This window comes from Allobosea sp. 01N443, from assembly GCF_056399325.1.
The window spans coordinates 1-57,671 of the sequence record NZ_JBFTRC010000018.1 but is presented as its reverse complement, the minus strand read 5'-3'; the positions used below and the strand labels follow the sequence as shown (position 1 = coordinate 57,671).

General features: G+C 65.1%; 57 protein-coding genes (1 of these 57 running past the window's edge). 21 read left to right on the top strand and 36 right to left on the bottom strand.

The window, feature by feature from the left end; translation table 11 throughout:
• The 3 genes from AC1DRP_RS07730 to galE all read right to left on the bottom strand — a co-directional run.
• Positions 1-920: the 5' portion of an SGNH/GDSL hydrolase family protein gene (locus AC1DRP_RS07730; protein ID WP_476768235.1), read on the bottom strand. It extends 313 nt beyond the left edge of the window; 920 of the gene's 1,233 nt are visible here — the first part of the coding sequence; its start codon is at positions 918-920; its stop codon lies beyond the left edge, outside the window.
• Between the two features lie 65 nt (positions 921-985).
• Positions 986-2,227 (bottom strand): lytic murein transglycosylase, encoded by a 1,242-nt coding sequence (locus AC1DRP_RS07725; protein WP_476768234.1) that lies wholly within the window; start codon positions 2,225-2,227, stop codon positions 986-988.
• An 88-nt stretch (positions 2,228-2,315) separates the two neighbouring features.
• Positions 2,316-3,305 carry a UDP-glucose 4-epimerase GalE gene (gene galE / locus AC1DRP_RS07720; protein ID WP_441487908.1) on the bottom strand — a complete coding sequence of 330 codons (990 nt, stop codon included), beginning with the start codon at positions 3,303-3,305 and terminating at the stop codon, positions 2,316-2,318.
• A 219-nt stretch (positions 3,306-3,524) separates the two neighbouring features.
• On the opposite strand from galE, the gene AC1DRP_RS07715 reads away from it, so the two are divergent.
• On the top strand, positions 3,525-4,403 hold the full coding sequence (locus AC1DRP_RS07715; protein ID WP_476768233.1) for a UTP--glucose-1-phosphate uridylyltransferase: 879 nt from the start codon (positions 3,525-3,527) through the stop codon (positions 4,401-4,403).
• A 98-nt stretch (positions 4,404-4,501) separates the two neighbouring features.
• Here AC1DRP_RS07715 and AC1DRP_RS07710 read toward each other — a convergent pair whose 3' ends face one another.
• On the bottom strand, positions 4,502-6,046 hold the full coding sequence (locus tag AC1DRP_RS07710) for an outer membrane beta-barrel protein (protein WP_476768232.1): 1,545 nt from the start codon (positions 6,044-6,046) through the stop codon (positions 4,502-4,504).
• A 196-nt stretch (positions 6,047-6,242) separates the two neighbouring features.
• Here AC1DRP_RS07710 and AC1DRP_RS07705 point away from each other — a divergent pair, with 196 nt between their 5' ends.
• Positions 6,243-7,217 (top strand): KpsF/GutQ family sugar-phosphate isomerase, encoded by a 975-nt coding sequence (locus AC1DRP_RS07705; protein WP_113511054.1) that lies wholly within the window; start codon positions 6,243-6,245, stop codon positions 7,215-7,217.
• A 4-nt stretch (positions 7,218-7,221) separates the two neighbouring features.
• On the opposite strand, the gene AC1DRP_RS07700 is transcribed toward AC1DRP_RS07705, so the two are convergent.
• Positions 7,222-8,088, bottom strand: a complete 867-nt coding sequence (locus AC1DRP_RS07700; RefSeq protein WP_441504332.1) for a LysR family transcriptional regulator — start codon at positions 8,086-8,088, stop codon at positions 7,222-7,224.
• Positions 8,089-8,209: 121 nt separating this feature from the next.
• Here AC1DRP_RS07700 and AC1DRP_RS07695 point away from each other — a divergent pair, with 121 nt between their 5' ends.
• Positions 8,210-8,884, top strand: a complete 675-nt coding sequence (locus tag AC1DRP_RS07695) for an FMN-dependent NADH-azoreductase (RefSeq protein WP_441504331.1) — start codon at positions 8,210-8,212, stop codon at positions 8,882-8,884.
• A complete protein-coding gene (locus AC1DRP_RS07690; RefSeq protein WP_441504330.1) occupies positions 8,881-9,207 on the top strand; it encodes a DMT family transporter in 327 nt (108 codons plus the stop codon). Before AC1DRP_RS07695 ends, AC1DRP_RS07690 begins: the two co-directional genes overlap by 4 nt.
• 13 nt (positions 9,208-9,220) lie before the next feature.
• On the opposite strand, the gene serA is transcribed toward AC1DRP_RS07690, so the two are convergent.
• The 4 genes from serA to AC1DRP_RS07670 all read right to left on the bottom strand — a co-directional run bounded on the left by serA (position 9,221) and on the right by AC1DRP_RS07670 (position 12,595).
• Complete coding sequence (serA, locus tag AC1DRP_RS07685) at positions 9,221-10,477, bottom strand: phosphoglycerate dehydrogenase (protein WP_441504329.1); 1,257 nt, start codon at positions 10,475-10,477, stop codon at positions 9,221-9,223.
• Positions 10,478-10,574: 97 nt separating this feature from the next.
• Positions 10,575-11,021: an NfeD family protein gene (locus tag AC1DRP_RS07680; protein ID WP_441487900.1), complete on the bottom strand. Its 447-nt coding sequence runs from the start codon at positions 11,019-11,021 to the stop codon at positions 10,575-10,577.
• A gap of 10 nt (positions 11,022-11,031) precedes the next feature.
• Positions 11,032-12,012, bottom strand: coding sequence for an SPFH domain-containing protein (locus tag AC1DRP_RS07675; RefSeq protein WP_441487899.1), 981 nt, complete (start codon positions 12,010-12,012; stop codon positions 11,032-11,034).
• Positions 12,013-12,136: 124 nt separating this feature from the next.
• Positions 12,137-12,595, bottom strand: a complete 459-nt coding sequence (locus AC1DRP_RS07670) for a MarR family winged helix-turn-helix transcriptional regulator (RefSeq protein ID WP_441487898.1) — start codon at positions 12,593-12,595, stop codon at positions 12,137-12,139.
• 84 nt (positions 12,596-12,679) lie between these two features.
• Between AC1DRP_RS07670 and AC1DRP_RS07665 the strand changes: the two genes are divergently transcribed.
• Positions 12,680-13,576, top strand: a complete 897-nt coding sequence (locus AC1DRP_RS07665) for an alpha/beta fold hydrolase (RefSeq protein ID WP_476768231.1) — start codon at positions 12,680-12,682, stop codon at positions 13,574-13,576.
• Positions 13,577-13,625: 49 nt separating this feature from the next.
• On the opposite strand, the gene hemH is transcribed toward AC1DRP_RS07665, so the two are convergent.
• Positions 13,626-14,690, bottom strand: coding sequence for a ferrochelatase (gene hemH, locus AC1DRP_RS07660; protein ID WP_441487896.1), 1,065 nt, complete (start codon positions 14,688-14,690; stop codon positions 13,626-13,628).
• A 168-nt stretch (positions 14,691-14,858) separates the two neighbouring features.
• On the opposite strand from hemH, the gene AC1DRP_RS07655 reads away from it, so the two are divergent.
• Both AC1DRP_RS07655 and ung read left to right on the top strand, forming a co-directional pair.
• On the top strand, positions 14,859-16,379 hold the full coding sequence (locus AC1DRP_RS07655) for a bifunctional metallophosphatase/5'-nucleotidase (RefSeq protein ID WP_476768230.1): 1,521 nt from the start codon (positions 14,859-14,861) through the stop codon (positions 16,377-16,379).
• Positions 16,376-17,077, top strand: a complete 702-nt coding sequence (gene ung / locus AC1DRP_RS07650; protein WP_441504327.1) for a uracil-DNA glycosylase — start codon at positions 16,376-16,378, stop codon at positions 17,075-17,077. Before AC1DRP_RS07655 ends, ung begins: the two co-directional genes overlap by 4 nt.
• Positions 17,078-17,220: 143 nt before the next feature.
• On the opposite strand, the gene AC1DRP_RS07645 is transcribed toward ung, so the two are convergent.
• From AC1DRP_RS07645 to AC1DRP_RS07610, 8 genes are all read right to left on the bottom strand, one after another.
• On the bottom strand, positions 17,221-18,453 hold the full coding sequence (locus tag AC1DRP_RS07645; protein ID WP_441504326.1) for a phenylacetate--CoA ligase family protein: 1,233 nt from the start codon (positions 18,451-18,453) through the stop codon (positions 17,221-17,223).
• 26 nt (positions 18,454-18,479) lie between these two features.
• Positions 18,480-19,160 (bottom strand): zinc metallopeptidase, encoded by a 681-nt coding sequence (locus tag AC1DRP_RS07640; protein ID WP_441504325.1) that lies wholly within the window; start codon positions 19,158-19,160, stop codon positions 18,480-18,482.
• Between the two features lie 24 nt (positions 19,161-19,184).
• On the bottom strand, positions 19,185-20,030 hold the full coding sequence (locus AC1DRP_RS07635) for an ABC transporter ATP-binding protein (RefSeq protein WP_476768229.1): 846 nt from the start codon (positions 20,028-20,030) through the stop codon (positions 19,185-19,187).
• Positions 20,031-20,180: 150 nt separating this feature from the next.
• A complete protein-coding gene (locus tag AC1DRP_RS07630) occupies positions 20,181-21,512 on the bottom strand; it encodes an ABC transporter substrate-binding protein (RefSeq protein ID WP_476768228.1) in 1,332 nt (443 codons plus the stop codon).
• A 118-nt stretch (positions 21,513-21,630) separates the two neighbouring features.
• Positions 21,631-22,710, bottom strand: coding sequence for a branched-chain amino acid ABC transporter permease (locus AC1DRP_RS07625; protein ID WP_476768227.1), 1,080 nt, complete (start codon positions 22,708-22,710; stop codon positions 21,631-21,633).
• 12 nt (positions 22,711-22,722) lie between these two features.
• Positions 22,723-23,637 carry a branched-chain amino acid ABC transporter permease gene (locus AC1DRP_RS07620; protein ID WP_476768240.1) on the bottom strand — a complete coding sequence of 305 codons (915 nt, stop codon included), beginning with the start codon at positions 23,635-23,637 and terminating at the stop codon, positions 22,723-22,725.
• Between the two features lie 339 nt (positions 23,638-23,976).
• Positions 23,977-24,795: an ABC transporter ATP-binding protein gene (locus AC1DRP_RS07615; RefSeq protein WP_441504323.1), complete on the bottom strand. Its 819-nt coding sequence runs from the start codon at positions 24,793-24,795 to the stop codon at positions 23,977-23,979.
• Positions 24,792-26,729: an AMP-dependent synthetase/ligase gene (locus AC1DRP_RS07610; RefSeq protein WP_441504505.1), complete on the bottom strand. Its 1,938-nt coding sequence runs from the start codon at positions 26,727-26,729 to the stop codon at positions 24,792-24,794. Before AC1DRP_RS07610 ends, AC1DRP_RS07615 begins: the two co-directional genes overlap by 4 nt.
• A 381-nt stretch (positions 26,730-27,110) precedes the next feature.
• Between AC1DRP_RS07610 and AC1DRP_RS07605 the strand changes: the two genes are divergently transcribed.
• Entirely contained in the window at positions 27,111-27,851 is a 741-nt protein-coding gene (locus AC1DRP_RS07605) for a bestrophin-like domain (RefSeq protein WP_441504322.1), read from the top strand.
• Between the two features lie 27 nt (positions 27,852-27,878).
• Here the strand turns inward: AC1DRP_RS07605 and AC1DRP_RS07600 are convergent, their stop codons facing one another.
• Positions 27,879-28,553, bottom strand: a complete 675-nt coding sequence (locus AC1DRP_RS07600) for a Crp/Fnr family transcriptional regulator (protein WP_441504321.1) — start codon at positions 28,551-28,553, stop codon at positions 27,879-27,881.
• Positions 28,554-28,672: 119 nt separating this feature from the next.
• Positions 28,673-29,803 (bottom strand): MFS transporter, encoded by a 1,131-nt coding sequence (locus AC1DRP_RS07595; protein WP_476768226.1) that lies wholly within the window; start codon positions 29,801-29,803, stop codon positions 28,673-28,675.
• Positions 29,804-29,888: 85 nt separating this feature from the next.
• Between AC1DRP_RS07595 and AC1DRP_RS07590 the strand changes: the two genes are divergently transcribed.
• Positions 29,889-30,365: a winged helix-turn-helix transcriptional regulator gene (locus tag AC1DRP_RS07590; RefSeq protein WP_441504319.1), complete on the top strand. Its 477-nt coding sequence runs from the start codon at positions 29,889-29,891 to the stop codon at positions 30,363-30,365.
• A 39-nt stretch (positions 30,366-30,404) separates the two neighbouring features.
• On the opposite strand, the gene AC1DRP_RS07585 is transcribed toward AC1DRP_RS07590, so the two are convergent.
• Together AC1DRP_RS07585 and AC1DRP_RS07580 are read right to left on the bottom strand one after the other, a co-directional pair.
• Positions 30,405-30,998, bottom strand: coding sequence for a LysE family translocator (locus AC1DRP_RS07585; RefSeq protein WP_441504318.1), 594 nt, complete (start codon positions 30,996-30,998; stop codon positions 30,405-30,407).
• 93 nt (positions 30,999-31,091) lie between these two features.
• Positions 31,092-34,682, bottom strand: coding sequence for an indolepyruvate ferredoxin oxidoreductase family protein (locus AC1DRP_RS07580; protein ID WP_476768225.1), 3,591 nt, complete (start codon positions 34,680-34,682; stop codon positions 31,092-31,094).
• A 255-nt stretch (positions 34,683-34,937) separates the two neighbouring features.
• Between AC1DRP_RS07580 and AC1DRP_RS07575 the strand changes: the two genes are divergently transcribed.
• A complete protein-coding gene (locus AC1DRP_RS07575; RefSeq protein WP_441504316.1) occupies positions 34,938-35,588 on the top strand; it encodes a DUF1007 family protein in 651 nt (216 codons plus the stop codon).
• On the top strand, positions 35,579-36,598 hold the full coding sequence (locus AC1DRP_RS07570) for a nickel/cobalt transporter (protein ID WP_441504315.1): 1,020 nt from the start codon (positions 35,579-35,581) through the stop codon (positions 36,596-36,598). Before AC1DRP_RS07575 ends, AC1DRP_RS07570 begins: the two co-directional genes overlap by 10 nt.
• Positions 36,599-36,642: 44 nt before the next feature.
• Here the strand turns inward: AC1DRP_RS07570 and AC1DRP_RS07565 are convergent, their stop codons facing one another.
• The 6 genes from AC1DRP_RS07565 to AC1DRP_RS07540 form a co-directional block, all read right to left on the bottom strand.
• The gene (locus tag AC1DRP_RS07565) at positions 36,643-37,584 is read right to left on the bottom strand and encodes a DUF6454 family protein (protein ID WP_441504314.1); all 942 of its coding nucleotides are present in this window, start codon (positions 37,582-37,584) and stop codon (positions 36,643-36,645) included.
• A 130-nt stretch (positions 37,585-37,714) separates the two neighbouring features.
• Positions 37,715-38,104, bottom strand: coding sequence for a nitrile hydratase accessory protein (locus tag AC1DRP_RS07560; RefSeq protein ID WP_441504313.1), 390 nt, complete (start codon positions 38,102-38,104; stop codon positions 37,715-37,717).
• Positions 38,091-38,750, bottom strand: coding sequence for a nitrile hydratase subunit beta (nthB, locus tag AC1DRP_RS07555; protein WP_441504312.1), 660 nt, complete (start codon positions 38,748-38,750; stop codon positions 38,091-38,093). Before nthB ends, AC1DRP_RS07560 begins: the two co-directional genes overlap by 14 nt.
• Positions 38,747-39,376, bottom strand: a complete 630-nt coding sequence (gene nthA / locus AC1DRP_RS07550) for a nitrile hydratase subunit alpha (protein ID WP_441487877.1) — start codon at positions 39,374-39,376, stop codon at positions 38,747-38,749. Before nthA ends, nthB begins: the two co-directional genes overlap by 4 nt.
• Positions 39,377-39,386: 10 nt before the next feature.
• Positions 39,387-40,583: an amidase gene (locus AC1DRP_RS07545; protein WP_476768224.1), complete on the bottom strand. Its 1,197-nt coding sequence runs from the start codon at positions 40,581-40,583 to the stop codon at positions 39,387-39,389.
• Between the two features lie 5 nt (positions 40,584-40,588).
• The gene (locus tag AC1DRP_RS07540) at positions 40,589-42,178 is read right to left on the bottom strand and encodes a gamma-glutamyltransferase family protein (RefSeq protein WP_476768223.1); all 1,590 of its coding nucleotides are present in this window, start codon (positions 42,176-42,178) and stop codon (positions 40,589-40,591) included.
• Between the two features lie 113 nt (positions 42,179-42,291).
• On the opposite strand from AC1DRP_RS07540, the gene AC1DRP_RS07535 reads away from it, so the two are divergent.
• Positions 42,292-42,531, top strand: coding sequence for a hypothetical protein (locus AC1DRP_RS07535; protein WP_476768222.1), 240 nt, complete (start codon positions 42,292-42,294; stop codon positions 42,529-42,531).
• A 16-nt stretch (positions 42,532-42,547) separates the two neighbouring features.
• On the opposite strand, the gene AC1DRP_RS07530 is transcribed toward AC1DRP_RS07535, so the two are convergent.
• The 3 genes from AC1DRP_RS07530 to AC1DRP_RS07520 all read right to left on the bottom strand — a co-directional run bounded on the left by AC1DRP_RS07530 (position 42,548) and on the right by AC1DRP_RS07520 (position 46,103).
• Positions 42,548-42,913, bottom strand: coding sequence for a DUF1850 domain-containing protein (locus tag AC1DRP_RS07530; protein WP_441487873.1), 366 nt, complete (start codon positions 42,911-42,913; stop codon positions 42,548-42,550).
• On the bottom strand, positions 42,910-45,048 hold the full coding sequence (locus AC1DRP_RS07525) for a TRAP transporter permease (RefSeq protein ID WP_476768221.1): 2,139 nt from the start codon (positions 45,046-45,048) through the stop codon (positions 42,910-42,912). Before AC1DRP_RS07525 ends, AC1DRP_RS07530 begins: the two co-directional genes overlap by 4 nt.
• A gap of 86 nt (positions 45,049-45,134) precedes the next feature.
• Complete coding sequence (locus AC1DRP_RS07520; protein WP_476768220.1) at positions 45,135-46,103, bottom strand: TAXI family TRAP transporter solute-binding subunit; 969 nt, start codon at positions 46,101-46,103, stop codon at positions 45,135-45,137.
• A 240-nt stretch (positions 46,104-46,343) separates the two neighbouring features.
• Between AC1DRP_RS07520 and AC1DRP_RS07515 the strand changes: the two genes are divergently transcribed.
• Complete coding sequence (locus AC1DRP_RS07515; protein WP_476768219.1) at positions 46,344-47,963, top strand: OpgD/OpgG family glucan biosynthesis protein; 1,620 nt, start codon at positions 46,344-46,346, stop codon at positions 47,961-47,963.
• Positions 47,964-47,975: 12 nt separating this feature from the next.
• Here the strand turns inward: AC1DRP_RS07515 and AC1DRP_RS07510 are convergent, their stop codons facing one another.
• Positions 47,976-48,239 (bottom strand): hypothetical protein, encoded by a 264-nt coding sequence (locus tag AC1DRP_RS07510; RefSeq protein ID WP_141740062.1) that lies wholly within the window; start codon positions 48,237-48,239, stop codon positions 47,976-47,978.
• Between the two features lie 115 nt (positions 48,240-48,354).
• Here AC1DRP_RS07510 and AC1DRP_RS07505 point away from each other — a divergent pair, with 115 nt between their 5' ends.
• The 8 genes from AC1DRP_RS07505 (at position 48,355) to AC1DRP_RS07470 (ending at position 53,958) form a co-directional block, all read left to right on the top strand.
• The gene (locus AC1DRP_RS07505) at positions 48,355-48,501 is read left to right on the top strand and encodes a hypothetical protein (protein ID WP_441504308.1); all 147 of its coding nucleotides are present in this window, start codon (positions 48,355-48,357) and stop codon (positions 48,499-48,501) included.
• A gap of 15 nt (positions 48,502-48,516) precedes the next feature.
• Positions 48,517-49,251, top strand: coding sequence for a zinc ABC transporter ATP-binding protein AztA (aztA, locus tag AC1DRP_RS07500; RefSeq protein WP_441504307.1), 735 nt, complete (start codon positions 48,517-48,519; stop codon positions 49,249-49,251).
• 24 nt (positions 49,252-49,275) lie between these two features.
• Positions 49,276-50,151, top strand: a complete 876-nt coding sequence (locus AC1DRP_RS07495; RefSeq protein ID WP_441487868.1) for a metal ABC transporter permease — start codon at positions 49,276-49,278, stop codon at positions 50,149-50,151.
• Between the two features lie 37 nt (positions 50,152-50,188).
• Positions 50,189-51,130 (top strand): metal ABC transporter substrate-binding protein, encoded by a 942-nt coding sequence (locus AC1DRP_RS07490; RefSeq protein ID WP_441504306.1) that lies wholly within the window; start codon positions 50,189-50,191, stop codon positions 51,128-51,130.
• Between the two features lie 42 nt (positions 51,131-51,172).
• Positions 51,173-52,135: a CobW family GTP-binding protein gene (locus tag AC1DRP_RS07485; RefSeq protein WP_069879062.1), complete on the top strand. Its 963-nt coding sequence runs from the start codon at positions 51,173-51,175 to the stop codon at positions 52,133-52,135.
• Between the two features lie 14 nt (positions 52,136-52,149).
• Positions 52,150-53,157, top strand: coding sequence for a WD40 repeat domain-containing protein (locus tag AC1DRP_RS07480; RefSeq protein WP_441504305.1), 1,008 nt, complete (start codon positions 52,150-52,152; stop codon positions 53,155-53,157).
• A 3-nt stretch (positions 53,158-53,160) separates the two neighbouring features.
• On the top strand, positions 53,161-53,445 hold the full coding sequence (locus tag AC1DRP_RS07475; protein ID WP_476768218.1) for a hypothetical protein: 285 nt from the start codon (positions 53,161-53,163) through the stop codon (positions 53,443-53,445).
• 84 nt (positions 53,446-53,529) lie between these two features.
• Complete coding sequence (locus tag AC1DRP_RS07470) at positions 53,530-53,958, top strand: GNAT family acetyltransferase (protein ID WP_441487864.1); 429 nt, start codon at positions 53,530-53,532, stop codon at positions 53,956-53,958.
• A gap of 19 nt (positions 53,959-53,977) precedes the next feature.
• Here the strand turns inward: AC1DRP_RS07470 and AC1DRP_RS07465 are convergent, their stop codons facing one another.
• From AC1DRP_RS07465 to AC1DRP_RS07450, 4 genes are all read right to left on the bottom strand, one after another.
• Entirely contained in the window at positions 53,978-54,382 is a 405-nt protein-coding gene (locus tag AC1DRP_RS07465) for a (deoxy)nucleoside triphosphate pyrophosphohydrolase (RefSeq protein ID WP_476768217.1), read from the bottom strand.
• A gap of 172 nt (positions 54,383-54,554) precedes the next feature.
• On the bottom strand, positions 54,555-55,481 hold the full coding sequence (locus AC1DRP_RS07460) for a DMT family transporter (protein ID WP_441504303.1): 927 nt from the start codon (positions 55,479-55,481) through the stop codon (positions 54,555-54,557).
• On the bottom strand, positions 55,462-56,712 hold the full coding sequence (gene argJ, locus AC1DRP_RS07455) for a bifunctional glutamate N-acetyltransferase/amino-acid acetyltransferase ArgJ (RefSeq protein ID WP_441504302.1): 1,251 nt from the start codon (positions 56,710-56,712) through the stop codon (positions 55,462-55,464). The genes AC1DRP_RS07460 and argJ overlap by 20 nt, the downstream gene beginning before the upstream one ends.
• Positions 56,713-56,882: 170 nt before the next feature.
• Positions 56,883-57,671 (bottom strand): peptidylprolyl isomerase (locus AC1DRP_RS07450; protein WP_476768216.1); only part of this gene is annotated, 789 nt, incomplete at its 5' end.

Here is a 57,671-nt window from a genome sequence, read left to right as displayed (position 1 = left end):
GCGACCGGAAGCGCGATCACGCCTTGTTCCGGACGCCCCTCGATCAGACGGCGGATCACCACATCGATGAAGTGAGCGGCCTTGCGTGCCCCCGCCTTGGTGAAATGAATGCCATCGGCGGTGCGCAATCGCGTCGTCTGCCCGGATACATCGGGCCCCATCGCCCTATAGCGGTTCTCGGCATCGACATAACCGCCCCAGAGATCGATGTACTGGCCGCCGGCCCGCTCGACACGCTGCCGATAGACGTCGTTGAGAATGACATAGTCGGCGGTAAGGCGTGAATTCTGGACGGGCGGGAGACCGACCCAGAGCAAGGGAATGCGTTTCGCCGCAAAAKCCCCGGCGATGCCGTCGACCCGATCCCRATAGAGTTCCAGCCAACGCTCGCTCAGCGGCTCATGAAGGGTCTCGCCTTCACGGATCGCTTGCCGATCATTGAGCCCGAGCAGCATCACGGCGACGGTGATCTTCTGGTCGCTCGCYAGCAGATCGGTGACCGCCTTGGGCCAATCGTAGAAATCGGCGCGGACAAGACCGGATTCGAGTTTCGTCTTGCGCATCACCGCGACGTCGGGACGATCATTCAAGGCCTCGACGAGCCCGCCGACCACGAGATCGCCAAGCGAATCCCCCAGCACGACGATATGGTGGCTGACATCGACCTTGGGGATGACCGGATCGTCGCGTACGACCACCGGCGACGTCCTGCGTGCCTGGGCTGGCGCCACGCGCTGGCGCTGTGGCGCGGGCTGGGGCTGCGGCTGAAGTCGGCTGAAGGGAAAAACGAACCCGCGGCCACGCTGCAGCGTGGGATCACGCGTCAGCATCGTGTCGTTCTCGGCAAAGGAGGACGGCCCGCCGGTCAGCAGCAGGAGCAGGGCAGCCCCCAGAACCATCAGAAGTGAACGCAAACGCATGGCGCTCTCGGTCCTACGCCGGCCGACGGAGTTCGCCGGCATCATACCGCGGTCGGAGGCTGGAGTCAGCGCGCCCCACGCATGCGCGCGAGAAGCGCCGGCGTCGGGTAGCCATCGGCGATCTGGCCAGCGCTCAGCTGGTATTGGCGCACCGCCTCGCGTGTGCCGGTGCCGATGCGCCCGTCGGCATCATGATCATAGAAGCCAAGCACCTTCAGCCGCCGCTGCAGATCCTTGGTTCCTGCCATGTCCAGCCGCGGCGCCGAGACCGGCCATTCAGCCTGGATTGCCGGACGCCCTGCGATCCGGTCGCCGAGATGGCCGACCGCAAGCGCATAGGCGTCAGAGGAGTTGTATTTCTTGATGACGTCGAAATTCGCGGTCAGCAGCATGACGGGGCCGCGATAGCCGGCAGGAAAGAACAGCCGCGCCTCACCCGAGGATGGCAGCGCCCGCCCATCGGCCCGCCGCACCCCTGCCGCGTTGAAGGCAGAGAAACTTGCCTTGTTGATGCGGTGATCGAAATTCTCCGGGAGCCTCACTTCCATGCCCCAAGGCAGGCCCGGCACCCAGCCGTAGCCCTTGAGGTAGTTGGCGGTCGAGGCCAGTGCGTCGCTGGTCGAAGCCCAGATATCGGCATGCCCGTCTCCGGTGAAGTCGACGGCGTATTTCATGTAGCTCGACGGCATGAACTGGGTGTGCCMCATCGCTCCCGCCCAGGAGCCGCGCAGCTCGCTGCGCTCGACATAGCCCYTTTCGATCAGCTCGAGCGCCGTCAGCAGTTCATCGCGGAAGAAGTCGCCGCGATAGCGGATATGGGCGAGCGTCGCGAGCGAGCGGATCGTGTCCTTGTCGCCCTTGAACGAACCGTAATTGGTTTCCATGCCCCAGACGCCGAGCACGACCTCCTTGGGCACGCCATAGCGGGCTTCGACCTGGGCGAGCGTATTTGCATTGTCGGCGGCAGCGTCACGCCCGCGTGCGACGCGCGTGCCACCGACAGCGTTGTTGAGATAGGTCCAGATCGGCGCCGAAAACTCCGATTGCTTCTTCGTCAGCGCGACGATCGAGGCATCCGGCGTCACCCCGCGAAAGGCCAGATCGAAGGTCTTGCGCGAGATGCCGCGCGCCTGCGCCTGCGGCCAGAGCCGCTGCAGGAAGGCATCGAAGGACGCCTGGCCCTGCCCGGCGGTCGCAGCATTCGTGCTGTGCGAGCGCGCCGAGGCGTTGATCGAGCCTGTCGTCTGAGCCAGCGCCGGGACGAGGCTGGCTGTGGCCACGGCGAGGACGAGGGACAGGCGGCGCATGGGCAAAAACCTTGCTAGGACAGGCTGGGCGTAAACGACTTCAGCAACAGCGCCCGAACAAGATTAACCATGGGTTAACGTAGCGCAATCACCGCGCGTTTCGGGTCCGCAGAACCTCTTCCCAGGCCAGGGCTTGCGTCACGATCTGCGTCAGATCGTCATGTTCGGGCTGCCACCCGAGTTCGGCGCGGATGCGGTCGGCCTTGGCAACCAGGGACGCCGGATCGCCGGCCCGGCGCGGCGAGAGCTTGACCGGGAAATCCGTCCCCGACACCTGCTTCACCACCTCGACCACCTCCTTCACCGAATAGCCACGACCATAGCCGCAGTTCAGTGTCAGGCTGGCGCCATCATCGCGCAAATGATCGAGCGCCGCCAGATGCGCCCGCGCCAGATCGGTGACGTGGATATAGTCGCGCACGCAGGTGCCATCCGGCGTCGGATAGTCCGTGCCGAAGATCTCGAGCCCGGCGCGCTGGCCGAGCGCCGCCTGGCTCGCGACCTTGATCAGATGGGTGGCGTTCGCCGCGGACTGCCCGGAACGGCCGCGCGGATCGGCCCCGGCCACGTTGAAATAGCGCAGTGCCACATAGGTCAGGCCGTGGGCACGCGCGACATCGCCGAGCATCCACTCGCTCATCAGCTTCGAGCGGCCATAGGGGTTGATCGGCGCAAGTCCGATCTCCTCGGGCACGGGGCTGACGGCCGGCTCACCATAGACTGCTGCCGTCGAGGAGAAGATCACGTGCTTGACGCCACCGCGCACCGCGCTCTCGAGCAGGGCGCGCGTCTTCACGGTGTTATTGAGATAGTAACCAAGCGGATCGGAAACCGAATCGGGCACCACGATCTTGGCTGCGAAATGCGCAATCTCGGTGATGCCATGCTCGGCGATGACGCGCTCGACCAGAGCCTGATCGCCCATATCGCCTTGTACGAATGTCGCTTCCGGGGGCACGGCCCACCAGAAGCCGGTCGAGAGATCGTCGAGCACGACGACCTTTTCGCCGCGATCGAGCAGCTCCAGCACCATATGGCTGCCGATATAGCCGGCGCCGCCCGAGACCAGAATCGTCATGTATCGTCTCCGATTGTCATCGCTCTGGCATAGGCCTTAAGCAAAAAGGATTGACGACGCATCAAGCGACGATTGGTATCAGGAACAGGCTGGCCCGCCTTTCGCCAGAATTGCGCGACAGCCTTGGCAACAGCTGGCATTGATCGGGGCACGCCGGCTTCCTACGCTTTGCCCTTCCGACGCAGGCGCACCACGCTCGGTGCGCGAAATGGGTTTTTCATGACGAAACGCATCCGCAAGGCCGTCCTTCCCGTCGCGGGCCTTGGTACCCGCTTCCTTCCCGCCACCAAGGCGGTCCCCAAGGAAATGCTGACCATCGTCGACCGTCCGGTCGTCCAGCATGTCGTCGACGAGGCCAGGGCAGCCGGCATCGAGCATTTCGTCTTCGTCACCGGCCGCAACAAGGGCGTGATCGAAGACCATTTTGATATCGCCTATGAGCTCGATGACACATTGGCCAAGCGCGGCAAGATGAAGGAACTGGAGGCGCTCAGGGCGGATCTGCCGCCGGCGGGCGCCGCGAGCTTCCTCCGTCAGCAGGCTCCGCTTGGCCTTGRCCACGCCGTCTGGTGCGCACGCGATGTCATCGGTGACGAGCCCTTCGCCTTGCTGCTGCCGGATATGCTCCATCACAGCCTCGGCAAGGGCTGCCTCGCCGAGATGATCGACGCCTTCGAGAAGCACGGCGGCAACCACATCGGCGTGGCGCCGGTGCCGGACGACCAGACCCATCAATACGGGATCGTCGGCGTCGAGGACGTGAAGGCCAAGGTCTCGAAGATCACGAAGATGGTCGAGAAGCCGGCAAAGGGAACGGCCCCCTCGAATCTGCACATCACCGGCCGCTACATCCTGCAGCCGACGATCTTCAATCTGCTGGCGAACCAGGAAACAGGCGCCGGCGGCGAAATCCAGCTCACCGATTCGATGATCGCACTATCCCGGCAGGAGCCCTTCTACGCCGTGCGCTTCGATGGGGACATCTACGACACCGGTTCGAAACTCGGCTTCCTGACCGCCAACATCGCCTATGCGCTCCAGCGCGGCGACCTTGGCCCGCAACTGCGCGCGGAAATCGAGCGGCTGCTCGAGGCGTAACCGTCGCACCGTCGTTCCCGGGCCAGGCCCGATGCGGGCCCGGGAACCCGAGGTGATGAGGGGGCCGGCGCCGCGCCGGCCATCATGCCAAGCCTGGCTTAGAACTGCAGCCGCAGGCCGACCTGCGCGACATTGGCCGTGTAATCCGAGTTCGGCGCAGTCGAGTTCAGGCGTTCGTGGGTGAAGCTCGCCCGCACGGCGAAGGTCCGCGTCAGCTTGTATTCGAGCCGGGCGCCGATCGCCGTATAATCTTCACGCAGCCCCTGCCCCTCATAGGCGGTGCGGCCGAAGGTGGTGAAGCCGGTCACAGTCAGATTGCGGCGCAAGGCATGAGCCACCTCGAGGGTGGCTCGTCGCGCCCAGGTGCCGCTGCTGCCCGAGATCGTCGTATCGCCAAGCTCGGAGGTGCCGCGCAGCGTCACCGTCGTCAAAGGGGTCGGCGTCCACAGGATCGCGGCATCGCCAACCATGCCGCGCAGGTTCCTCAGCCGGGGATCCTCATAGGCCCGGTCCTGATAGCCCACGGACACTTCGCCCGTGACCAGCCGGCTGATTTCGAAAGTGGAGCCGACACTGACGGTGTACCCGTTCGAAGAGCGCTCAAACCCATTGGAATCCACCCGCTGGTCATACTGGCGCGTGTCAATATCGCCCTGGATGAAAGGCCTGAGGCCCGGCGTCAGCTCATAGCCGGCTCGTAGCCGCAAGCCATAGTCCGTCTGGTTGCGGTCGGCCTGGCTCAGGGTTGCGCCGCTGATCAGCTTCGCGTTCTCGAAGTCCTGGCGGTCGACTGAACCCCGTAGCGTCAGCTGCAGACGGTTGATGTCATGCGTGACACCGGCCGAGCCGCCATAGAAATAGGTCAGCGGCCGGCCGACGACCGGCGCATTGAGGTCCGGCGAACCGGGACGCTGCGTATCGAGCCTGAGGCRGCTTTCCAGCAGGATGCGGGTATCGCGGGTGGCATCGAGCCGAAGATCAAGCGCCCCCTCGCCATCCGGGCGCGAGGCTTCGCCATCGCGAAAATACTCGGAATAGGCGCCGCGCAGCCTGCCCCTCAACTGATGCACGTTCCAGTCCGACTGGATGCCAAGCTCGCCCTCGTAACGAGCGAAGCCTGAGCCCTTGTTCGGGCCGGAGACGCGCTGCGGATTGCTGTCATAGCCAACGGAATTCGTCGTCGCCGGGGTCAGAATGACATTGCCAAGCCTGAGCCCCAGCGGCGCGTAGGGGTCTTCCTCGACGATCGAACGCCGCCGCAGCGGCGGCGGCGCCGCCGGGCCTGGTTGCGGCAATGTCGAAACGGCCGGTTGGGGCGCGCGGAACTGGCGCTGCGTGACGCCGCGAAGGCCGGGCGCCAGGACCTGGCGGCTGGCGCGCGGCGGCGCGCGGTTGGAAATCGTCGAAGGCTGGTTCTGGATCAAGGCAGCCGGATCGCGCACCGCCTCGGGAATCGGCGAGGTCGCGTTCTGCTGTGCCTGATCCGGCGTCGCCTGGGCCTGGGCGACATAGGCGGGTACGGTGCTGCGCAGGCTCGGGGCCCGCGCCTGCTGCGCCCATGCCGTATCGATCGCTGGCCATGCCGCCGCAAGGCCTGCTGCTGCAGCGCCTGTCAAAAGCACGGTCGTGACGCGACGGGACACGAGGAGAGCGAACTCCGGAACAAGCCAAGGCGCGCCCGGATGGCGCGCATGGTTAACGGAGTTAGAACGAAGAGGGTTAACGTGCCGTCAATGCACCCTGCTGCGAGGCTTGGCAGCCCTGCTGCGAGGCTTGGCAGTCCTGCTGCAAGGCTTGACGGTGGAAGTCCCCGCCCGGACTGTGCTAGACGCCCCAGCCATGACAGCCGATATCCGCGCCTCGGCGCTCCGCACCATCGCGACCGAGCGCACCGGGCTCGATACGCTTCACACCGCGCTCGCCAACGGCCTGGGCGAACCCTTTGCAGCCGCTGTGGAGTTGATCCGCGCTGCCGCCGGCCGTGTCGTCGTCACCGGCATGGGCAAATCGGGCCATGTCGGGCGTAAGCTCGCAGCGACCTTGGCTTCGACCGGGACCCCTGCCCTCTTCGTGCATCCGGCCGAAGCGAGCCATGGCGATCTCGGCATGGTCCAGCCGGAGGATGTCGTCATCGCCCTCTCCTGGTCCGGAGAGGCGGCGGAGCTGTCCGCCATCGTCGCCTATACCCGCCGTTTCCGCGTCGGCCTGATCGCGCTGACCGCCAATGCCGAGAGCGCGCTTGGCCGCGAGGCCGACATTGCCCTCGTGATCCCGAAGGCGGAAGAGGCCTGCCCGAACGGGCTCGCCCCCACGACCTCGACGACCATGCAGATCGCGCTCGGCGACGCGCTCGCGATTGCGCTGCTCGAGGCCCGTGGCTTTTCGCGCCAGGATTTCTTCGTCTACCACCCCGGCGGCAAGCTCGGCGCGCAGCTCAAGACGGTCGAGAGCATCATGCATCGTGGCGAGGGCCTGCCCCGCGTCGGCCTCGACACTGCGCTGCCGGATGTGATCGCGATGATCTCGGCCAAGGGTTTTGGCTGCGCAATTGTCACCGATCTCGACGGGCGCCTCGCCGGCATCGTCACCGATGGCGACCTGCGCCGCAAGCTCGGCTCCGGCGGGCCGAGCGCTTTGCGCGCCCGCGATGTGATGACCCCATCCCCGCGCCGCATCGCCCCCGATGCGCTGGCCGTCGAGGCACTCGAGATGGTCAACCGGTTGCGCATCACGGCATTGGTCGTCGCGGACGCTGAGGAACGTCCGGTCGGCCTCGTGCATGTGCATGACCTGCTGACGCTCGGCGTCGCCTGAACCGTCAGGCCAATCGCTCGCGCAATGCCTTCGCCGCGTGCCGGGTGAAGGCCCGGACCCGGGCGGCATGACGCAGATCGGGATGGGTCAAAACCCAGATCTCGGATGCAAGCTCAGGAACCGGCTCGCTCAGGCGAGCCAGTCCGAGCGATGGCTCGTCGCCGAGATAGCTCGGCAAAAGCGCATGAGCCCCTGATCGCGCCGCAACGGCCGCCGCGAAGAATGAATCCACGCTTGCACCGACACGCTCCGTCGGAACGTGATCACGCAGCCAGCGCGCCGCCGGGGCATGCATCAGGGCCGGCGCAAGGCCGATCCATCGCCGAGTCGCCAGAAGCTGGGTCATGTCTCGCACACCTCCGTCGTCATTCGCCGAATAGGCTGCAAAGCCGAAGCGCGCGGCCCGCTGCCCGACCAGGGCTTCCGGCGGAGCATGCGTCGGCCTGATGGCAACATCGGCCTCGTTGCGCGCCATATCGGCCATCGCATTGGAGAATTGCAGCTCAACCGACATCTGCGGATGCGCGTCCGCGAAGCTGAGCACGATCGGCGCGACGATATAGGCCAGCGTATCGACCGTCGTGACCTTCAGCGTGCCGCGGAGGCGGTTGTCCCGGCCCGCGACCGCCCGGTTCAGTTCATCCAGCCGCTGCTCGATATCGCCCGCGCGCTGGATGATCTCCTCCGCGAGCACCGTCGGGACATAGCCGTCCACCCCGCGTTCGAAGAGCGGATTGCCAAGCCGACGCTCCAGCGCCTCGAGCCTGCGATAGGCCGTCGCCGGATGGGTCTGGAGCATCTCGGCCACCTGCTTCATCCGGCCGGCGCGCGCAATCGCGAGGATCAGGGCGAGATCATCATGGGTCAACATCGTCGTCGCATTCTTGCGAAATCATTTCGCATATCAAGCATTTGAAGTCGCATCAGCGCAATCCACCTTTCATGCAGTCGCGCTCCCGCTTGGAGCGTCTACGTTACGAGGTTTGCGTCACATGACACGGCTGCTCTTCATCCAGGCTTCCCCGCGCAAGGCGGATTCGGCCTCGTCTTCCAGCGCGCAGCACTTCCTTGCCGCCCTCCAGGCAAGGCTGCCCACACTCTCGGTCGAGACGCTCGACCTCTGGGCCGCGGAGCTGCCGCAATTCGACGGCGCCATGCTGGCGGCGAAATATGCCCGCCTCGCCAGGCGCGATCTCAACGCCCCGGAACAGGCGGCCTGGCGGGTCATCGAGGGAATGATCGCCCGTCTCGCCGGAGCCGATCTCGTGCTGATCGCGACGCCGATGTGGAATTTCGGTATCCCCTACAAGCTCAAGCACTGGATCGACCTCGTCACCCAGCCGGGGCTGAGCTTCTCCTTCGATCCTGCGACGGGATACACGCCGCTGCTGAGGTCGCGCCCGACGCTCGCCATCCTCGCAAGCGCTGGCGACTATAGCGAAGGGCCGAGCCGGGGTCGGCCCGATCTTGCGACGCCCTATCTCAAGGCAGCACTCGGCTTCATTGGCCTCAGCGACGCCATCGTGGTCTGCCAGGGGCCCACGATCGGTCCGGATCAGGAGGTCGCTGAAGGCCGCACGCATGTGCATGCCCGTCTTGAAGAGATCGCCGCCAGCTTTGCAGTCACGGTGGGAATTGGCACGGAACGGCTCAGGAGCGCGTCATGACAACGGGCTGGGCCTGGATCGCCCTCGTCGTCTCCGGCATCGTCGATGTCGCCTGGGCGCTCAGCATGAAGAAGGCCAACGGCTTTCGCGACCTGCACTGGGCGCTTGTCTCGGTGCTGCTTCTGGTCGTCTTCGTCGTGCTTCTGATCAAGGCGCTGGACGTGCTGCCGCTCGGCACGGCCTATGCGGTCTGGACAGGCATCGGCGCGCTCGGCTCGGTGCTCGTCGGCATCCTCGTCTTCGGCGAGCCGGCCACGATCGCCCGTCTCTTCTGGATCGCGCTGGTGCTCGTCGGCATCGTCGGGCTGAAGACGACGGCGTGAGCGGGTTACCCGCTCACTGCCTCTCGTAGAGCAACCGCGCCCGGATCGTGCCGTCGAGCGCCCTGATCTCGGCCAGGATGGCGTCCGCATCGGCACCGATGCGGTCGGCCTCCATCACGACATAGCCGATCTCGCCATCGGTCTGGTAGTTCTGGGCGGAGATATTGACCTCGCGCCGGGCGAAGATGTCGTTCAGCCGCCGCAGCATGCCGGGCTCGTTGCGCTGGACATGGATGAAGCGCGTCCCGATCGGACGCGGCGCCAGTTGCACCTGCGGGAAGTTCACCGCGCCGACAGTCGAACCGATATCCGAATAATCGACCAGCTTGCGCGCCACCTCGGCACCGATGCGCTCCTGTGCCTCCTCCGTCGAGCCTCCGACATGCGGCGTCAGGATGACATTGGGCAGGCCCTGCAGCGGCGAGACGAAGCGCTCGCTGTTCGAGGCAGGCTCCTTTGGGAACACATCGACGGCGGCCCCCGCAAGATGGCCGCTGCCCAGCGCCTCGGCCAGCGCATCGAGATCGACGACGGTGCCGCGCGAATTGTTGATGAGATAGCTGCCCTTGCGCATCGCGGCGATCTCGGCCTTGCCGATCATGCCATGGGTCGCGGGCGTCTCCGGCACATGCAGCGAGATCACGTCGCAGGAGCCGAGCAAGTGCTTCAGGCTGTCGACGGGTTCGGTATTGCCATGACGCAGCCGGTCGGTGTGGTCGAAATAGAGCACCCGCATGCCCATCGCCTCGGCCAGTGTCGAGAGCTGGCTGCCGATATTGCCGTAGCCGATGATCCCGAGCGTCTTGCCGCGCACCTCGAAGCTGCCATTGGCCGACTTGTCCCAGCCGCCGTCATGCGCAGAACGCGACCGGTCGGGGATGCGCCGCAGCAGCATGACGATCTCGCCAATGGTGAGCTCGGCGACGCTGCGGGTATTCGAGAACGGCGCATTGAAAACGGGGACGCCACGCGCGCGGGCGGCCTGCAGGTCGACCTGATTGGTTCCAACCGAGAAGCAGCCGACGGCAAAGAGGCGGCTTGCGCGCTCGAAAACGTCGGCCGTGAGCTGCGAACGCGAACGGATGCCGAGCACATGCACCTTCTCGACAGCCTTGAGCAGCTCATCGTGATCGAGTGCCTTGGGCAGGCGGATCATGTTGGTATAGCCGGCCTGGACCATCAGATCGGCAGCGGAATCATTGATGCCTTCGAGCAGCAGGACACGGATCCGGTCCTTTGGCAGCGACAGGCGTTCGGTCTGGTCTGGCATGGTGCGCTTCGCTTGCGGCGGGAGTTCCCTATAGACCCCGCGCATCGATATGGGCAGCCCGATTTCGCATCAGCGAGATGAACTGGCGGCGCAACGTTCAGGCTTTCTCGACCACCAGCGTCGCACCGTCGACGCGCACGACCCGCACTTCGGAGCCAGCCAGCAGCTCGGGCCCGGTGATTCGCCAGGAGGAATCGCCGACGCGGATGCGGCCCTCGCCACCGGTCATGGTGGCATCGAGCCTGAAGACCTTGCCGATCAGCTGCCGCCCGCGGTCGTTCAGACCCTGCGCCGCATCCGGTTCATCCGACTTGCGCCGGGTCAGGGCCCGGCCCGCAAGGACACTGGCGACCGACAAAGCCGCGAAGATCAGCGCCGCGCCTTGCCAGCCCACCCCGGTCAGGCCAACCACGAGCCCAGTCAGCAGCGCAGCAAGGCCGAGCCAGATCAGGAAGACACCGGGTGCCAGCAACTCGCCGCCAATCAGGACGAGGCCGATCACGACCCAGCCCCAGCCCCCGATCGATCCAAACCAGTCCAGCATCGTCGTACCCTCAGGCGCTCGTCCGGCCGGAGGCGGGAACCGAGCCGGTGCGGCGCGCCTCGATCGCGTCCTCGCCAAAAACCGCGCGCGTGAGCTGTGCGATGCCGCCGACCGTGCCGGCCAGCGCCGCTGCTTCGATCGGCACGATCACCACCTTGCTGTTTGGCGCGCTGGCGATGGCCTTGAGCGCATCGGTATAGCGCTCGGCGATCAGGAAATTCGCGGCCTGGATATCACCACGGCTGATCGCCTCGCTGACCATGGCTGTCGCTGCCGCTTCGGCCTGGGCCAGCCGTTCGCGTGCCTCGGCATCGCGCAACGCCGCTTCCTTGCGGCCCTCGGCTGCAAGGATCTGCGATTGCTTCTGCCCTTCCGCCTTGAGGATCTCGGCCTGCCGCAGGCCTTCCGCCTCCAGCACCGCCGCGCGCTTCTCACGCTCGGCCTTCATCTGCCGGTTCATCGCGCCGGCGATATCCGCGGGCGGCAGGATGTCCCGGATCTCGATGCGGGTGACCTTGACGCCCCAGGGCGAAGCCGCGGCATCCATGACCCGCAGCAACCGCTCGTTGATCTCGTCGCGATGCGACAGCAACTGGTCGAGATCCATCGAGCCGACGACGGTGCGGATATTGGTCATGGTCAGCACCATCAGGGCCTGATCGAGCGACGAAACCTCATAGCAGGCCTTGGCTGCGTCGAGCACCTGATAGAAGGCGGCAGCGTCGATCCGGACGCCGGCATTGTCCTTGGTGATCGCCTCCTGGCTCGGAATGTCGAGCACCTGCTCCATGACATTCACCTTGTGGCCGACCCGGTCGATATAGGGCACGATCAGGCCGAGGCCCGCCCCGAGCGTACGCGAATAGCGGCCGAAGCGTTCGATCGTATAATTATAGCCCTGCGGAACAGTGCGAACCCCCAGCGCGATCGTCAGGATGACGAGCAGCACCAGAATCACGACAACGATGTCGAAACTGAAGATCTGATTCATTTGGCTCCGCCAGTCCGCCAGTCACGCTCTGGAGTTTCATGCTCCAGCGTTCAAAGGGGCCCGAGGCCCCGATGCACGCAACCTGACGATTGCGACGACCATGTGCAAGCGGGGGCTGCATCGCTCAGCCTTCCAAGGCCTTTGAGACCCGCCGCATCAACTCGCCGACCATCGCGCATTCATCGTCGCTGAGCACGAGCATCATCGCCTCGATGCGCTGGACATGGATCGCCATCGCCTTGCGCGTCAGCACCTCGCCTTCCGGCGTCAGCCAGAGCCGGCGCACGCGGCGGTCAGCCTCGTCGCCACGACGCTCGATCAGCTCGCGCCGCTCCAGCTCCGGCAGCAGCATGCTCATCGCGCTKCGGCCGACGAGCAGCTTCTCCGCCAGCGCCTGCTGGGTCAGGCCCGGCACATGGAAGACATTCGCAAGAACGTCATAATGCGCGAGCTGAATGCCGAGCGGCGCAAGCGCCTCGCTGAACACCTTCTTCCAGAGCGCGTGCACGCGCGCGACCGCGATCCAGTTATGGAAGCGCGGCAGTTCCCAGGGCAGCACCTGCCTGTCCTCAGGCTGAGCCATGTCGGAGTTCGCCGAAATCGGCTCTTGCTTTTTGTTCATGGTTGAACATATTTGTTCAGCATTGAACGAACTAGAGGTCGCACCATGGCCGGTTCAGCACTCCGTATCATTCGACCGCTCATCCGCCTCTCCAGCTTCGTTGCACCGAAGACGGCCGGGCATCTTGCCTTCAAGGCCTTTTGTACGCCGCCACGGCGGCAACAGGGAACCGCGAAACGAAAGGCGGCCACAAAAGCCGCATCCGAACGGCTGGCCGGCGCGACACGCCACGCCATTCCCTACCCCTGTGGCTCGGTCACCGCCTATCTCTTCGAGCCGAACGGGCAGAAGCCGTCCGGTTCCCCTTCGCCGTCCGTGATCCTCCTGCATGGCTGGATCAGCGAGGCGGCCTTCATGACCGCCTTCGTCGCGCCGCTGACCGCGGCCGGCTTCCGTGTCGTCGCCTATGATCTGCCCGCCCATGGCGACTCGACGGGCAGCGAGCTCAATATTCCGCTCGGTGTCGCCAGCCTCGCTGCCGTCGCGCGCGCCTTCGCACCGGTCCACGCCATCGTGACTCATTCCTTCGGTGGAGCGATCGCCRTGGCTGCGCTCGCCCGCACCGTACCGGGGCAGCCGGCCGTCACGGCGAACCGGCTGGCGCTGATCGCCGCCCCCTCCTCGATCACCGAGATCACCCGCCAGTTCGGCACGACGATCGGTCTCGGCCGGCGCGGCCAGGCGGCGCTGGAACGACGCATCCATGTCGTAGCTGGCAACCCGGTCGAGGCCTTCGAGGGTCGTAACCAGCTCGCAGCGATCGCCAAGCCGACGCTGGTGATCCATTGCCGCGACGATCGGGAACTGGGTTTTCACCATGCCGAGGCCTTGGCCGCAGCCGGGCCCGGCGTCACGCTCGAGCCCGTGAAGGGGCTCGGCCACCGCCGCATCCTGCAGGCGAAGGCAGTGGTCGAAAGCGTCAGCCGGTTCGTGGCCGGTTAGGCTTCTGCGCTGCGGCCGCAACGGCTGCCGCAGCCGGTGCGCGAAAGCGCTACACCCAGCCCATCAGCTCGCGGCGCACGACGGCCTCGAGCACCCTGATCCCCTCGTCGGAATCGTTCAGGCACGGTAAATAGGCGAACTGCTTGCCGCCATTGTGCAGGAAGATCTCGCGGTTCTCGACATCGAGCTCTTCCAGGGTTTCCAGGCAGTCCGCCGAGAAGCCCGGCGCAACGATGGCGAGCGATTTCGTTCCTGCTTCGGCCAGCGCCTTCACGGTCTCGTCGGTATAGGGCTGCAGCCACTCATCCGGCCCGAAGCGTGACTGGAAGGTCAGGCGGAAGCGCTCTTCCGGCAGGCCGAGTTCGTCGCGCAGCAGCCGCCAGGTCTTGACGCACTGGCAGTAATAAGGATCGCCCTTGAGCAGATATTCCTTCGGCATGCCGTGGAACGAACAGAGGATCACGTCCGGGTCGAAATCGAGCTTGGCGAGCGAGGCGCGCATCGAGGTTGCGAGCGCCGCGATATAGACGGGATCGTCATGGTAGGGCGGCGCGACCCTGACCGCGGGCTGCCAGCGCATCTGCATCAGCGCCCTAAAAGCCTGATCGCAGGCGGTTGCCGAGGTCGGCGCCGCATATTGCGGATAGAGCGGCACCATCAGGATGCGGTCGCAACCCTGGTCCTGCAGCGCCTTCAACCGGCTTTTCACATCGGGAAAGCCGTAACGCATCGCCCAGTCGAAGACGATGCGCTCGCCGGCATAGGATTTCAGCCGCTCCGCGAGCTGCTCGGTCTGCGAGCGCGTGATCGTCTTCAGCGGCCCCTCATCGCGCTCCTTGTTCCAGATCGAGGCATAGTCCTTGCCCTTCCGGCCCGGCCGCGTCGTCAGGATGATGAGGTTGAGTAGCGGCCACCAGACCCAGCGCGAGGTCTCGATCACCCTGCGGTCGGACAGGAATTCCTTGAGATAGGCCCGCATCGGCCAGTAACCCGTGCCTTCCGGGGTACCGAGATTCATCAGCAGCACGCCGATGCGCGAGCCACGCAACGGCCGATGGTCGGAGGGCAGCTTCACGGGGAGTGGGCCGGCGGCGGGCTTGGTCTTGACTGTCATCGATCCCGGACTTTCGTTTCTTCGTGATTTAGACGAGTTAGAGCATTCGTCCAGCCGCGAAGGCCCGGGGTGCGACATCGGCACCCCTGCATAATCGGCTAACCGTTTCCGCTGGTCAGCGGCACGCGGTTTGCTAATCTGGATTTCTTCTCAACAGGGCCTTGCTCCATGACCAAGCTGACCCGTCGCCGCGCTCTCGGCGTCCTTGCCGCCCCGGCCGCGCTTGCCGCCACCGCGCCGGTTGCCAGGGCGCAAGCTCCGGCCCCTGCCTTCACGCTGCTGCTGCTCAACGACATCTACAAGATGAGCGACGACAAGGGCCGCGGCGGCTTCGCCCGCGCCTCGGGCATCGCCAAGGCCGAACGGGCTCGCGGCATACCCGTGCTCTTCTGCCACGCGGGCGACTGCTACTCCCCCTCCCTGATGTCGGGCTTCGACCAGGGCGCCCATATCGTCACGATGCAGAACAAGATGGGCATCGACGTCTTCGTGCCCGGCAACCACGAGTTCGACTTCGGCAAGGACAATTACCTCAAGCTCACCGCCGCCCAGACCTACCCGACCTTTGCCGCGAACCTGCGTGACGCCGCCGGCAACGCGCTGCCCGGCCACAAGGACTCGCAGATCTTCGAGCTTGGCGGCATCAAGGTCGGCGTCATAGGCACCACCTATGATCCGACGCCGCAGCTCTCCAATCCCGGCGACCTGAAATTCTCCTCGACCATGGAGGCCTTGCGGCGCGAGGCGCGGGCGTTGAAGTCGCAGGGCGCCGATATCCTMGTCGGTGTCGTCCATGCCGACCGCGCCACGGATTTGACGATCGTGCGCTCGCGCGTCGTCGACATCCTGCTCACCGGGCACGACCATGATCTCGCCATCGCCTATGACGGCAAGGTCGTGATGGTGGAATCGAACGAGGAGGGCAATTACGTCACCGCCATCGATATCGCCGCGAAGGTGACCGGCGAGGGCGCCAATCGCCGTGTCGAGTGGACGCCGACATTTCGCGTCAACGATTCCCGCGCTGCGACGCCCGATCCGGAGGTTGCCGCGATCGTCAAGGGCTACGAGAGCGAGCTGTCGAAGGAACTCGACATCGAAATCGCGACGCTCGCCGCCCCGCTCGATTCCCGCACCAGCATGATCCGCACGCAGGAAACCGMGATCGGCAACCTGATCGCCGATGCGATCCGCGCTGCAACCGGCGCCCAACTCGCCATCACCAATGCCGGCGGCATCCGAGCCAACAAGCAATACGCCGCTGGCCACAAGGTCACCCGGCGCGACGTGCTGAGCGAGCTGCCCTTCGGCAACGCCACCGTGATGGTCGAGATTACCGGCAAGGACGTGAAGGACGCGATCGAGAACGGGCTGAGGGACGCACCGCAAGGCGCGGGGCGTTTCCCTGTGGTCTCGGGTCTCAGCTTCGAGGCCGATCTCAAGCAGCCGCAGGGCTCGCGCGTCACAGCTGTCACCGTCGACGGCAAACCGATCGAGCCCACCGGCAAGTACACGGTCGCCTCCAACAATTTCATGCTGGAAGGCGGCGATGGCTACACTGCGCTCGGCCGCGGCCGGACGTTGCTCGGCCTGACCGACGGCAAGCTCATGGCGAACGAGGTCATGGTCTATCTGCGCCGACTCGGCACCGTCGACGCAAAGGTCGAGGGACGGGCCGTCCTGAAGTGAGCGGTTATGCGGCGGCGCTGACGCGCTTTCTGGCAAGTCGGGCAAGCAAGGACTGGCGCGAACTCGCTGTCTTCCGTCCTGGAGGCGCTGCAGAGCGGGCGGCCGCGGCTGCCGATGCCGAGCGCGCGGCCGGGCATGTCGTGGCGCCCGCACCTGAACGGCTGCTCGCTGCCCTGGCGGAAACGCCATTCGAGACAGTGCGGGCATTCGTACTCGGCCAGGACCCCTATCCGACACCCGGCCATGCCAATGGCCTTGCCTTCTCCTATGTCGGCCCGCCGCCTCTGCCGCGTTCGCTGGTCAATATCTACAAGGAGCGGACGGAGGATCTCGGACAGGCCGCACCGGTGAGCGGCGACCTGTCATCCTGGGCCTCGCAGGGTGTGCTGTTGCTCAACACGGCCCTGACGGTGCGCGAAGGCGCGAGCAAGGCGGGCTCGCATCTCTCGCTCGGATGGGGGGCGGTCACGGACGCGATCATCACCGCTGTCTCGACCTCGCGTCCGCATGTCGTTTTCCTGCTCTGGGGCGCTCCGGCGCAGGCCAAGCGCGGCCTGATCGATGAGCGCCGGCATCACGTGATCGCCAGCGCGCATCCATCGCCGCTTTCGGCGCGGCGGGGCTTCTTCGGGTCGAAACCGTTCAGCCGGGCGAATGAGTGGTTGGTGGCAAAGGGCGAAGCGCCGATCGCCTGGTGACGGGCGCGACGCCGTTGGATCGCTTCAACCTCCCGCGCCGACCGGCATGGCTACCGGAAGCGGAGCACAGCCTATCCTGCACGCAGACACTGGAAGCACGGACCGTCGCGTMGGCGACGGGGATCGTGGACCCGGCGCCATTCCTATCCCACCGGCCGCTCGTCGGCGATGACCTTTCCGTCATTGGGCAATGCCCCGAGCGGCAGGATCTCCACCGCTCCCTTGAGCTTTGTCACCTGCTGCAGGGTCGAGGACATCGCATCGACAAGTCCGGCGGGCTCGGCATAGATCTCGGCCTTGAGCGTCATCGTGTCGAGCTCGTCGGCGCGGCCGATGACCAGCCTGAGCTTGGCGATCTCCACGTGCCGCCTGGCGATCTCGGCGACCTGCTCTGGCCGCACGAACATGCCCTTGATCTTGGCGGTCTGGTCGGCGCGCCCCATCCAGCCCTTGATGCGCGTATTGCTCCGGCCGCACGCGCTCGCGCCCGGCAGCACAGCCGTGAGATCCCCGACGGCCAGCCTGATCTGCGGGTGATGCGGATCGAGATTGGTGACGACGATCTCGCCAACCTCGCCTTCGGCCACAGGATCGCCCGTACCCGGCCGCACKATCTCGATGATCAGGTTCTCGTTCAGAAGCATGCCTTCGCGCGCCGACGTCTCATAGGCGATGACGCCGATATCCGCAGTGGCATAGAGCTGATAGGCATCAATGCCGCGCTCCTTGACCCAAGCTTGCAGCGAGGGCGGGAAGGCAGCCCCCGACACCACCGCGCGCTTGATGCAGGAGATATCGACGCCACGCGCCTCGGCGGCCTCGATCAGGATCTTCAGGAAATCCGGCGTGCCGGCATAGGCTTGCGGCCGATAGGCCGAGATCACCTCCATCTGCTGCTCGGTATTGCCCGGACCGGCCGGTATCACAGCGCATCCAAGCGCACGTGCGGCCGAATCCATGATGAACCCGCCCGGCGTCAGGTGGTAGCTGAAGGTATTGATGACGATATCGCCGTGACGGAAGCCCGCCGCAAAGAGCCCGCGCGCCGCGCCCCAGGGATCAACTCCCGTGCCCTCGGGCTCGAAGATCGGGCCGGGCGAGGTGAACAACCGGCCAAAGGACCCTGGCGATGCCGGCACGAAACCGCCGAAGGGCGGAGTGCCCCTGTGCAGTGCCGGCAGGTCGGCCTTGCGGAGCACCGGCAGCCGCGACAGCGCATTGCGATCGGTGATCGCTGCCGTGTTGAGCCCCTTCAGCCGCTCGGCATAGGCAGGCGCGGATAAGGCAGCCTCGAGCACGGGCCTCAGCCTCGCGAAGAGATCGGCCTCGCGCGCGTCGGAAGTGCGGATTTCGAGATCGTCGAGATGATCGCTCATCGCTTTTGTCCTTGCGGAGCTTTGGCTCAGCGGATGATGCGCAGGATGCGCAGGAAATTGAGGAGGCCGACGAGAGCGCCGGCCACATAGGTAAAGGCGGCCGCCCTCAGCACGCCGCGCGCTGCCGGTAGGTCGCGCCCGTCGAGATAGCCGTCTCTGGACAGGATCGGCAGCGCCTTGCCGAAGCTCGCGTCGAACTCCAGCGGCAGCGTCACGAGATGCACGACAAGACCGACGCCGAGCATTGCGATGGCGATGCCGGCCTGCATCAGTCCGATCGCAGGAACATGGGTGACGGCCATCACCAGAGGCGCAGTGAGCAGGATCGCCATCGCGACCTTGTCGAAGATGCCGAGGAAGCGCGCGAGCGCCGTACGCCAGGTAAAGAGCGAGCTGCCTTGCGCGTGCTGGATGGCATGCCCGACCTCATGCGCCGCCACTGCGACGGCCGTGATCGAGCGCCCATCGTGATTGTCAGGCGAGAGCCTGACCGCACGCGCATCGGGGTCATAGTGATCGCCCGCCGCGGAGGCCTCGACCGTGACGGCATCAAGCGAGAATCGATCAAGCAGGTGCCGGGCGAGTTCGCCTCCGGTTCCCGGCAGATCCGGCCGGGCGGCCGCATGCTTGCGCATCTGGCCGCGCACCCAGGACTGCGGCCCGAAGATGAGCACGATCAGCAGCACTGCGAGCACGAGATAGAGCATCCGACCGCTTCCGCCTTGTCCGGATCACGAAAGCCAGCGCTTGCGGCGCTTGTAGCTCTTGACGTCGCGGAACGATTTCTTGTCGCCCTCGGCCACGCCCAGATAGAACTCCTTCACGTCCTCGTTTTCGCGCAACATCTGCGCCTCGCCGTCCATGACGACACGGCCCGTCTCCATGATGTAGCCATAGGTTGCGTAGCGCAGCGCCATGTTGGTGTTCTGCTCGGCGACGAGGAAGGAAACGCCGTCCTCCGCATTGAGGCGACGGACGATCTCGAAGATCTCCTCGACGATCTGGGGCGCGAGCCCCATCGACGGCTCATCGAGCAGGATCATCTTGGGCTTCGACATCATGGCGCGGCCGACCGCGCACATCTGCTGCTCGCCACCCGAGGTATAGCCGGCCTGCGAGTTGCGCCGCTGCTTCAGGCGCGGGAACAGCTCATAGATCTTCTCGAGGTCGCGCTTGATCGCGGCATTGCCGTCGCGCCGGGTGAAGGCGCCGGTCAGCAGGTTCTCCTCGATCGAGAGATGGCCGAAGCAATGGCGGCCTTCCATGACCTGGATGCAGCCGCGCCGGACGAGTTCGTTCGGCGACATCCGATCGACCCRCTCGCCATCGAACACGATCGAGCCCTTGGTGACCTCGCCGCGCTCGGCCTTGAGCAGGTTCGAGATCGCCTTCAGCGTCGTCGTCTTGCCCGCGCCATTGGCGCCGAGGATTGCGACAATGCCCTTGCGCGGCACCTGCAGGGAGACGCCCTTGAGCACCAGGATGACGTGATCATAGATCACCTCGATATTGTTCAGCGACAGGATGGTGTCCGTCGCAGCGGCGGGGGCGGGCTTCTCGAGGGTGGCGGTCGACATTGCGTGCTCCTTCCCTCTCCTTGTGGGGAGAAGGTGATCCGGCACAGCCGGATCGGATGAGTGAAGGACGGACGAGGTCAGGCGCTGCCGCACTCGTCCGTCTGCTTCGCAGGTGCCTCCTCCCCCGGAGGGGAGAAGGCTGAGCTCACATCAGGACGACTTCTCGCAGGACTCGGTCCGCTTCGGCCAGCCGGCGTTCTTCTCGGCATAGTCCTTGGCGGCGGCCTCGATCAGCGGACGCACCTCGTCCTTCAGCGGCTCGATCCAGTCCGAACCCTTGGTCCACTTGGTGCCGTCCCATTCGGCGACATACATCTTGCTATGGCCGGAATGGTCGCTGCAGGAGATCGTCGACGGGGTGCCGAAACCCTCCATGCCGATTTCCTTCAGGCGGGCCTCGGTGATGTTGAGGCCCTCGAGACCACGGCGCAYGTCCTCGGCATTGACCACCTTCTTGCCGGTGAGCTTCTGCGCGTTGCGGATCGCCTCGACCACGAGCATCGAGTTGTAGACGCCGCGGTTATAGAGGTTCTCGCCGACCTTCTCCTTCGGCGCCAGGCTCTTACCCTTCTCCACGACATGTTTGATGATGTCCTGGATGACCGGGAAATTGGTGCCCGCCGCATTGAAGTTGAGCGACTTGTAGCCCTTTGCCTCGGCCCCGCCGGCCCGCGCATCATCGTCGCCGCCGGCCCACCAGACGCCGACCAGCTTGTTGATCGGGAAGCCGTTCTTGATGGCCTCCTTCACGGCCGTCGGGTTCATCGCGCCCCAGCCCTGGTTGTAGAGGTAGTCCGGGCGGTCACGCCGGATCGAGAGCCAGAGCGAGCCCTGGTTCTGCATGTCGGCTGCAGCGACCGGATACAGCTTGAGCTCGAAGCCGTATTTCTTGGCGAGGTTCTCAAGAACCGGGATCGGCTCCTTGCCGAAGGGCGCATCCAGATGGATCAGGCCGAGCTTCTTGCCCTTGAGCTTGTCCATGCCGCCGAACTCATTGGCCATGTGCTTGACCATGACCGAGGCGCCATCCCAATAGGTGAAGGGCGGGATGAAAACCCAGGGGAAGGTCGAGCCTTCGGCCGAAGCAGACAGGCCATAGGCCATCGACAGGATCGGGATCTTGTCGATATGGGCACGCGGGATCGCAGCCAGCGTCGCGCCGGTCGACCACGGGCTGTAGACGATCGTGTTCTTCGACTTCGCCTGCTCGTAGCACTCGATCGACTTCTTGGTGTCGTAGCCGGTCTCGCATTCCTCATAGATGACCTTGACGCCGTTCACGCCGCCGTCGCGCTCGTTGATCATCGCGATATAGTCGCGCATGCCGTCGCCGATCGGGATGCCGGAGCCCGAGAACGGTCCGGTGCGATAGGCATTGTTGGCGAAATAGACGCTGTCCTGCGCCGCCACCGGAGCGATCACCGCTCCCGCCGCGAGCAGCGCGCCGAGCGCCGCGCCCTTCATCAAACCAGTCTTCTTCATCTGTTCCCTCCGTGGTTGCATCGGGCGACCTTTTCGCGGCCTGCCCGTTGTCTCCTGCCCTCCGCTTGACGATGGCGGCGGGTCGTATTCTTGGGCCCTCCCGGCCGAGGCACGCGCCTCAATAGGGGAAGGGCCACGTCCGCAACTTCTGCTTCGTGATCTGCCAGAGCCGCGCCAGGCCATGCGGCTCGACGATCAGGAAGATGATGATCAGGGCGCCGACCAGCATGAAGGTGACATGCTCGGCCGCCGCGCCCGAGAGCGGCACGCCGAGCGCCGGCAGGCCGAATTTGAGGATGGTCGGCAGGCTCGCGATGAAAGCCGCGCCGAAGAAGGAGCCGATCAGCGAGCCCAGGCCCCCGATGATCACCATGAACAGAATGTTGAACGACAGGCGGATGTTGAAGACGTCCGCGGCTTCGCCGCCGCCATACCAGAGGAAGATCATCATCGCGCCGGCGACGCCGGCATAGAAGGACGACACTGCGAAGGCGAGCAGCTTGGCGTTCAGCAGCTTGATGCCCATCAGTTCGGCCGCGATATCCATGTCGCGCACCGCMATCCAGGAGCGGCCGAGTCTGCCGTGCACGAGGTTAGAGGCAAACCAGGTCAGGACGACGACAAGACCGAGGCAGACGAAGTAGCGCGTTTCCGCCGAGGCCGACGCACCCGTGACCGGGACGCCGAACAGGCTGCGCAGCGGCACCTCGATGGCCCCAGACGCATTGTAGTTGAACAGCCAGGGCACACGCACGAAGGCCCATTGCAGGAAGAACTGCGCGGCAAGCGTCGCGACCGCGAGATAGAAGCCCTTGATGCGCAGTGAGGGCAGCCCGAACAGCACGCCGATCGCGGCCGAGAACAGGCCGGAGACCAGGATCAGGACGATGATGTTCACGCCTGGAAAGAGGGTCGTCAGCTTGTAGCAGGCATAGGCGCCCACACCCATGAAGGCAGCCGTGCCGAGCGAGATCAGCCCGGTATAGCCCGTGAGGATGTTGAGCCCGATCGCAGCCAGTGAGAAGACCAGGAACGGGATCATCACCGTCGCGATGAAGAAGTCGTTGCCGATCAACGGGATGCCGATGAAGGCGATGGCGAGGATGACCGCAATGCCGATCCGGTCCTGTCGGAGGGGGAACACGGCCATGTCGGCGGCGTAGGTGCTCTTGTATTGGCCGGCTTCGCGATAGAACACGGTTTCAGCCCTTCAGATTCGTTCGATGATCTTGTCGCCGAACAGGCCCTGCGGCCGGAACAGCAGGAAGCCGAGCGCGATGAAATAGGCGAGCCAGCTCTCGATGCCGCCGCCGATCAGCGGGCCCCAGTAGAACTCGCCGAGCTTCTCGCCGATGCCGATGATCAGCCCGCCGACAATCGCGCCCGGGATCGAGGTGAAGCCGCCGAGGATCAGCACCGGCAACGCCTTCAGCGCGACGATCTCGAGCGCGAAGGATACGTCCGAACGCGCACCCCACATGATGCCGGTGATCAGTGCGACGATGCCGGCGGTGAACCAGACGATGACCCAGATCTGGTTCAGCGAGATGCCGACCGAGAGCGCCGCCTTGTGGCTGTCGGCGACCGCGCGCAGCGCCCGGCCGATGCGGGTGTATTGGAAGAACACGGCCAGCGCAGCGATCATGATCGAGGCGATGATCGCGGCCGCGATATCGATCTTCTGGAAGGAGACGAAGCCGCCGAGGATCTTCGCGTCGATCGCCCCCTTCGGCAGATAGAGTTCGCTCGTGATCATCTGCTTCGGGTTGCCGCCGAAGACGGCCTCGCCAAAACCGATCAGGAAATAGGTGATGCCGAAAGTCGCCATGAACAGGATGATGTCGGGCTGGTTGACCAGCGGACGCAGCACCACCCGCTCGATGGTGAAGGCGAGCAGGAACATCACGCCGAGCGTCAGGATGACGGCCAGGAACGCCGGTACGCCCTTCTCATGCAGGCCGACCAGCGTCAGCGCCGCAAAGACGACCATGATGCCCTGGGYGAAATTGAAGACGCCCGATGCCTTGAAGATCAGCACGAAGCCGAGCGCGATCAGCGCATAGAGCACGCCCGAAACGAGCCCTTCCCATATCGTCTGAACCAGCAGGTCCGGAGCCGAAACCATTTGCTGGAACGGGTCGATCAACACCTTGTGCAGCGTGCCGGAGGAATCGAGCTGTGCACCGACGATCGCGGCAAGGATGATGCCCACAAGAATAAGGCCGGTCTTGATCCAGCCATTGCTGAGCAGGTTGGGCGCAGGCCGCGCAGCGACTTCGCTCATGGCAGGATGTCCTTGGTTGGCGATCGCATCATGGCCGTCTCCAGATCCGGGTAAGGCCGAGAGGCCCCGCGCACAGGACGGCGACGCTCGCGGTCGCAAGTGGAAGCTTCGATGATCCCGACATCAGCCGGCATACCCTCGAACTCCGCAGATCGGATCCGTGCAGCATTGATGCCTCCCTCAATGCGCCACGCCGAGATAGGCATCGATCACCTTCTGATCCTGCTTGACCTCGTCGGGCGTGCCGTCTGCGATCTTGCGGCCGTATTCGAGCACCACGACACGGTCGGACAGGTCCATGACCACACCCATGTCGTGCTCGATCAGCGCGATCGTCGTGCCGAACTGGTTGTTCACGTCGAGGATGAAGCGGCACATGTCCTCCTTCTCCTCGAGGTTCATGCCGGCCATCGGCTCGTCGAGCAGCAGGAGTTCCGGTTCCATCGCCAGCGCGCGGCCCAGCTCGACACGCTTCTGCAGCCCGTAGGGCAGCTTGCCGACCGGCAGCTTGCGGATGTGCTCGATCTGCAGGAAGTCGATGATGTCCTCGACCACCTTGCGGTGCTCGATCTCCTCGGCCATCGCCGGCCCCTGCCGCAAGGCCTGCCAGAAGAAGCCGCGCCGCATCTTCAGCGTGCGCCCGGTCATGATGTTGTCGAGCGTCGACATGCCCTTGAACAGCGCGACGTTCTGGAAGGTCCGCGCGATGCCGGCCGCAGCCGCCTGATGCGGCTTCATCCTGGCGCGGCGCACGCCCTTGTAGGTGATCTGGCCTTCCTGCGGATGATAGAAACCATTGATGCAATTCAGCATCGAGGTCTTGCCGGCCCCGTTGGGGCCGATGATGGCGCGCACCTCGCCCTTGCGGATGTCGAAGGAGACGCCGGAGATCGCCTTCACGCCGCCGAAGCGCAGCGAGACATTCTCGACCGAGAGCAGGATCTCGCCCTTCTTGGCGGGGATCGGCGTGCCGGTGACGTTCATGGGTTCCGCATTCATGCTGCCCTCGCCGCGCCAGGTCGCTCGGGCGCCGTTGCCGGGTAGGTCTTGGCGTCACGCACCTTGACCCTTGCGGAAATCACGCCCTTGCGGCCATCCTCGAAGGTGACTTCGGTAGAGATGTCGGCCTCACTCGAGCCGTCATAGAGCGCGTTCACCAGGGGCGCGTAGCGTTCGGCGATGAAGCCGCGCCGGACCTTCTGGGTCCGCGTCAGCTCGCCATCGTCGGCGTCGAGTTCCTTGTGCAGGATCAGGAAGCGCTTGACCTGGGCTCCGCCCATCGCCGGCTCGGACGCCAGCGACTTGTTCACCTCGCCGATATGTTTGGCGATCATGCCGTAGACGAGATCGTGGCCGGCCAGTTCCTGATAGGAGGCATAGACGACATTGTTGCGCTCGGCCCAGTTGCCGACGGCCGTCAGGTCGATATTGAGCGCAACCGTCGCGTAGTCGCGGCCTTGGCCGAAAGCGACCGCCTCCTTGATGTTCGGATAGAACTTGAGCTTGTTCTCGATGTATTTCGGCGGGAACAGCTCGCCGGAATTGAGTTTCCCGACATCCTTGGCCCGGTCGATGATTTTGAGATGGCCGGTCTCGTCGAAGAAACCGGCATCGCCGGAACGGACATAACCATCCGCGGTCATCGTCTCTGCCGTCTTCTCCGGATCCTTGTAATAGCCGCCGAAGATGGAGGGCGACCGGTAGAGGACCTCGCCATTCTCATCGAGTTTGATCTCGACCAGCGGCGCCGGGCGGCCGACGGTGTCGGCCCGGATTTCGCCATTGGGCTGCATGGTGATGTAGACCCCGGCCTCGGTCTGGCCGTAGAGCTGCTTCAGGTTGACGCCGATCGACCGGTAGAAGCGGAAGATCTCGGGGCCGATCGCCTCGCCGGCGGTGTAGCCGACCTTGATGCTGGTCAGGCCGAAACGATTGCGCAGCGGAGCGTAGATCAACGCGTCGCCGAGCTTGTAGAGCAGCCGCGCTCCGAGCGGGACCGGCTCGCCGTTCAGGATCTTCTCACCATGCTTCTTCGCCACGCCGAGGAAGAAATGGAACATCTTGCGCATCAACGGCCCGGCATCCTCCATGCGCACCATGGTGATGGTCAGCATGTTCTCGAAGACCCGCGGCGGCGCGAAAGCGTAGGTCGTGCCGACCTCGCGGCGATCATCGATCACCGTCTCCGGCCCTTCAGGGCAGTTGACGCAGAAGCCGGCGACGATCGCCTGCGCATAGGAGAAGACGTGGTCGCCGACCCAGGCGATCGGCAGATAGGCGATGACCTCGTCTTCCTCGTTCAGCCCGTCGAACTGGCAGCCGATCTCGGCCGCCGTGATGACATTGTAATGGCTGAGCATCACGCCCTTGGGGCGGCCGGTGGTACCCGAGGTGTAGAGGATGACAGCGAGGTCCGAGCCGGTCCCGGCCTCCATCTCGCGGTCGAGCCCGGCCGACGCTGCTGAATTCGCCTTCAGGGCCTTGGCCCCGGCCTCGATCACGCGACCAATGTCGTGCAGCTTGGCATGGTCGTAATCACGCAGGCCACGCGACTCGTCGTAGAGCATGTTCCTCAGGCGCGGCAGGCGGTCGGCGATCGAGAGCACCTTGTCGACCTGCTCCTGGTCCTGGACGCAGGCAAAGACCGCCTCGGCATGGTCGAGCACATAGGCCATCTCGTCAGCGACGGAATCGGCATAGACCGGCACCGGAATGGCGCCGAGCCACTGCGCCGCGCACATCGACCAGTAGAGGCGTGGCCGGTTGTAGCCGATGATCGCGACCTTCTCGCCGCGCTTGAGACCGAGTTCCTGCAATCCCTTGGCATAGGCACGAACCTGCTCGGCCATCTCGGCCCAGTTCCAGGATTGCCAGATGCCGAGATCCTTGTGCCGGTATGCCGTGCGGCTGCCGCGCTCACGCGCATTGCGCATCAGCAATTTCGGAAAGGTATCCGCCTGGCCGGCGGTTGCGCTTGCCACGGTTGCGTTCTCCCTGTCCGGCCGCCGTACATTGCAGCAGCCTTCTTTCCGGGCCGGTTCCGACCTCTTTGTTCATGCAAGCCTTGCAGGCCCGACACATCTTCGCAAGGAGGCACTTGACAGACAACTTGTTATTTGGTCGCTATTGTCCCGCCGAAGTGTGCGAGAGCGTGAATCCTTGCCATTCTGGAGACTTCGGCAAGCCTGAATTCGGGACCTGCCAGATCCAGCCGGCCACTCCTATCCCTAGGAGTTGCGCGAATTGACTGAGCTGTCTTCTTCGATGTTCTGAAAAACGACACCGCAAGGCAGCCACCAACCAGGCGCCGCTCCATGGATCCTTACGTCATCGGCTGCATAGCCTTTCTGTGCGTGTTCGGCGCGGCCTTGATCGGGATGTTTTTGCGCGCACGCCTGCCGGAACATCACCTGAGTCCGGAGTCCCGGGACGCCATCAAGCTTGCAACGGCAGTCGTTGGAACGCTCTCGGCGCTCGCGCTTGGCCTCTTGATCGCCTCAGCGAAACGATCATTCGACGAGGCCGGGACGGGCTTGAGAACAACGGCGGCGCGCGTGCTCCTGCTCGACCGCGTCATGGCGCAGTACGGCCAGGAGACGAGGGAAACGCGGGAAACGCTCCACAAGCTTCTCGAGATCAGGTTGAGCGATGCCGGCAGCGAACGGTCGCTCGACGACGGTCTGGATATCGAAATGGTCCAGGGGGCGCTGCGAAACCTGTCGCCACAAACCGACTCCCAGCGCTGGCTCCAGGCGCGCGCCCTTCAACTCAGCGGACAGATTGCGGAGGCGCGATGGATGCGCGCCGAAACGGAAGTGGGAGGATTTCCCGGCGCATTCCTGGCCATCCTCGTGTTCTGGCTCGCCTTGCTCTTCGCCTCGTTCGGTCTGTTGGCCCCGGGCAATGGAACGGTTATGGCGACTTTGTTCGTCTGCGCCTTGTCGGTGACCGGAGCGCTGGTGCTGATCATCGACATGGACCATCCCTATCTCGGCTTCATCCGGATCTCGGACGCTCCCTTGAAACAGGCATTCGAACGCCTCGGCCGAGAGTGATCAGGCACACTGGAGTGTCTGCGTTCCCTAGCCGTCGTAACGCGCGAGCCGATCCAGATCGAGGACAGTCACCGCGCCGTGGCCGACCTCGAGCAGACCTAGGTCTGCAAGCCTCGCAAGCCCCTGATTGGCCATCTGCCGCGACATGCCGGCGAGCAGGCCGAGCTCTTCCTGCGAAATCGCGAGTGTCAGGCTCTGGCCGGGATACAGGATCGGGTTGAACAGCCAGGCAAGATTGCGGGCGAGACGGGCGGTCGAGTCCAGCATCCGCTCGGTCTCCGCCAGTGCGATGAACTGGCCGAGCCGCTCATTGAACTGATGGACGAGGAAGCGATTGAACGCCGCGCTGTGTTCGAACAGCCAGAGGAAGGTCGAGCGCCGCATCAGCGCGAGCTGGGTGTCGCGTAGCGCCACCAGATCATAGCGGCGCAGCTCAGCCTTGATCACCGTGCCTTCCCCGAACCAGGCCCCGGCACGCAGGCCCGCCAGCGTCGCGGATTTGCCCTCCTTCGAGGTGGTGCTCATCTTCACCAGCCCCTCGGCGACACCGGTCCAGGATTCGAGCCGGTCGCCGACATGACAGATGTAGTTGCCCTTCCCGTAGGATTTCAGGCTGATCCCGCGTCGCGCTTCCTCAAACTCTTCCGGCTTCAGGTCGCGGGACCAGGCAGCGATGCGGCGCAGGTCTTCGGGGGAGATCAAGGCATGTTCACCGCGCGTTAGAACGGGCACGAGCCCGCAATGCCGAACCAGTATGCGGCGTCATGGACGGCCAACTCAAGCCCGGCACACCAAGCGGGGTTTGGTACGGGCTCTTCGGTTCATTCGGCCCGGATCTCTGCGGGCTGGTACCGGCGGGTCGCCGCCCAGAACAGCAGCGCCAACAGGCTGATCGAGGCTCCCAGCACGCAGACGCCAGTCCAGCCTGCGCGGTCATGGACCATGGTTGAGGCGATCGAGCCTAGCGCGCTGCCGATCGAATAGAACACCATATAGCCGCCGACGAGCCGGCTTCGGGCATCGGACCGCACCGCGAAGATCATGGTCTGGTTCGTGATATGCACGGCCTGGATCGCGAGATCGAGCAGGACAATGCCGATGATCAGGTTCCAGAGCGATGCACTCATCGAGGCGATCGGGATCCAGGACAGCACCAGCAGGCCCAGCGAAAGACCGGTGACGCGCTGACCAAAGCCACGGTCGGCGAGCGTCCCGGCGCGGGCGGCGGCGAGTGCCCCCGCCAGCCCGACGAGACCGAACATCCCGATCTCGGTATGGGACAGGGAGAAAGGCGCGGTGGTGAGCGGCAGGACCAGCGACGTCCAGAACACGCTGAAACTGGCGAAGATCAACAAGGCGAGCACGGCTCGTACYCGCAGAACCGGCTCCTTGACGAACAGGCCGACGACGGACGCGAGCAGCTCCGGATAGGAGATCCTCGCCGCGGCGCGCTCATGCTTCGGCAGCACCCGGAACAGCAGGAAGGCCATCAGCACGGAGAGCACGGCCGACGCCAGATAGACCAGGCGCCAGCCCCCGATATCGGCGAGCACTCCCGAAACGAACCGCGCCAGGAGAATGCCGATCACGATCCCGCTCGTGATCCTGCCCACGGTCCGCCCGCGCTCCTCGTCTGCCGCCATGCTGGCCGCAAAGGCAACGAGCACCTGCACGACGACTGCGAGCAGGCCAACTGCCACCATCCCCGCCAGCAGGACGGCTGCGCTCGGGGCCAAGCCGACGACAAGCAGTGCCAGGCCTGAGAGCAGCGCTTGCGTGCCGATCAACCGCCGACGATCGAGCAGATCGCCAAGCGGCACGATGAAGACCAGCCCGAGCGCGTAGCCAATTTGCGTCACCGTCACCACGCCGCCGATCGCGGCCGGACTGATCGCGAGATCGCGCGCCATCACATCGAGCAGCGGCTGGGCATAATAAATATTTGCCAACATGGTTCTATAATAGAACCATGTTGCACGTAGCTGAATCCAGTCCTATTTTGGAACCGGACATCACGGGGAAGTGAGACGGAAACCGATGGTCAAACGCACCAGCCTCAGGGATGCGGATTGCCCCGTCGCCCGCGCCCTGGACGCAATCGGCGACTGGTGGTCTCTCCTGATCATTCGCGATGCGTTCAGCGACGTGCGGCGCTTCGGTGAATTCCAAAAGAGCCTCGGCGTCGCCAAGGGCATCCTCGCCGCACGGCTGCGCAATCTTGTCGAACTCGGCATTCTTGAGATCGCGCCCGCTTCGGATGGCAGCGCTTATCAGGAATATGTGCTGACGCAGAAGGGCCGCGGCCTGTTCGTCGTCGTTGCTGGATTGCGGCAATGGGGGGAGGACCAGTGCTACGAGCCGGGCGAGCCCCATTCCGCACTCATCGACAACGAAACCGGGCAGCCCGTCGGGCGCCTCGAACTGCATTCCGCCGACGGGCGGGTCCTTGGCCCGCTCAACACGACCGTGCGCTTGGCCGCACCACCGTCCACACGGCCCCATGGCGGGGCCTAAACCTGCAGTCGACCGGCCGCATTTACCTATGGGCGAGCCTCAACGCACCAGCGCAAATGCGACCGACGCAATCAGCAGGACCGCGAAGACGATATTGATGGCCCGATTCAGCCGCGGCCGACGAAAACAGCGGGTCAGCGCCGCTCCCGTGGCGAGCCAGAGCAGATTGACCGCGGCGATGATCACCATCAGCACCGCCGCCTTCGCCAGCGCATCGGCGGCAACCCGCTCGCGCAACAGGACGAAACCGGAGAACAGCGCAGCCATCGCCGCATAGCCCTTCGGGTTGACGAGCGACAGCAGGGCACCTGCTGCGAAGGACGGTCGCTCACCGCGTTCGCTCGCCTCGCTCAAGGGTGGTGCAGTGGCGATGCGATAGGCCAGATAGAGAAAATACCCGGCCGCAGCGACCGTCACCACCGGCGCTACGCCAGGCAGCGCCATCAGCACCCCGACCATGCCGCTGGCGGTGATCGCGATGACCGCGGCCATGCCGCTGGTGATGCCGGCAGCATAGACGAGCCCCTCGCGGGCCCCGAAGGCAGCACCGGTTGCAGCCAGGCTCAAAGTGGCAGGTCCGGGACTGCCCGCGAGTGCGAGCCCGGCAAGGACGAAACCGAACAACCCCTCCATGCTGCGCCTCCACTGGTGGATGAGCAGCATGTTGTCAGGCCCGGGCGGCTGAATGTCTTGAACGATCGTGCGGACCAAACCGGACGGCGGAGGTCATCCCCCTGGGACGACCCCGGTCAGGTCCGTMTACTCGGCCGCTCTCGGCATGGCCAATGCCGCAGCCGAGCCGTCACGCAGCCGGGCCAGGAGATCGGTCTCCTCGGCCTTAGCCTGCTTGAGGTGGCGTTCCTTGACATGGCCAAAACCACGGATCTTCTCCGGAATTGCCGTCAGTGCCACGCAGAGCGCATGGTTCTCCGGTGTCAGCCGGTTCACCAGCTCGCCGATCAGCGCGTCGTATTCAGCGATCAGCCGGCGCTCCGTTCTGCGCTCCTCGGTACGGCCGAAGATGTCGAAGGCCGTGCCGCGCAGGCCCTTCAGTTTCGCCAGCAGGCCGAAGGCCTTCATCATCCAGGGGCCGAAGCTCATCTTCCGCGGCAGGCCGGTATGGGGATCGACCTTGGCGAGCAGAGGCGGCGCGAGATGAAACTCGTAGCGCAGCCTCTCACCCGAAGCGCTGTCCTTCTCGAAGGTGGCGGCCACCTGCTTCTGGAACGAGCCATCGGCATAGAGCCGCGCAACCTCATACTCGTCCTTGTAGGCCATCAGCTTGAAGAGATAGCGCGCCACGCTTTCGGCAAGCGCGCTCTGCCCCGGCATGACCTGCACTTCCTTGACCTGGATGCGCGCGACAAGATGGCGATAGCGCGCCGCATAGGCCGCATTCTGGTAGGCAGTGAGATAATCGACGCGACGCGCGATGATCTCTTCCAGCGTCTCGGAGAGATGCCGCGCCCGTGTCGGCGCCTTGGCCTCCGCAAGGGCAGAGATCAGAGCGTCCGGATCATGCGCCGCACGCCGGCCGAGCTCGAAGGCCTGCTTGTTCATGGCGACCGCTTCGCCGTTGAGCTCGATCGCTCGGAGCAGCGAGGCGCGCGCCAGCGGCACGCCGCCGAACTGCCACGCATAACCGAGCATGAACATGTTGGCGGCAATGGCGTTGCCGAGGAAAGCGTTCGCAGCCGCCGTCGCATCGACGAGATGCGTCCGCTCACGCCCTGATGCCGAGATGATCGCCCGTTTCAGCCGCTCGATCGGCAGCGAGAAATCGGCATTGCGGGTGAAATCCCCCGGCATGCTCTCGGCCGTATTGACCACGACGATCGCGCCGTCCGGTCGTATCGCGCCAAGGACCTTCTTCGAGCCAGTGACGGTGAGATCGCAACCGAGCACCAGATCCGCCTGACCGGCGGCGACGCGAATGGCGTGAATGTCTTCGGGCCGCGGCGCGAGCTTGACATGGCTGAAGACCGCCCCGCCCTTCTGGGCAAGACCGGCCATGTCGATCATGCCGCAGCCCTTGCCCTCGAGATGCGCCGCCATGCCGAGAATGGCGCCGATCGTCACCACGCCGGTGCCGCCGACACCGGTGACAACGACCGCGAAACTGCGATCGAGGGCCGGAACCTGCGGCTCTGGAAGCTCGCCTGCGCTGAGCGCGCCGGCATCGAGCCGGCGCGGCGCCGCCTTCTTCGGCCGGGCGCCATGCACGGTAACGAAGGAGGGGCAGAAGCCCTTCACGCAGGAAAAGTCCTTGTTGCAGTTCGACTGGTCGATCTGGCGCTTGCGGCCGAACTCGGTCTCCAGCGGCTGCACCGAGACGCAGTTCGACTGCACGCCGCAATCGCCGCAGCCTTCGCAGACGAGTTCGTTGACGATCACCCGCTTGTCGGGATCGGGATAGGCGCCACGCTTGCGCCGGCGGCGCTTCTCGGTGGCGCAGGTCTGGTCGTAGAGCAGCAACGACACGCCCGGAACCTGCGCAAGCTCGCGCTGCACGGCATCGAGGTCATCGCGATGATGGATCGTCGTGCCGGCGGGCCATTGCGTGCCCGGCGGGTATTTGTCCGGTTCGTCGCTGACCACCGCGACGCGATGCACGCCTTCCGCTGCGATCTGGCGGGCCATCTGGTCGGGCGTCAGATGCCCTTCCGCCTGCTGGCCGCCGGTCATGGCGACCGCATCGTTATAGAGCAGCTTGTAGGTGACGTTGACGCCAGCAGCGACCGCCCAGCGGATCGCGAGCGAGCCGGAATGAGTATAGGTGCCGTCGCCGAGATTCTGGAAAACGTGCTGGCGCGTCGAGAACGGCGCTTCGCCGATCCAGTTCGCGCCTTCTCCGCCCATCTGGGTGAAGCCTGCAGTGCTCCGGTCCATCCACTGCACCATGTAATGGCAGCCGATGCCCGCATAGGCGCGCGAGCCTTCGGGCACCACGGTGGAACTGTTATGCGGGCAGCCCGAGCAGTAATAGGGCGTGCGCTTGGCGATATCCTGCGCCTCGGCGAGGCGCCCCTGCGCCTGGGCGATCTCCTCGAGCCGGCCCCGTAGCACAGGGTCGTCCTTGTATTGCAGCAGCCGCGCGCCAAGCGCGATCGCGACGTCGTTGGGATCGAGCGCGCCATGGACCGGAAAGAGCCATTCGCCCTTCTCGTCCTTCTTGCCGATCACCATCGGCTGGTGCTTGGAGCCATAGAGCTCCTCGCGGACCTGCACCTCGATCAGCGAGCGCTTTTCCTCGACCACCATGACGAGATCGAGCTTTGAGGCAAAATCCTTCAACTCGTTCGGATCGATCGGCCAGGGACAGGCGACCTTGAACAGCCGGATGCCGAGGTCATTGGCGCGAACCTCATCGATGCCGAGGTCTTCCATCGCCTGGCGGACATCGAGATAGGATTTTCCGACGGTGATGATGCCGATGCGCGGCTTCTTCCCCCCGGATGTGATGGTCTGGTTGAGCTTGTTGGCACGCAGATAGGCAAGCATCGCGGCGCGCTTGTGGATATGCAGCCGCTTCTCCTGATCGACGAAATCCAGCTCGCGGCGGATGCTCAACCCGCCCGGCGGCATGACGAAATCGTCCGGCGTCACGATCTTGACCCGGTCGACCGAGCCATCGACGGAGGCCGTCGACTCGATATTGTCCTTCACGCATTTGATGCCGACCCAGACCGAGGCAAAGCGCGAGAGCGCGATGCCGTGCAGGGAATAATCCATGATCTCCTGAACACCGGCCGGGTTCAGGATCGGCATCATCCGGTCGACGAAGACGAACTCGGTCTGATGCGCATTGGTGGACGATTCAGCGGTGTGGTCGTCGCCCATCAGGCAGATGACGCCGCCATGGGGCGAGGTGCCGGCCATGTTGCCATGGCGGAAGACGTCGCCGCTGCGGTCTACGCCCGGGCCCTTGCCGTACCAGAGCGCGAAGACGCCGTCATGCTTGCCTTCGCCCTGCAGCTCGGCCTGCTGCGTGCCCCAGACCGCGGTCGCGGCCAGATCCTCGTTCAGCCCCGGCTGGAAGACGATATCGGAGGCCTTGAGCTGTTTGCCGGCCCGTAGCAATTGCTGGTCGAGCCCTCCCAGCGGCGAGCCGCGATAGCCCGAAACGAAGCCCGCCGTGTTCAGGCCGGCGCGGCGGTCGCGCTCGCGCTGGACCATCAGCATGCGGGCGATCGCCTGCGTTCCGGTCAGGAATATCTGCTGTTTCGAAAGGTCGTATTTGTCGTCCAGCGCGACCTCGCGCAACAGGCCGGCCTCGGCCAGGTCTGCGGTGCCGGATTTCTGTTCCATCTCGGCCATGGCCGACCTCCCCGATCGTCCCGTTACGGCAGAATGGGGCCAGTTGGTCCGGCCTCCAACTTGATATTATGTCAGTAATGCTGACATATCACCTCGTTACGGTCAATCACCCTGGGATCGTTCCAGAATGCGCCGCGATTTGGCCCCCTTTGCGAGTGATGGGTGGGCTTGAACCGGCCTTGGCATCGGCCGCCATTTACGGTTGGTTAACCATGTCGGGCCAGCTTCGCCGCTGAAATCGAGGGATTCCCTGTCGTGACCCGATGCCGCCGCGGCCTTCTCATTCTCGCCGGACTTGCGGCCTGGTTCGGGTTCACCGGCCTCGCGGCCGCGCATCCCCATGTCTTCGTCAGTGCGCGCACCGAGATCATCTACGCCCCCGACGGCAGCGTGAAGGCTCTGAAGCATATCTGGAGTTTTGACGAGGCCTATTCCGCCTTCATCACGCAGGGGCTCGACAAGAATGGCGACGGCAAGCTCACGCCCGACGAGCTGACGGAGCTCGCCAAGGTCAACATGGAATCCCTGCCCGATGTCGGCTTCTTCACCATCGCCAAGGCGAACGGCAAGGTGCAGGCCTTCGGCGAGCCAAGCGAGGCTGCGCTCGCCTTCGAGAACAAGATCCTGACCTTGACCTATGTCCTGCCCCTCAAGCAGCCAGCCACCGCCAATCGGTCCTTCGGCATCGAGATCGGTGACCCGACCTATTTCGTCGCCTTCGACATCGCCGAGGCCGCTGACGCCGTGATCGCGCGCGATGCACCCAAGGGCTGCGTCGTCCGCATCGCTCGTCCGCCCAAACTCGACGCTGCCGTCCAGCAGAAGCTCGCGCAGGAAGACATCACAGCCCAGCCCGACATGAGCGGATACCAGGTCACGACGCGCGCGCTGGTCGCATGTCCCTGAGTTTCGCGCGTTCGACATCGCTACGCCTGCCGATCGTCTCGCGTCGGCTCGCCCTGATGGCCCTCGCGCTTCTGGCCGTTGCCGGCACCCTTGCCGTGCTGGCCTATGTGATTGCCAGCGTAAGCCCACCACCGCCCCCGCCACCGCGCAACCCCTTCGGGACTGCCCTGCCCCGCGAGGCCCTGCCTTCGACGACGGGCATCGGCGCGCTGCTCCTGTCCTGGCAATCGGCCTTCTATCGCGAACTCACCGCGACGCTGAAGGCGATCCACGCCAGCGGCGCAGCCCTGCCCGGCTTGCTTGCTCTGGCCTTCGGCTATGGCGTCTTTCATGCAGCCGGCCCCGGCCACGGCAAGGCAGTGATCTCCGGCTATATCGTCGCCGATAATCGCAGCCTCAGGCGTGGCCTCGCCTTGAGCTTTGCCGCCGCGATCCTCCAGGCGCTGGTCGCCATTGCACTGGTCCTGACCCTGACGATCGCCTTGAGAACGACCGCTGCGACCATGAGCGCGACGACGACGCTGATCGAGCAGGCGAGTTTCGCGCTGGTCGGGCTGGTCGGACTATGGGTGCTTTGGCGCAAGGCCGGGGCGCTGCTCGCCCTGTCGGGCGATGCCGCCGCCCATGATCCGGCCTGCGACCATGTTCACATGCCCGGTCCCGACGAGATCGCCCGATTGCGCGGCTGGCGAGAGATGGCCGGCGTGGTTTTCGCGGCCGGCCTGCGTCCTTGCGCCGGCGCTCTCATTATTCTCGTCTTCGCCTTCTCGCAGGGGCTGCTCTGGGCCGGCATCGCCGCGACCTTCGCCATGGCGCTCGGCACGGCCCTGACCACGGGAGCGCTTGCTGCGCTCGCGGTCTTCTTCAAGTTCGCAGCCCTGAAACTGGCCGGAGGCAGCAGCCTGCGCGGAGCAAGAGTGATCGCAGGGCTCGAACTGCTCGCCGCCGCTTTCGTCGCCGTGCTGGGCGCAGCACTCTTCCTCGGACTCTGGGCGACCCAGGGAAGCTGAGCCCCCGATGCCGCCGCGCTTGCGTCCGTTTTGCTTCGTCGCCCTTACTTGGCCGTCGCCTCGTAGGTGAAGAGCACCGACTTGTCGTCATCCGGGATGAAATGGGCCCGCACGCCGTCAGCAGTCGGCTCGACCCAGAACGGGTTCTGCGTCATCGGCAATCCAGACGGCGACCAGAGCTCGATCGGTACCTGATAGACGGGCCGATTATCCCTGAGGTCGACGATCTCGAACCCGCCGAGGCGAAAGATCGGTCCGTCTTTCGTCGCGCGATAGGCGTTGAGGCCGGAGCAGAGCATCCGGCTCATGCCGATATAGTGGCAGTCCTGATAGTCGATATAGAGCGCGGGATTGATGACCCGCAGTTGTTCAGGCGCCACGTCTGGATTGGTCACCCGGCCCTCGCCGTCCAGGGTCCATTTGTAGAAGCGGCGCGAACCCCAGCTTACCCCATGCAGCGATTTGTCGTCGGTATTGTGGACGATGCCGCCGATATGGTCCTTGAAGCGCAGCACCTCGGTCGCCTTCAGCGTCTCCGGATCGACCTTGTAGACGATCGACTGACTATTCGGCCGATACTCGGCAACCGTCACCCAGATATGCTTGCCATCGAAGTCGATCCCGCCGGGGTGGTACATCGAGCCCTCGCCGAGCGTGATGCTGGCCAGGAGCTTCCCTTCGGCATCGACCTTGAAGAGATGGCCGACGCCCTCGCCGGTATCACGATCATAGCCATCGCGGGGTTCGGAGAAGCGGGTCGTCGGCTTCGTGATCTCGACCGAGGAGACGAAGAAGGCATCGCCGATCTTCAGCATGCCTTGCGGGTGATGTGTCGGGAATTGCAGCGGAACGGCAGCTTTCTGCGTCCATTGCGTGTTGCGGGTGAGCTTTTCGATACGCCCGTTGAGGGCCGGATCGGCCGCATGTGCAGGCGCGGTCAGCAACAAACCGGCAAGGCCGACCAGGCAAGTCATCGTCTTTTTCATCAGGGCCTCCCAGACCGCATGTTTCTCCGAAAGCAGAGCCGATGCCGATCGCGATGTCGTCCCCTATCCAGCGCCCGACAAACTCATGTGACAAGTCCACGCCGCAGTGATGCCGAAGCGTTGCGCGCCCTCAGCTCACGCGCTGCGGGTCGTTCTCCAGCAGGATCGGCTTGCCATGCGGCGTCGCCTCGGCCGCGCGCTCCCAGGACGCCGCGAGCGCTTCGACGCCCTCATGCGAGGCCAGCCCCTTGGCGATCAGGAGATGCTCCAGCGCCTCGCACCAGCGTTCGTAATAATCGGAACCGTCGCGGCAGCCGCCGGCCGCGACCGCCTCCCGGATTTCGGCCCCGAGGGCTTGCGCCCATTCCTGCGCGGAAAAGATGCCCCGGTTCTGCAGCGCAACGACCAGCGCAAAGGCCTGGGCCTGCCAGGGTTCCGCAAAGACCGGCCCTTCCGCATCGCGCGGGATCGGCGTGCCCGCTGCGAGCGCATCGGCAAGGGCTGCGTCAGGCCGGTTCAAGATAGCTCTCCCACGCCTCGACGCTGACGCTGGACGTCGGGTCCGCATCGCGGCCCCAGAGTTCGGGGCCACTGAAGACCACGGTATAGAGCCATTGCGCTGTTTCCGGTGCACCATGGGCGCCGGTATCGGGGAAGACGTGGTTGCCGCGGATTGCCTCGATCCGGCCGAGCTTGCCGCGGGCATAGCGTGGCAGGCGAGTATGGCCGGCCGGGTGCATCACGATGGCGCGCACACGATCGCCGACAGCAAACAGCGCCGACGCCGAAGCCTCGCGCTCATAGGGAAAGCCACGCCGCAACACGGCTGGGACATCTGCGCCGTTCAGCACCCGTTTAGGCGTCGTCCCTGCCCCTGCGGATGTCCCGCTGTCCATCTCGGCCGGCGTCGCAAAGCCGTGCCGCTGCAGCACCGTCCGCAACCCTTCGTACCAGATCTCGTAATAGGAGAAGGAAAGGTAATCTGCCGGCGGGATGCTCTCGCGCGCATGCCGGATCTCGTCGATGGTCCAGTGCCCCATGGCGCCTGCCGCGACGTTCAGCGCGAGCATGCGGCTCTCCCATCCGCCATGGAAGACCGGCTCGTTCGGCTCCGGCATAACGGGCCCGAAGCCCATTTGGCCGCCGAGATCCTGCCCGCCATTCATGCTGACGCTCCCGCCTTCGGCAACCCGACGCCGATCATCGAATCCCGCGTGACGATGCCGGCAAGCCTCTCCTCGTCCCAGCCCTCGGTACCGGCAGGGCGCTGCGGGATGACGAGGAAGCGCGTCTCGGCGGTTGAATCCCAAACCCGGATGCGCTGGCCCGCGGGCAGCGTCACGCCAAAATCGGCCAGCACGCCGCGCGGATCGATGACGGCGCGCGAGCGATAGGGCGGCGACTTGTACCAGACCGGCGGCAGGCCGAGCACCGGCCACGGATAGCAGGAGCACAGCGTGCAGACGATCAGATTGTGCTCGTCGGGAGTGTTGAACACCGCAACGATATGCTCCCCGCCACGGCCGCCATAGCCGAGCTCGGCGACGGCCGCCGTGCCGTCCTGCCTGAGCCGTTCTGCGAAAGCGGGGTCCGTCCAGGCCTTCGCCACGACCAGCGCGCCATTGCGCGGGCCGACCTTGGTCTCGTAGGTCTCGACAATGGCATCGAGCGCCGCCGGGTCGACATAGCCCTTGGCGACGAGGAGCGTTTCCAGCGCCTTCACCCGCGCCTCGATCGGCGTGAAGTGATTGTCATGGTCGTGATGATGGTGGTGGTGATCGTGCCCGCTCATGGCAGCCTCCTCACGCAATCCTGATCCGTGCCGCCCGCTCGAACTTGACGGCGAAATGCACAAGCGACTTGTCCGAGCCCTTCGGCCCGATCAGAGACAGGCCGAGCGGCGCCTCGTCGCGCTGGGCCGCCGGAATCGTCACCTGCGGAAAGCCGGAGAGCCCGGACAGGCAGAGTAGCCRCAGTGCCCGGTTGCGGAAATCCTCCAGCTCGCCTTCGGTCGCGCTGACCAGCGGCGCGATATCCGGCACCGTCGGCAGGATCAAGACACCGTCCGAGCCCAGCAGCCGCGCAAGCTTGGCCCGGAAGGCCTTGCGCAGACTTTCGCCCTTGGCGTAGTCCTCGTCACTCACTGATTTCGCAAAGGCGAAGCGCTCGGCGACGCCCGGTCCGAGCGGCGGATGGAACCGCTCGATCATCACGCCGTCGGCGTTCCAGGCATCGCGCCCTTGCACCCAGCGGAACGCCCAATAGAGCGCATCGATATCGCGGGCGACCTTGACGGTCTCGGGCTGACCCATCAGCGGCATCGCGCGCTGCACGACATTGCGCAGCACATTCTCGGCATCCGGCGTCGCTTGCGCAAACATGTCCTGTGCCAGCAGGAGACGCKGGATCTCCGGTAGGACCGACCGATCCTTGCCGAGCACGACATCGGCGACGCGGGCAAAGGTCTTGCCGTCGCGCGCGAACCAGCCCGGTGTATCCAGGCTCTCGGCCAGCGGCCAGGTCCGCTTCAGTGAAAGTCGGCCATGTGTCGGCCTGATGCCGAACAGCCCACCATAGCTCGCCGGCGCGCGGACAGAGCCGCCCGTGTCGGAGCCAAGCGCGATATCGGCAAGCTTGCCGGCAACGGCCGCCATCGAGCCCGAGGACGAGCCGCCGGTGATGCGGTCGGGCGCAGCCGGATTGATCGGCGCGCCGAAATGCGCGTTCTTGCCATTCATCGAAAAGGCGAGTTCGTCGGTGATCGTCTTGCCGACGAAGCGAGCCCCGGCATCCAGCAGCGCCTTCACGATCGGCGCCGTCTTGGTCTTGATCCCCGACTGCGCCAGCACCGTCGGCGAACCCGCCCCCGTGGGGTAGCCCTTAACGTCGAACAGGTCCTTGACCGCGAGCGTCAGTCCGGCGAGCGGGCCATCCGGCGCGTTCTTAACCGGCGCGTCCGGATAGGGCATGAAACAGCGGAAGGGATCGTCCTTGACCATCAAGCTCAAACTCCCCTCGCATCGCCATCGGAGCGCGGATCATGCGTCGCTTCGACATGGCCCTTCYGATGTTTCACCAGCATGCCGGCATGGCCGAAGCTGTCGGCATAGGCTTCGCTGTACTCCTCGACCGGGTGGCCGGCGGCAGTGAGCCTCGCGAGCAGCATCGGATCGAACCGGCTTTCCAGCTTGAGCGAAAGCGAACCGGCACCCCAGGTCTTGCCGAAGAGCCAGCGCGGCGCATCGACTGCGGTCGCGGGATTCTGGCCGAACCGATAGCGCGTCAGGATCTGCGCCTGGAACTGCGGCTGGCCGTCGCCGCCCATCGCGCCATAGGATACCACGCGCCCGTCATCGAAGCGGGCGAGCGGCGGATTCAACGTGTGGAAGGGCTTGCGGCCCGGCGCCAGCGGATTCAGCGCGGCCTTGTCGAGCGAGAAGGAGACGCCGCGATTCTGCCAGTGGATGCCGGTCTTGGGCAGGACGCATCCCGAGCCATATTCCCAATAGATCGATTGGATATAGGAGACGGCGAGCCCGTTGCCGTCGATCGCGCCCATCCAGACCGTGTCGCCCTCGCGCGGCGCGAAGGGCCAGCTCGCGGCCCGCTTGCGATCGATCGCCGCCGCCTCGCGGGCGAGGACCGGATCCGTGAGGAAGCTCGCAGGATCCGCCTTCATGTGGGCCGGATCGGTGATCTGCCGATCGCGGATGGCAAAGGCTCGCTTGGTCGCTTCGACCAGCCCGTGATGATGGTCAAAACCCTCCGCCCGCGTCACGCCGAGCTTCTCGAAGATGCCGAGGATCAACAGCGAGGCGAGCCCCTGGGTCGGAGGCGGGAAGTTATAGACGGTCAGACCCGGCAGCTTCAGCGACAGCGGCTGCACCATGCGCGCCTTGAAGCCCGCGAGATCCGCCCGCGTAACCGGCGCGCCGATCGCATCGAGATCGGCGCCGATCTCCCTACCGATATCGCCGCGGTAGAAATCATCGAGCCCGGCATCGGCAAGCTGCTTGAAGGTCCCGCCGAGCGCGTCCGGCTTCCGGCGCGCACCGGCTGTCGGCCGTTCGCCGCCCGGCCAGAAGAAACTCGAGAAACCCGGTGCAAGCTTGGTGGCCTCGGCCTCCTGCGGCCAGGTCCGCAACTCCGAATCCGAGACGGCATAACCGGCGTCGCAATGAGTGATCGCATCGGCGAGCAGATCGCGCACCGGCATTTTCCCGCCGAGTGCCTTCGCCAGCTCCAGAGCGGCCTGCCAACCGCCGACCGCACCGGCAACCGTCACCGCCGCATCGGCGCCGCGCGAGGGGATGCTGTCATGTCCCTTCTCGCGATAGCGTTCGATTGTCGCCAATGCGCCCGCCGGGCCGCAGGCCTCGATCGCATGCACCTTGCCGCCAGGCTCGTGCACCAGCCAGAATCCGTCGCCGCCGATGGCGTTCATATGCGGGTAGACCACGGCAATGGTCGCCGCCATCGCCACCATGGCCTCGATCGCATTGCCCCCCTCGGCGAGAACAGCGCGTCCGGCTTCCGAAGCAAGACGATGCGGCGCAGCAGCGGCCCCGGTCGAGAAAACAGGCGTATCGATCATCGAGGGGTTTTCAATCCAGCGGGGAGCAACCATTTGCCGAGTGGCGCGATTTTGTTGCATGCCGGCAGCGCGTCGGCTAGGTCGTAGCGCGCATGAATTCTCAAGGAACGAACATGGCTGAAGAGCGTGGCACCTGGCGTACCCTGATCATGGTGATCTCGCTGGGCATCCTGATCGCTGTCGAACTCTTCGGCGTCGCGCTGGCATCGGGCTGGGCCCTCGCCGGGCTTTTCGAGCTCGGCCATATCGTCGGCTATATTCTGATGGCTCTGTTCTCGGGCTTCGCGGCCTACGGGATGCTCGCCTTCATGCGTCGCGTGTTCAAGTTCGAGCATATCGGCGAGCRCCACTGAACTCAGCCACACGGCCTCAGCCGCAGGGTTTGAGAACGACCGGATCGGCCTCTTCGGGCAGATAGCTGCCCATTGGCCGGCAAGCTGCCCCGACACAGATCGTCCAGTCCGCCGTCGCGCCCGAGCGCCGCATCACGACCTCGGGGAGTGCCGGCAAGGCCGGTGTCCAGCGCCAGAAGCCGTCGCGCAATCTCGCGCCGTCGGGCGGGTCCATGCCGGCTCCTGATCCTTCGATGCGGGCCTCGACGAGCCGCAGACCGTCTGGCGTCTCCCTCCAGACCTCTTCCCACAGCGTCTTCTGTACCGAATGCCGCCAGCCGAGCGTGATCTCGTCGGCGCCGAGCGCGACGACGAGTGCGCCGGCCGCCAGGCACAGGCTCACGCTGTGCTGCTCGCCCGCTGGCCGCGCGTCTCCCTCCAGTGGCGTGCAACCAACGCGGCAGCGAGCAGATAGCCGAGCGCGTCGCTATAGGCGAACTCTCCGAACAGGAACACCGCAGCCACGAAGGCGAGGATGCGTTCCGTCACGTTGAGACGGTCGAACAGATAGCCGATGGCAACGATCCCGAAGAGACCGATGGCGACGCTGGCCTTGAAAACGGCGTAGATCACCGAAGGCCAGAAGCCGATCACGGCCGACATCGGATCGCCCTGTTGCAGCATCAGTGCCGGCGAATAGACCGCGATGAAGGGGATGACGTAGCCCGCAAGCGCCACCCGCATCGCCTCCCAGCCAATCTTGTCCGGATTTTCCTTCGCAATCGGCGCTGCCGCGAGCGCCGCCAGGGCCACGGGCGGCGAGAGATCGGCCATGATGCCGTAATAGAACGCGAACATGTGGCTCACGATCAGCGGTACGCCGAGTTGCTCCAGCGCAGGGGCCGCCAAGGCTGCCACGATGATGTAGGTCGGGATCGTCGGGATCCCGGTGCCGAGCAGGATCGACAGGATCATCGTCAGGACCAATGCCAGGAACAGGCTGGTCTTGCCGAGCCCGATGACCCAGGCGCCGAAGGTCGTGCCGATGCCCGTCTGCGTCATCAGGCCGATGATGGTTCCAACGATCGCGCACGCGATGCCAACAGGCAGCGCGGTCTTGGCCGCATCGGCCAGCGCATTGCGGCAGATCACCAGCGTGGCGCGACCGCCGATGGTGAGGGCGTTCAGGGCGATCAAACCGGCGATCAGCCCTGCGACAACCCTGACGTCCATCCCGTTGCGCAGCAGCGCACCCGCAATCAGGCCGAGGCCCACCCAGAAGATCACCCGCAGCGTCATCGTCTTGAACCCGAGCGCGACACCGGTGCCCAGCAGCAGGCCAACGGTCAGCGCTAGACCGATCGTGCCGGCGAAGAGCGGGGTGAAGCCGTGGAACAGCATGAAGACCAGCACGGCGAGCGGCAGCGCCAGATACCAGCGCTCGCGCAGGGCCTTGAGCGGGCTGGGCAGCAAGCGCCGCTCGATGCCTTTGAGGCCGTGTTTGCCTGCCTCGAGATGCACCATCCAGAACGCCGAGGCGAAATAGAGCACTGCCGGGATTGCTGCGGCCTTGACGATCTCCGAATAATCCACGCCCAGCGTCTCGGCCATGATGAAGGCGGCCGCCCCCATCACGGGCGGCATGATCTGCCCGCCCATCGAGGCAGTGGCTTCGACTCCGGCGGCGAAGGCGCGCCGATAGCCGAACTTGATCATGAGCGGGATCGTGAACTGCCCGACCGTGACGACATTCGCGACACCCGAGCCCGAGATCATGCCCATCAGGCCGGAGGAGAACACCGCGACCTTGGCGGGGCCCCCACGCGCGCTGCCGAAGAGCCCAAGCGAAACGTCATTGAAGAGGTGGATCATCCCGGCCTTCTCCAGGAAGGAGCCGAAGACGATGAAGAGGAAGATATAGGTCGCCGACACATAGGTCGGCACGCCGTAGAACCCCTCAGTGCCGAAGGACAGATGGCCGATGATCTGATCGAAACCGTAGCCGCGATGATTGAGCGGCGACGGCAGGTACTGGCCGAAGAACCAGTAAAGCAGGCACACACCGCACATGATCGGCAGGGCATTGCCCATCAGCCGCCGCGCGGCCTCGAAGATGAGAACGATCAGCAGCGTTCCAACCACGAGATCGGCGGTCGAGGGATCGCCATCGCGCAGGATCAGATCGGCGTAGAAGACGAGCTGATAGAGGCCGACACCGAAACCGATGACACCCAGCGCCCAGCCAGCCCAGCGCCCTGCATTGGTCTTCGCCTTGAAATTGGCGACGAGGCCGAAACTGAGCAGCAGAAGGAAGCCGACATGGACGCCGCGCACCGCCTGGCTCGGCAGCACATGCCAGGCTGAGATCGCGATCTGGAAACAGGCGAATGCGAGCGCGACGGCATAGGCTAGCAAGCCCCAGCGGCCGGGCCCGAAACCCGGCGGAAAGCCGTGCTCGAAATTGTCGAGCGCCGCATTCTCGACCGGCGTTTCGCTCGCGCCCRAAAGCGCGTGCAGTTGGTCCGTCTGACTCGTCATCGCGTCGCATATCCCCAATGGCGTGCGCATGCGCCGGCGCCGCCTGCCCGAAGGCCAGCGCCGGGAGAGTTAAATGCGAGAGCTGATCAGGACCCGACCTTGAGGCCCTGTTCCTTCAGATAGCGCGCCGCGCCCGGATGCAGCGGCACCGGCATGCCCTCGAGCGCGCTCTCGAGCTTGATCGCCTTGCCGGCCGAGTGCGCTGCGCCAAGTTCCCCGAGATTATCGAAGATATTCTTCGTCATCTGGTAGACGAGCTCCTCCTTCACCCCCTCATGAGTGACGAGGTAGTTCACCACTGCCGCCGTGTTCACCGCGGCCGCCTGGCCGCCATAGGTGTTGGCGGGAATGGTCGCGCTGACGAAAGGCGCTCCGGCCTTGTCGATGACCGCCTTCGGCACTTCGACGACGACGATCTCGACCGAGGATGCGAGATCGCGGATGGAGRCCACGCCGAGGCCCGCCGACTGAAGCGTCGCGTCGAGCTGGCGGTTCTTCATCAGCTCGACCGATTCGGCGAAGGGCAGATACTCGATCTTGCCAAGGTCCTTGTAGGCCAGGCCTGCCGCCGCGAGGATCGCGCGCGCATTCAGCTCGGTGCCGGATTTCGGGGCTCCCACCGAAAGCCGCTTGCCCTTGAGATCGGCGAGCGTCTTGATGCCGCTTTCCTTGGACGCGACGATCTGCACGAAATTCGGATAGATCGCGGTGATGCCGCGCAATTTCTTCAGAGGGCTCTTGAAGCCGGCATCTTCATCGCCCTTCCAGGCCGCATCGAGGGAATCGCCGAGCGTGAAGGCGAGTTCGCCACGCCCCTGCTGCAGGAGCACGAGGTTCTCGACTGATGCCTTGGTCGCCTGCACCGTCGGGCGGGTGCCCGGAATCTTCTCGCCGTAGATCTTCGAGAGGGCAACGCCCATCGGATAATAGACGCCGGAGGTGCCTCCGGTCAGCACGTTGACGAACTCTTGCGCGCGAGCGCCCGCAGGAGCAGCGGCGATCAGCAAGGCGGTAGCGATACCGGCCAGAGACCGGCCGCGAAACAGCGTCTTCATGGATCCTCCCAGAACCTTAGTTCCCAGCACGAGCGGCCGGGCTTTAACCCTTGTAGAACGGCCCGTTGAGACAAGGAAAGCCCAGGAAATGCATTGCCGGGGCAGCTCCGCCGCGCGCCCGTGACGCTTTCGCCATTTTTCCGGTGCATCCGGCAGGCTCCCGAGCCTGGTTGCCCTTGCCCTTTGGACAGGTTAGCCCGGACAATATTCCCTCAGAAGCGTTCCGAGATCCGTCCAACCATGCAAGCCCGCACGAAATCGCTTTCCCTGGACCGCCGCACGCTGCTCGCCGGCGCAAGCGCCACGGCGGCGCTCGCCGCGCTCGGCTTCGCACCGGCAGCCCTGGCGCAGCAGGGGCTGAAGCTCGGCGAGGCTGAGGCGTTCAGCTTCGAAGGGCTGAAGGCGCGCGCCCGCGACCTCGCGAACAAGCCTTATGCGCCGCCCCCGCCGCCGCGCGCCGATATCCTGGAGCGGATCGATTACGACGCCCATGGCAAGATCAAATTCAAGCCGGAGATGGCCTTGTGGGCGAACGGTCCCTCGCCCTGGCCGGTGACCTTCTTCCATCTCGGCCGCTACTTCCAGAAGCCGGTGCGCATGCATGTCCTGGACAGCGGCAAGGCGCGCGAGATCGTCTATGACGAGAGCTATTTCGAGATGCCGGCGGATTCACCGGCGCGCCAATTGCCGGCGGGAGCGGGTTTCGCGGGTTTCCGCTTCCAGGAGAGCCGCTCCGGACATCCCGGCCGCAAGGGCGAGAAGCTCGACTGGCAGAAGAATGACTGGGTCGCCTTCCTCGGCGCCTCCTATTTCCGCGCCATCGGCGAACTCTATCAATATGGCCTGTCTGCCCGCGGCCTTGCCATCGATCCGGCCGTCGGCGGCAAGCCTGAAGAGTTTCCGGATTTCACCCATATCTGGCTGGAGACGCCGCAGGCCTCGGCCGAGTACGTCGTTGTCTATGCCCTGCTCTCCGGCCCCAGCGTCGCCGGCGCCTATCGCTTCCGGATGCATAGAGGCAAGGGCGTCGACATGGAGATCGAGAAGGCGATCTTCCTGCGCAATGACGTCGCCCGGCTCGGCATCGCGCCCCTGACCTCGATGTACTGGTATTCGGAGACCGCGAAATCGACCGCCGTCGACTGGCGCCCCGAAGTGCATGATTCCGACGGCCTCGCGCTCTGGACCGGCTCCGGAGAGCGCGCCTGGCGCCCCCTCAACAACCCCAGCCGCACCACAGCCTCGTCCTTCGTCGACAACAATCCGCGCGGTTTCGGCCTGATGCAGCGCGACCGCGAGGTCGGTCATTATCTCGACGGCGTCTTCTACGAGCGCCGCCCCAGCCTCTGGATCGAGACGATCGGCCAATGGGGCAAAGGCGCCGTTCAGCTCATCGAGATCCCGACCGACGACGAGATTCACGACAATATCGTCGCGATGTGGGTGCCCGAGGGTCCCGCCAAGGCCGGGGCCGCCTACGAGTTCCACTACAAGCTGCATTGGCTCGCGGACGAGCCCTTCCCCTCGCCGCTCGGCCGCGTCGTCGCGACACGGCTCGGCAATGGCGGCCAGCCCGGGACCACCCGGCCGAAGGGCGTGCGCAAATTCATGGTCGAGTTCAAAGGCCCGGTGCTGGAGAACATTCCCTTCGGCGTGAAGCCCGAGGTCGTGCTCTCGGCCTCGCGCGGCGCGTTCTCCTATGTCTTCGCCGAGGCCGTGCCGAACGACGTGCCCGGCCATTGGCGCGCGCAATTCGACCTGACGGTCGAGGGAGCGGATCCGGTCGAGATGCGCTGCTTCCTGCGCGGCGGCGACACCGTCCTGACCGAAACCTGGCTGTACCAGTATCTGCCGTTCTGAGCGGGAACTGGTTCAGCCCTCCATCTGGCGTTTGCGCACCCGCTCCACTGACACGAACAGGGTATTGGCGGCGCCGGGCTCGACGTTGAACACGTCGAAACTCGGCGCATCCGGATGATCGGCCGGCATGTGCAGCGCCGCGGCCCCCTTGCGGCCGGCAAAGGCCATGATGCGGAAACTCAGCCCGTCAGGCAGGCCGATCTCGATCGCATCGGCCGGAATTTCCGTGACGACGCCGTCACGGACGGCTCTGAAGGTCACTCGGTCACCACTCACGCGCGCGCTCCGGTTCTGCTGCCATTGACCATGGTGGATAACGCCACGGCCGGAAGCCGACAACAATCGCGATCTCGCTTGCTCCGGAGATCGCGTAACATTATATCATTCACCCATGAGCCATTCGCACCGCCCCGCAGCCGCTGCCCTCTCGGAAGATCCGGGCTGGTCGCTGCTGCGCCTTTCGGCGGCGGGTCGGCTCGGGCTCGCGCTCGGCATCATCGCCTTGCTCTGGCTTGCCACATTTGCAGTCATCTCCTGACGAAAGCTGCCCTTCGTGCCCGCCATTCGCCTCGATGACCTCACGCTCGGGTATGACCGTCACCCGGCGGTTCATCACCTCTCCGGCGAAATCGCCGCCGGAAGCCTGACTGCGATCGTCGGACCGAATGGCGCCGGAAAATCGACGCTGCTGAAGGCCATTGCCGGTGCCTTGACCCCGCTCGACGGGCACCTGACTCTCGCCCGCGGCAAGCGCCTCGCCTATCTCCCGCAATCGGCGGAGCTCGATCGTTCCTTCCCAATCCATGTCTACGATCTCGTTGCCATGGGGCTGTGGGGCAAGGCCGGCATCTTCGGCCGCATCGGCTTTGGAGCGAGGACCAGGATCGAGGAAGCGATCGCCGCCGTCGGCCTGACCGGCTTCGAGCGCCGCCCCATCGGCAATCTCTCCGGCGGCCAGATGCAGCGCGCGCTCTTCGCCCGCCTGCTGCTGCAGGACGCCGATATCATTCTGCTCGACGAACCCTTCACCGCCATCGATGCTCGGACCACGGCCGATCTGCTCGCCTTGGTTCGACGCTGGCATGGCGAGGCGCGCACCGTGGTTGCCGTCCTCCACGATATCGAGACGGTGAAACGCGCCTTCCCCGAGACGCTGCTGCTGGCCCGGGAGGCTGTCGCCTGGGGCGCGACCAACGACGTCCTGACGCCTGAAAACCAGCTCAAGGCCCGGCGCATGGTCGAGGCTTTCGACAGCCATGCGCCCGCCTGCGACCGCGACGCGGCCTGAACCTTCCGCAAACCTGGCACGCCGATGCTCCACGATATTTTCATCGGCCCCTTCGCCGAATTCGACTTCATGCGCCGGGCCCTTGTCGGCGTCTTCGCGCTCGCCGTCTCCGGCGCGCCGATCGGCGTCTTCCTGATGCTGCGACGCATGAGCCTGACCGGCGACGCCATGGCACATGCGATCCTGCCCGGCGCTGCCATCGGCTATCTCGTCGCCGGGTTCTCGCTGCCAGCCATGACGATTGGCGGCCTCGTCGCCGGCTTTGCCGTCGCGCTGGCGGCCGGCGCGGTCGCCCGGCTGACCGTGATGAAGGAGGATGCCTCGCTTGCCGCCTTCTACCTGATCTCACTGGCGCTCGGCGTCACCATCGTCTCGCTGCGCGGCTCGGCGGTCGACCTTTTCCATGTCCTGTTCGGCAATGTGCTGGCGCTGGATGACGATGTGCTGGTGCTGCTTTCGAGTGTCGCGACACTGACCCTGGTCACGCTGGCMTTGGCCTATCGCCCTCTCGTGCTCGAATGCGTCGATCCGGGCTTCCTGCGCTCGGTCAGCCGCTCCGGCGGTGTCGTGCATCTCACCTTCCTTGGCCTCGTCGTGCTCAATCTGGTCGCCGGTTTCCATGCGCTCGGCACCCTGCTTGCGGTCGGCCTGATGATGCTGCCTGCTGCCGCAGCGCGCTTCTGGACAGCCGACATCACGCGACTGATCCTGCTCGCCTCCGGTTTCGGTATCCTGTCCGGCTATGCCGGGCTGGTTGTCTCATACTCGGCCGGCAGCAATCTTCCCGCGGGCCCAGCCGTCATCCTGTCCGCCGGCGCACTCTATCTCGGCTCACTCCTGTTCGGCACGCAGGGCGGGCTCGCACGCCGGCTCTTGCCTCGGTCCCATCTCCAACGTTAGTAATGTTATAGTGTTTCATTATTCGCTGGAGAGCCGCATGTTGAATCGTCGTTGCCTCATCGCCGGGCTCACCGCGGGACTGGCCCTCTCGGCCGCGCCGCTGATCGCGCGTGCCCAGGAGAAACTGCCGGTCGTTGCGAGCTTCTCGATCCTTGGCGACTTCGCCAGGGAGATCGGCGGCGAACGTGTCGCGGTGACGATTCTCGTCGGCCCTGATGGCGATGCGCATGTCTATTCGCCGACGCCGGCCGATGCGAAGAGCGTGGCGGCGGCGAAGCTGGTCCTGATCAACGGGCTCAAATTCGAAGGCTGGTTGTCCCGGCTGATCAAGTCCTCCGGCACGAGCGCAACCGTCGTGACGGCGACGCGGGCAATCTCTCCCCTGAAGCTGCAGGACGACGATCATGACCACGGCAAGTCGGGCGGCCATGATCATGCGGGCGGGGACGACCCTCATGCCTGGCAGAGCGTCGTCAACGCCAGGCTCTATGTCGCGAATATCCGCGATGCGCTGAGCGCGGCCGACCCTGCCGGCAAGGTGGCTTACGAGGCCAATGCCGCGGCCTATCTCGGCAAGCTCGATGGACTTCAAGGCGAGATCCAGGCTGCCGTAGCCCGCATCCCGGTCGACCGACGCAAGGCCATCACGTCGCACGATGCCTTTGGTTATTTCGTCAGGGCCTATGGCATTGAATTCGTGGCGCCACAGGGTGTTTCGACCGAGGCTGAAGCCTCGGCCAGGGACGTGGCGCGCATCATTCGCCAGGTTAAGGCGCAGAAAATTCCGGCGGTCTTCCTCGAGAATATCACCAATCCCCGGTTGATCGAGCAGATCGCGCGCGAAACCGGAGCCAAGATCGGCGGCCGGCTCTACTCCGATGCACTCTCGACCGCATCCGGCCCTGCCGGGACTTACATCGAGATGATGCGACACAATATAAGGCAGATCGAAAAGGCGCTCGGCACAGGCGCAGCGTAAGCTGCGCTGACGAGCGGCACTCGGCAGCAATCAGGTCGTCCCATGTCTGAAAAGATCCCCGTTACCGTGCTCACCGGCTATCTCGGAGCCGGCAAGACCACGCTCCTCAACCGCATCCTCACCGAAGACCACGGCAAGAAGTTCGCCGTGATCGTCAACGAGTTCGGCGAGGCCGGCATCGATGGCGACCTCGTCGTCGGCGCCGACGAGGAAGTCTTCGAGATGAACAACGGTTGCATCTGCTGCACCGTCCGCGGCGACCTGATCCGCATCCTCGACGGGCTGATGAAGCGCAAGGGCAAGTTCGACGCGATCATCGTCGAGACCACCGGCCTCGCCGACCCGGCCCCCGTCGCACAGACCTTCTTCGTCGACCAGGATGTCGGCGATGCGACCAAGCTCGACGCCGTCGTCACCGTGACCGACGCCAAATGGCTGAAGGACCGCCTGAAGGATGCTCCCGAGGCAAAGAACCAGATCGCCTTTGCCGACGTCATCATTCTCAACAAGACCGATCTGGTCACGGCCGAGGAACTGGCCGGGGTCGAGGCGGCGATCCGCGCGATCAACCCCTATGCCAAGCTGCACAAGGCGACCCGCTGCGACGTCGCGATCGACAAGCTGCTCGACCGCAACGCCTTCGATCTCGATCGGATTCTCGACATCGAGCCCGACTTTCTCGAGTCCGGTCATCACCATCATCATTCCGATGATGTGCGCTCGATGTCGTTCACGATCCCCGGCGATGTCGATCCCGACAAATTCATGCCGTGGATCAACGACATCTCTCAGGCGCAGGGTCCGAACATCCTGCGTTCCAAGGGCATCCTGTCCTTCAAGAACGAGCCGCGCCGCTTCGTTTTCCAAGGCGTGCACATGATTCTCGACGGCGATCTGCAGCGTGACTGGAAGGCAGACGAGAAGCGTGAATCGCGTCTCGTCTTCATCGGCCGCGATCTCGACGAGAACGAGTTGCGCAAGGGGTTTATGGCCTGCGCGGCGTGAGCTAAAGCCACGCCATGGACACGCAGACAAAACCCGTTTCGCTCCGCGAGCATGTCGTCCCGGTCACGGCCGGCGAGCATGTCGTCTCGGCTTCATGGCTCAAGCAGACGCTGGTGTTCGCRCTCGCCGACGGGCGCGTGTTGCGCTGGCGTGACGGTGAGGCCGAGAGCATTGACGCCCATGCTGGCGGTATCCTCTCCGCCTGCTCCGATGGCGAGCGCCTGATCAGCGGCGGCGATGACGGACGTGTCGTCGCCACGGCGGCCGAGGGTGAGCCGGTCGAGATCTACCGTGATCCCAAGCGGCGCTGGATCGATGCCGTGACATTCTCAGGCTCGGGCGCCATCGCCTGGAACACCGGAAAGACCGTCCATGCCCGCGACGACAAGGGCAAGCTCCGGACCTTCGACTTCGCCTCGACGCCGCAGGGCCTCGTCTTTGCACCTAAGGGGTACAGGCTCGCCGTCGCGCAGATGAACGGCGTCTCGCTCTGGTATCCGAACACCGAAGCAAAGCCTGAATTCCTGGAATGGAAGGGATCGCATCTCGACGTGACCTGGTCCGCCGACGGCCGCTTCGTCGTCTCGTCGATGCAGGAGAACGCGCTGCATGGCTGGCGCCTCGGCGACAAGCCGACGCATATGCGCATGACAGGCTATCCGGCAAAGCCACGCTCGCTGTCCTGGTCGCATGATGGGCTCTGGCTCGCCTCCAGCGGCGCGGATGCGGCCATCATCTGGCCCTTCCAGGGCGAAGGCCCGACGGGCAAGGCCCCACGCGAGTGCGGCGCGCGCCATGCCAAGGTCACCCGCGTCGCCTTCCACCCCAAGGCGCTCGTGCTGGCCGTCGGCTATGACGATGGCTGCATCCTGCTGGTCCGGCTGACCGATGCCTCCGAGCTGCTGGTGCGCCCTCCGCTCAAGGCCAGCGGTATCACGGCCTTCGCCTGGGACAAGCTTGGCAAGCGCCTCGCCTTCGGCGCCGAGGATGGTGCGGCCGGCATCCTGACCCTGCCGACCTGAGCGATGCGCTTCGGCCTCTTCGGCAAGGACCCTGCGGGCAAGGCCGTCGCTTCGGAAGCGGCCACCCGGATCAAGGCCGAGACCCGGGACCTCCTCGGCCTGCCGGAGCGGGCCKCGATCGCCGTCAACGAGATCCTCTGTGCAGCCCCCGCCTGCCCCGGCACCGAGACGGTGATCCTGGTGATGAACCCCGGTGAGAAGACCAGGGCCTACAAGGCGCAGATGCCAATGGCGGAGCTGACGCGGGAGGCCTTGATCGTGACGTTGGAATTGGTCGCGGATCGCTAAAGCATCGGCCCGAAAGGTCGATTGCGGTTTTCCGGAAAGCCGATGCAGACACGAGAGCCAAGTGCCTGAACCGAGGGGTAGCGCGTGACGGACTCACTCTTGATCCGCGATATCGGCGATGATGACGTCGAACAGGTCAGCGCTCTCTGGCGCGCCGCCGGCGTCGCGCGCCCCTGGAACGACCCTGAAACCGATATCGCCTTTGCTCGCCGTGATTCGCACTCGACCGTCCTGGTCGCAGTGCTGGACGGCACGATCGTCGCAACGGTGATGGTCGGCGAGGATGGACATCGCGGCTGGGTCTACTACGTCGCGGCTGATCCGGAGCATCAGGGCCAGGGCCTTGGCCGCCGCATCATGGACGCGGCCGAGCACTGGCTCGCCGAACGTGGGGTGTGGAAGCTGAACCTGCTCGTCCGCGGCGACAACGCCAGGGTCAAGCAGTTCTACGAGCACCTCGGCTATACCGACACGCAGTCGACCTGTTTCCAGAAGGTCCTCTCCCGGGCCTGAAGCGGCCTCGAACAGCCCGTCACGCCCCCAAGAGATCGATCAGGTGCGGGATCAGCGGCTCGTCGGCCGGCGGCATGGCGAGATCCCGCAGCTTGCCGGGCCGCACCCATTTCAGCGCCTGACCTTCTGCCGAGACGACCGCACCTTCCCAACGCCGGCAGATATAGAGCGGCATCAGCAGGTGGAATTCCGGATAGGCGTAGCTCGCGAAGGTCAGGGGCGCCAGGCAGTCCTCTTTCACGCTGATGCCGAGTTCCTCAGACAGCTCGCGGATCAGCGCCGGCTCCGGCCGCTCCCCCGCTTCGAGCTTGCCGCCGGGGAATTCCCACAGTCCGGCAAGCGACTTGCCCTCCGGACKCTGCGTGACGAGAACGCGGTTGTCGGTATCGATCAGTGCACAGGCAACAACGAGAAGCAGTTTCACGAAGGCTCAGGTCCCGGAGAGGAGGTGATGGCTCACGCTCCTTACCGTCAACGGTGGCCGCGTCATAGGCCGAACCGTCTGTTCCGGTGAGCGCATCCGCCTCGCGGCCGGATCTCCTTCGCGAGGACGCTCGGCCCCGAGGAGCAAGGCAAGCGCCGCCCCCGGGTGCGGCTCAGGCCTCCCTCACCCGTCGTGCCGTCGAGACCAGAAACACCCCGACGAGGATGATGCAGCCCCCGACGAGCTGCCGCAGCTCCAGTGTTTCACCAAGGATGAGCACACCCATGACGGTCGCGACGGTGGGAACGAGATAGCCGGTCATCGCCGCCCGCGTCGGCCCCGCCGCACGGATCAGCTTCATGAAGATCGCCATCGGGACCGCCGTCGAGGCGACTCCGAGCGCTAGCATGACAGGCAGGTGATTCTGGATCGGAAGCAGTCCGGCGGGCCCGATGAAGACGAGTGTCAGCCCAAGCGCGACAATCCCGGAGACGACCTGCTGGCCGAGCGCGAGGCGCGCGGGATTTCCGGCCGGGGCAGGCACGGCACGGACATAGAGATTCCCGGCAGCATAGGCCAGCATCACACCGACCATGGCGGCGACGCCATAGGCAGTCGCGCCGCCTGCGACCAGGCGTGGGCCGATCAGGATCGCGACGCCGACCATCCCGAGCAGGACGCCAAGGACACGGCGGCCGGAAAGCCGCTCCTCCGCAAAGAGAAAATGCGCGAAGATCGCGGTCACCAGCGGACCGGCGGCCTGGATCATCGCGGCAGGCCCGCTGGCGAGCTGCGTCAGCGCATAGGCGACGAGCACATTCGGCACCCAGCCATTGGTGGTGCCGAGCACGAGCCAGTGCCGGAGTTCATGCCGCCGGGGCAATGGGCTCTGCCCGAGAAAGCTCACCCAAAGGGCCAGCGCTGTCGCCCCGAGCAGACCGCGCCCCGCCGCGACGGCCAGCGGCGGCACCTCGCCGCTCATCAGCTTGATGAGCAGGAAGCTGCAGCCCCAGAAGAACGAGCAGAGGAACAGATTGCCGACGATGAAGCTCCGGCTGGGTTCAGCCGGAGCGGTCGCCTCAGGAGCGATAATCGCCATTGATCTCGACATAGGCCTTGGTGAGATCGCAGGTCCAGACGGTGGACTTGCCCCGGCCCAGCCCGAGATCGGCCGTGATGACGATGTCGTCGCCCTTCATGTAGTCGGAGACGGCGGTCTCGTCATAGGACGGCGCACGGGCGCCCTGCTTCGCGACCGTGATGTCGCCGAAGGAGATGTCGAGCCTGTCGCGATCGGCCGGCTCGCCGGCCTTGCCGACGGCCATGACGACGCGGCCCCAATTGGCGTCCTCGCCGGCGATCGCCGTCTTGACCAGCGGCGAATTCGCGATCGAGAGCGCAACGCGCTTGGCAGAGCGCGCGGAGGTGGCACCGGTGACCCGCACCTCGACGAATTTCCGCGCACCTTCGCCGTCCTTGCAGACGAGATGGGACAGCTCGAGAAGCAATGCATTGAGCGCACGCTTGAAGCCGGAGAGGCGTGCATCATTGACCTCGGTGATCTCCGGCACGCCGCGCGCCGCCGCCTTCCCCGTGGCGAACAGCATCAGCGTGTCGGAGGTCGAGGTGTCGCTGTCGACCGTAACGGCATTGAACGAACCCTTGACGCCCTTGGAGAGCAGCGCCTGCAACACCGGCGCGGCAATCGGCGCGTCGGTGAAGACGAAGGAGAGCATCGTCGCCATGTCGGGCGCGATCATGCCGGCGCCCTTGGCAATGCCGGCGATGACCACCTCATGCCCGTCGATCTTCGCCTTACGCGAGAGCGCCTTGGGGAAGGTGTCGGTGGTCATGATCGCCTTGGCCGCATCGATCCACGGGCCGTCCGCCGCGCGGGAGGCGCAGTCCTTCAGGACGCCCTCGAACTTCGTCGCATCCAGCGGCTCGCCGATCACGCCTGTGGAGGCGATGAAAACCTCCTGCGGCTTGCAGCCGGCCGCCTTGGCGGCGATCTCGGCGGTCAGCTTGACGGAATCGCGGCCCTTGAGGCCGGTAAAGGCATTGGCGTTGCCGGAATTGACGACGATCGCCCGCGCCTTGCCTTGCGCCAGGTTCTCACGGCACCAGTCGACCGGCGCGGAGGGGCATTTCGAGCGGGTGAAGACACCGGCGGCCTGCGTACCCTCGTCGAGCAGCATGAAGACCACATCCGTTCGCCCCTTGTAGCGAATGCCCGCTTCGGCGGTGGCAAAGCGCACGCCCGGCACAGCCGGGACCTTGGGCTGGCGTTTCGGCGCGAGCGGGGAAATGGGAACATCCTTGCCAGCCATCGAAGCATCTCCTGAAACGAGGCGTCCGATTTGCCGCAGCAGCGGACGGAAGACAAGAGTTGGAAATGCAGAGCCCAAACGCATGATGCCCGGGTTTGCCCCGGGCATCATGTCGTAATTCTCCCTGAAATTCCCGGGCCAGGCCCGGGAACGGAGCAACGATCAGCCGTTCAGGGCTTCTTCGGCTCGGCCGGCTTGTCCGCGGGCTTCTCGGCTGGCTTGTCCAGCCGCTCGACCTTGGCCTTCTCGCGCATCGCCAGCACGATGTCCTGCTGGGCCTTGCGCTCGAGATACTGGTCGATCTGCGGCTTGACATCCTCGAACTTGGGCAGCGGCTTGGAGCGCTTGTCCTCGACCTTGATGACATGCCAGCCAAACTGGCTCTGCACCGGCTCCGAGATCTGTCCCTTCTCGAGCTTGAAGGCAGCCTCCGAGAACTGCGGAACCATGCGCTCCTTCGTGAACCAGCCGAGATCGCCGCCTTCCTTGCCCGAACCAGGATCCTTGGAGAGCTCGGCTGCGACCTTGGCGAAATCCTCGCCCTTCTTCACCCGTGCCGCAGCGTCCTTGGCCTTGGCTTCATCCTCGACCAGGATGTGGCGCGCATGCACCTCTTCCTCGGGCGCCATGGCCTTGACGGTATCTTCGAAGAGCTTCTTCGCCGCTTCCGGCGTCGCAGCCTTCTTGGCCTCGCGCGTCAGATACTCGTCGAGCAGCACCTTCTCGCGGTAATAGGCGAGGCGCGACGCGAAATCCGGCCCTTCCGCGATCTTGGCTGCTACGGCAGCCTTGGCCCCAAGCTTGAGGTCGACGAGGTAGTTGATCACCTCGTCGCGCTTGCGGTCTTCGGGGAGCTGCGCGAGGCGTTCGCCCAGATCTTCGCTGGCAAGCGTCATGTCGCGCTCGGTGATCGCGATTCCGTCGACCTTGGCCACGACCTTGTCCGCCTGAGCGAAGGC

Bases quoted from the DNA above. Each gene is read 5' to 3' on its own strand.
- AC1DRP_RS07675 (WP_441487899.1), bottom strand. From the start codon at position 12,012: ATGAATCAGATCTTCAGTTTCGACATCGTTGTCGTGATTCTGGTGCTG.
- argJ (WP_441504302.1), bottom strand. From the start codon at position 56,712: ATGGCTGGCAAGGATGTTCCCATTTCCCCGCTCGCGCCGAAACGCCAG.
- serA (WP_441504329.1), bottom strand. From the start codon at position 10,477: ATGCCAGACCAGACCGAACGCCTGTCGCTGCCAAAGGACCGGATCCGT.
- AC1DRP_RS07590 (WP_441504319.1), top strand. From the start codon at position 29,889: ATGGTCAAACGCACCAGCCTCAGGGATGCGGATTGCCCCGTCGCCCGC.
- AC1DRP_RS07585 (WP_441504318.1), bottom strand. From the start codon at position 30,998: ATGGAGGGGTTGTTCGGTTTCGTCCTTGCCGGGCTCGCACTCGCGGGC.
- AC1DRP_RS07490 (WP_441504306.1), top strand. From the start codon at position 50,189: ATGTTGAATCGTCGTTGCCTCATCGCCGGGCTCACCGCGGGACTGGCC.
- AC1DRP_RS07700 (WP_441504332.1), bottom strand. From the start codon at position 8,088: ATGTTGACCCATGATGATCTCGCCCTGATCCTCGCGATTGCGCGCGCC.
- nthA (WP_441487877.1), bottom strand. From the start codon at position 39,376: ATGAGCGGGCACGATCACCACCACCATCATCACGACCATGACAATCAC.
- AC1DRP_RS07515 (WP_476768219.1), top strand. From the start codon at position 46,344: ATGCAAGCCCGCACGAAATCGCTTTCCCTGGACCGCCGCACGCTGCTC.
- AC1DRP_RS07570 (WP_441504315.1), top strand. From the start codon at position 35,579: ATGTCCCTGAGTTTCGCGCGTTCGACATCGCTACGCCTGCCGATCGTC.
- AC1DRP_RS07460 (WP_441504303.1), bottom strand. From the start codon at position 55,481: ATGGCGATTATCGCTCCTGAGGCGACCGCTCCGGCTGAACCCAGCCGG.
- AC1DRP_RS07605 (WP_441504322.1), top strand. From the start codon at position 27,111: ATGGATCCTTACGTCATCGGCTGCATAGCCTTTCTGTGCGTGTTCGGC.
- AC1DRP_RS07680 (WP_441487900.1), bottom strand. From the start codon at position 11,021: ATGCTGGACTGGTTTGGATCGATCGGGGGCTGGGGCTGGGTCGTGATC.
- AC1DRP_RS07505 (WP_441504308.1), top strand. From the start codon at position 48,355: ATGAGCCATTCGCACCGCCCCGCAGCCGCTGCCCTCTCGGAAGATCCG.
- AC1DRP_RS07705 (WP_113511054.1), top strand. From the start codon at position 6,243: ATGACAGCCGATATCCGCGCCTCGGCGCTCCGCACCATCGCGACCGAG.
- AC1DRP_RS07485 (WP_069879062.1), top strand. From the start codon at position 51,173: ATGTCTGAAAAGATCCCCGTTACCGTGCTCACCGGCTATCTCGGAGCC.
- AC1DRP_RS07615 (WP_441504323.1), bottom strand. From the start codon at position 24,795: ATGAATGCGGAACCCATGAACGTCACCGGCACGCCGATCCCCGCCAAG.
- nthB (WP_441504312.1), bottom strand. From the start codon at position 38,750: ATGAATGGCGGGCAGGATCTCGGCGGCCAAATGGGCTTCGGGCCCGTT.
- AC1DRP_RS07565 (WP_441504314.1), bottom strand. From the start codon at position 37,584: ATGAAAAAGACGATGACTTGCCTGGTCGGCCTTGCCGGTTTGTTGCTG.
- galE (WP_441487908.1), bottom strand. From the start codon at position 3,305: ATGACGATTCTGGTCTCGGGCGGCGCCGGCTATATCGGCAGCCATATG.
- AC1DRP_RS07610 (WP_441504505.1), bottom strand. From the start codon at position 26,729: ATGCGCAATGCGCGTGAGCGCGGCAGCCGCACGGCATACCGGCACAAG.
- hemH (WP_441487896.1), bottom strand. From the start codon at position 14,690: ATGACAGTCAAGACCAAGCCCGCCGCCGGCCCACTCCCCGTGAAGCTG.
- AC1DRP_RS07640 (WP_441504325.1), bottom strand. From the start codon at position 19,160: ATGCTCTATCTCGTGCTCGCAGTGCTGCTGATCGTGCTCATCTTCGGG.
- AC1DRP_RS07695 (WP_441504331.1), top strand. From the start codon at position 8,210: ATGACACGGCTGCTCTTCATCCAGGCTTCCCCGCGCAAGGCGGATTCG.
- AC1DRP_RS07690 (WP_441504330.1), top strand. From the start codon at position 8,881: ATGACAACGGGCTGGGCCTGGATCGCCCTCGTCGTCTCCGGCATCGTC.